Annotated in this window: 47 protein-coding genes, 1 tRNA gene and 1 pseudogene (1 of these 49 running past the window's edge); 28 read left to right on the forward strand and 21 right to left on the reverse strand. The window is 67.3% G+C overall.

Annotation, left to right across the window (positions count from 1 at the left end; genetic code table 11):
• Together FV220_RS02530 and FV220_RS02535 are read right to left on the reverse strand one after the other, a co-directional pair.
• A pseudogene (locus tag FV220_RS02530) lies at positions 1-229 on the reverse strand (methyltransferase type 11); the annotation flags it as partial.
• 52 nt (positions 230-281) lie between these two features.
• On the reverse strand, positions 282-1,880 hold the full coding sequence (locus FV220_RS02535) for a gamma-glutamyltransferase family protein (protein ID WP_147829476.1): 1,599 nt from the start codon (positions 1,878-1,880) through the stop codon (positions 282-284).
• 236 nt (positions 1,881-2,116) lie between these two features.
• Between FV220_RS02535 and FV220_RS02540 the strand changes: the two genes are divergently transcribed.
• From FV220_RS02540 to hflX, 4 genes are all read left to right on the forward strand, one after another.
• Positions 2,117-4,438, forward strand: coding sequence for a PAS domain-containing sensor histidine kinase (locus tag FV220_RS02540; RefSeq protein WP_147829478.1), 2,322 nt, complete (start codon positions 2,117-2,119; stop codon positions 4,436-4,438).
• Positions 4,435-5,805, forward strand: coding sequence for a sigma-54 dependent transcriptional regulator (locus tag FV220_RS02545; protein ID WP_147829480.1), 1,371 nt, complete (start codon positions 4,435-4,437; stop codon positions 5,803-5,805). The genes FV220_RS02540 and FV220_RS02545 overlap by 4 nt, the downstream gene beginning before the upstream one ends.
• Positions 5,806-5,971: 166 nt before the next feature.
• Positions 5,972-6,226, forward strand: a complete 255-nt coding sequence (hfq, locus tag FV220_RS02550; RefSeq protein ID WP_009866358.1) for an RNA chaperone Hfq — start codon at positions 5,972-5,974, stop codon at positions 6,224-6,226.
• Positions 6,227-6,370: 144 nt separating this feature from the next.
• Positions 6,371-7,780, forward strand: a complete 1,410-nt coding sequence (gene hflX, locus FV220_RS02555; RefSeq protein WP_026175814.1) for a GTPase HflX — start codon at positions 6,371-6,373, stop codon at positions 7,778-7,780.
• Positions 7,781-7,913: 133 nt separating this feature from the next.
• Here hflX and FV220_RS02560 read toward each other — a convergent pair whose 3' ends face one another.
• The 6 genes from FV220_RS02560 to FV220_RS02585 all read right to left on the reverse strand — a co-directional run bounded on the left by FV220_RS02560 (position 7,914) and on the right by FV220_RS02585 (position 17,067).
• Positions 7,914-8,426 (reverse strand): fasciclin domain-containing protein, encoded by a 513-nt coding sequence (locus tag FV220_RS02560; RefSeq protein ID WP_339164139.1) that lies wholly within the window; start codon positions 8,424-8,426, stop codon positions 7,914-7,916.
• A 278-nt stretch (positions 8,427-8,704) separates the two neighbouring features.
• Positions 8,705-9,658 (reverse strand): transporter, encoded by a 954-nt coding sequence (locus tag FV220_RS02565; RefSeq protein ID WP_056157460.1) that lies wholly within the window; start codon positions 9,656-9,658, stop codon positions 8,705-8,707.
• Positions 9,659-10,156: 498 nt separating this feature from the next.
• Positions 10,157-13,162: an excinuclease ABC subunit UvrA gene (uvrA, locus tag FV220_RS02570; protein WP_147829484.1), complete on the reverse strand. Its 3,006-nt coding sequence runs from the start codon at positions 13,160-13,162 to the stop codon at positions 10,157-10,159.
• Between the two features lie 286 nt (positions 13,163-13,448).
• Complete coding sequence (locus FV220_RS02575) at positions 13,449-15,350, reverse strand: PAS domain S-box protein (protein WP_147829486.1); 1,902 nt, start codon at positions 15,348-15,350, stop codon at positions 13,449-13,451.
• A 265-nt stretch (positions 15,351-15,615) separates the two neighbouring features.
• On the reverse strand, positions 15,616-16,419 hold the full coding sequence (locus FV220_RS02580) for a Crp/Fnr family transcriptional regulator (protein ID WP_056141581.1): 804 nt from the start codon (positions 16,417-16,419) through the stop codon (positions 15,616-15,618).
• A gap of 399 nt (positions 16,420-16,818) precedes the next feature.
• Entirely contained in the window at positions 16,819-17,067 is a 249-nt protein-coding gene (locus tag FV220_RS02585) for a hypothetical protein (RefSeq protein ID WP_026175816.1), read from the reverse strand.
• Positions 17,068-17,305: 238 nt separating this feature from the next.
• On the opposite strand from FV220_RS02585, the gene FV220_RS02590 reads away from it, so the two are divergent.
• Positions 17,306-17,512: a hypothetical protein gene (locus FV220_RS02590; protein WP_018043129.1), complete on the forward strand. Its 207-nt coding sequence runs from the start codon at positions 17,306-17,308 to the stop codon at positions 17,510-17,512.
• A gap of 10 nt (positions 17,513-17,522) precedes the next feature.
• Here the strand turns inward: FV220_RS02590 and FV220_RS02595 are convergent, their stop codons facing one another.
• Both FV220_RS02595 and FV220_RS02600 read right to left on the reverse strand, forming a co-directional pair.
• Positions 17,523-18,590, reverse strand: coding sequence for a hypothetical protein (locus FV220_RS02595; RefSeq protein ID WP_147829488.1), 1,068 nt, complete (start codon positions 18,588-18,590; stop codon positions 17,523-17,525).
• Between the two features lie 42 nt (positions 18,591-18,632).
• Positions 18,633-21,647 carry a transglycosylase domain-containing protein gene (locus FV220_RS02600; RefSeq protein WP_147829490.1) on the reverse strand — a complete coding sequence of 1,005 codons (3,015 nt, stop codon included), beginning with the start codon at positions 21,645-21,647 and terminating at the stop codon, positions 18,633-18,635.
• Between the two features lie 325 nt (positions 21,648-21,972).
• Here FV220_RS02600 and FV220_RS02605 point away from each other — a divergent pair, with 325 nt between their 5' ends.
• Positions 21,973-22,272, forward strand: coding sequence for a HigA family addiction module antitoxin (locus FV220_RS02605; protein ID WP_147829492.1), 300 nt, complete (start codon positions 21,973-21,975; stop codon positions 22,270-22,272).
• A gap of 19 nt (positions 22,273-22,291) precedes the next feature.
• Here FV220_RS02605 and FV220_RS02610 read toward each other — a convergent pair whose 3' ends face one another.
• Entirely contained in the window at positions 22,292-23,926 is a 1,635-nt protein-coding gene (locus FV220_RS02610; protein ID WP_147829494.1) for an AarF/UbiB family protein, read from the reverse strand.
• Positions 23,927-24,224: 298 nt separating this feature from the next.
• Between FV220_RS02610 and FV220_RS02615 the strand changes: the two genes are divergently transcribed.
• Positions 24,225-24,869, forward strand: coding sequence for an MBL fold metallo-hydrolase (locus FV220_RS02615; RefSeq protein WP_018043135.1), 645 nt, complete (start codon positions 24,225-24,227; stop codon positions 24,867-24,869).
• A gap of 22 nt (positions 24,870-24,891) precedes the next feature.
• Here FV220_RS02615 and FV220_RS02620 read toward each other — a convergent pair whose 3' ends face one another.
• Positions 24,892-25,269, reverse strand: coding sequence for a helix-turn-helix transcriptional regulator (locus tag FV220_RS02620; RefSeq protein WP_056141594.1), 378 nt, complete (start codon positions 25,267-25,269; stop codon positions 24,892-24,894).
• Positions 25,266-25,634 (reverse strand): type II toxin-antitoxin system RelE/ParE family toxin, encoded by a 369-nt coding sequence (locus tag FV220_RS02625; RefSeq protein WP_147829496.1) that lies wholly within the window; start codon positions 25,632-25,634, stop codon positions 25,266-25,268. Before FV220_RS02625 ends, FV220_RS02620 begins: the two co-directional genes overlap by 4 nt.
• Before the next feature lie 259 nt (positions 25,635-25,893).
• Between FV220_RS02625 and gyrB the strand changes: the two genes are divergently transcribed.
• The 3 genes from gyrB (at position 25,894) to FV220_RS02640 (ending at position 29,839) form a co-directional block, all read left to right on the forward strand.
• Positions 25,894-28,347 (forward strand): DNA topoisomerase (ATP-hydrolyzing) subunit B, encoded by a 2,454-nt coding sequence (gyrB, locus tag FV220_RS02630; protein ID WP_026175818.1) that lies wholly within the window; start codon positions 25,894-25,896, stop codon positions 28,345-28,347.
• 24 nt (positions 28,348-28,371) lie between these two features.
• Positions 28,372-28,692, forward strand: a complete 321-nt coding sequence (locus FV220_RS02635) for a hypothetical protein (protein ID WP_238253945.1) — start codon at positions 28,372-28,374, stop codon at positions 28,690-28,692.
• Between the two features lie 313 nt (positions 28,693-29,005).
• A complete protein-coding gene (locus tag FV220_RS02640; protein ID WP_147829500.1) occupies positions 29,006-29,839 on the forward strand; it encodes a 3-keto-5-aminohexanoate cleavage protein in 834 nt (277 codons plus the stop codon).
• Positions 29,840-29,907: 68 nt separating this feature from the next.
• On the opposite strand, the gene FV220_RS02645 is transcribed toward FV220_RS02640, so the two are convergent.
• Both FV220_RS02645 and FV220_RS02650 read right to left on the reverse strand, forming a co-directional pair.
• Positions 29,908-31,164 (reverse strand): hemolysin family protein, encoded by a 1,257-nt coding sequence (locus FV220_RS02645; RefSeq protein WP_056141729.1) that lies wholly within the window; start codon positions 31,162-31,164, stop codon positions 29,908-29,910.
• 369 nt (positions 31,165-31,533) lie between these two features.
• On the reverse strand, positions 31,534-31,731 hold the full coding sequence (locus FV220_RS02650) for a hypothetical protein (RefSeq protein ID WP_018043142.1): 198 nt from the start codon (positions 31,729-31,731) through the stop codon (positions 31,534-31,536).
• 352 nt (positions 31,732-32,083) lie between these two features.
• Here FV220_RS02650 and FV220_RS02655 point away from each other — a divergent pair, with 352 nt between their 5' ends.
• The 3 genes from FV220_RS02655 to FV220_RS02665 all read left to right on the forward strand — a co-directional run bounded on the left by FV220_RS02655 (position 32,084) and on the right by FV220_RS02665 (position 35,831).
• Positions 32,084-32,293, forward strand: coding sequence for a hypothetical protein (locus tag FV220_RS02655; RefSeq protein ID WP_018043143.1), 210 nt, complete (start codon positions 32,084-32,086; stop codon positions 32,291-32,293).
• A gap of 294 nt (positions 32,294-32,587) precedes the next feature.
• Positions 32,588-33,229 (forward strand): DUF2147 domain-containing protein, encoded by a 642-nt coding sequence (locus FV220_RS02660; protein WP_056149106.1) that lies wholly within the window; start codon positions 32,588-32,590, stop codon positions 33,227-33,229.
• A 532-nt stretch (positions 33,230-33,761) separates the two neighbouring features.
• Positions 33,762-35,831 (forward strand): hypothetical protein, encoded by a 2,070-nt coding sequence (locus tag FV220_RS02665; RefSeq protein ID WP_246689367.1) that lies wholly within the window; start codon positions 33,762-33,764, stop codon positions 35,829-35,831.
• A 445-nt stretch (positions 35,832-36,276) separates the two neighbouring features.
• On the opposite strand, the gene FV220_RS02670 is transcribed toward FV220_RS02665, so the two are convergent.
• The 3 genes from FV220_RS02670 to FV220_RS02680 all read right to left on the reverse strand — a co-directional run bounded on the left by FV220_RS02670 (position 36,277) and on the right by FV220_RS02680 (position 38,903).
• Positions 36,277-36,876, reverse strand: coding sequence for a helix-turn-helix domain-containing protein (locus FV220_RS02670; RefSeq protein ID WP_246689368.1), 600 nt, complete (start codon positions 36,874-36,876; stop codon positions 36,277-36,279).
• A gap of 108 nt (positions 36,877-36,984) precedes the next feature.
• Entirely contained in the window at positions 36,985-38,226 is a 1,242-nt protein-coding gene (locus FV220_RS02675) for a serine hydrolase domain-containing protein (RefSeq protein WP_246689369.1), read from the reverse strand.
• A gap of 182 nt (positions 38,227-38,408) precedes the next feature.
• Positions 38,409-38,903: a DUF427 domain-containing protein gene (locus FV220_RS02680; protein WP_147829502.1), complete on the reverse strand. Its 495-nt coding sequence runs from the start codon at positions 38,901-38,903 to the stop codon at positions 38,409-38,411.
• Between the two features lie 240 nt (positions 38,904-39,143).
• On the opposite strand from FV220_RS02680, the gene otsB reads away from it, so the two are divergent.
• Both otsB and FV220_RS02690 read left to right on the forward strand, forming a co-directional pair.
• On the forward strand, positions 39,144-39,890 hold the full coding sequence (gene otsB, locus FV220_RS02685; protein ID WP_056149100.1) for a trehalose-phosphatase: 747 nt from the start codon (positions 39,144-39,146) through the stop codon (positions 39,888-39,890).
• Between the two features lie 126 nt (positions 39,891-40,016).
• On the forward strand, positions 40,017-41,027 hold the full coding sequence (locus FV220_RS02690; protein WP_056149098.1) for a glucokinase: 1,011 nt from the start codon (positions 40,017-40,019) through the stop codon (positions 41,025-41,027).
• A gap of 9 nt (positions 41,028-41,036) precedes the next feature.
• Here the strand turns inward: FV220_RS02690 and FV220_RS25360 are convergent, their stop codons facing one another.
• On the reverse strand, positions 41,037-41,207 hold the full coding sequence (locus FV220_RS25360) for a hypothetical protein (RefSeq protein ID WP_018043150.1): 171 nt from the start codon (positions 41,205-41,207) through the stop codon (positions 41,037-41,039).
• 84 nt (positions 41,208-41,291) lie between these two features.
• Positions 41,292-42,575 (reverse strand): phosphoribosylamine--glycine ligase, encoded by a 1,284-nt coding sequence (purD, locus tag FV220_RS02695; protein ID WP_147829504.1) that lies wholly within the window; start codon positions 42,573-42,575, stop codon positions 41,292-41,294.
• Positions 42,576-43,140: 565 nt separating this feature from the next.
• Here purD and xseA point away from each other — a divergent pair.
• From xseA to FV220_RS02760, 13 genes are all read left to right on the forward strand, one after another.
• A complete protein-coding gene (gene xseA / locus FV220_RS02700) occupies positions 43,141-44,781 on the forward strand; it encodes an exodeoxyribonuclease VII large subunit (protein WP_147829506.1) in 1,641 nt (546 codons plus the stop codon).
• A gap of 171 nt (positions 44,782-44,952) precedes the next feature.
• Positions 44,953-45,180 (forward strand): DUF4170 domain-containing protein, encoded by a 228-nt coding sequence (locus tag FV220_RS02705; protein WP_018043154.1) that lies wholly within the window; start codon positions 44,953-44,955, stop codon positions 45,178-45,180.
• A gap of 126 nt (positions 45,181-45,306) precedes the next feature.
• Positions 45,307-46,251, forward strand: a complete 945-nt coding sequence (locus tag FV220_RS02710) for a ribose-phosphate pyrophosphokinase (RefSeq protein ID WP_018043155.1) — start codon at positions 45,307-45,309, stop codon at positions 46,249-46,251.
• A 225-nt stretch (positions 46,252-46,476) separates the two neighbouring features.
• Positions 46,477-47,187, forward strand: a complete 711-nt coding sequence (locus tag FV220_RS02715; RefSeq protein ID WP_018043156.1) for a DUF1013 domain-containing protein — start codon at positions 46,477-46,479, stop codon at positions 47,185-47,187.
• Between the two features lie 155 nt (positions 47,188-47,342).
• Positions 47,343-47,921, forward strand: coding sequence for a hypothetical protein (locus FV220_RS02720; protein WP_147829509.1), 579 nt, complete (start codon positions 47,343-47,345; stop codon positions 47,919-47,921).
• A gap of 284 nt (positions 47,922-48,205) precedes the next feature.
• Positions 48,206-49,936: a 30S ribosomal protein S1 gene (gene rpsA, locus FV220_RS02725; RefSeq protein ID WP_018043158.1), complete on the forward strand. Its 1,731-nt coding sequence runs from the start codon at positions 48,206-48,208 to the stop codon at positions 49,934-49,936.
• Positions 49,937-50,666: 730 nt separating this feature from the next.
• Positions 50,667-52,397: a malate dehydrogenase (quinone) gene (gene mqo / locus FV220_RS02730; protein ID WP_238253942.1), complete on the forward strand. Its 1,731-nt coding sequence runs from the start codon at positions 50,667-50,669 to the stop codon at positions 52,395-52,397.
• A gap of 380 nt (positions 52,398-52,777) precedes the next feature.
• A complete protein-coding gene (gene sppA / locus FV220_RS02735) occupies positions 52,778-53,758 on the forward strand; it encodes a signal peptide peptidase SppA (protein WP_147829511.1) in 981 nt (326 codons plus the stop codon).
• 78 nt (positions 53,759-53,836) lie between these two features.
• Positions 53,837-54,157: an integration host factor subunit beta gene (ihfB, locus tag FV220_RS02740; protein ID WP_018043161.1), complete on the forward strand. Its 321-nt coding sequence runs from the start codon at positions 53,837-53,839 to the stop codon at positions 54,155-54,157.
• Positions 54,158-54,197: 40 nt separating this feature from the next.
• Positions 54,198-54,569 carry a lipopolysaccharide assembly protein LapA domain-containing protein gene (locus FV220_RS02745; RefSeq protein WP_018043162.1) on the forward strand — a complete coding sequence of 124 codons (372 nt, stop codon included), beginning with the start codon at positions 54,198-54,200 and terminating at the stop codon, positions 54,567-54,569.
• Between the two features lie 7 nt (positions 54,570-54,576).
• Entirely contained in the window at positions 54,577-55,221 is a 645-nt protein-coding gene (locus FV220_RS02750; RefSeq protein ID WP_147829513.1) for a phosphoribosylanthranilate isomerase, read from the forward strand.
• Positions 55,222-55,356: 135 nt separating this feature from the next.
• Positions 55,357-56,598: a tryptophan synthase subunit beta gene (gene trpB, locus FV220_RS02755; protein WP_056252988.1), complete on the forward strand. Its 1,242-nt coding sequence runs from the start codon at positions 55,357-55,359 to the stop codon at positions 56,596-56,598.
• Between the two features lie 116 nt (positions 56,599-56,714).
• Positions 56,715-56,791 (forward strand) — tRNA-Met (locus tag FV220_RS02760).
• Between the two features lie 79 nt (positions 56,792-56,870).
• Here FV220_RS02760 and FV220_RS02765 read toward each other — a convergent pair.
• Positions 56,871-57,671 carry the 3' portion of an NAD(+)/NADH kinase gene (locus FV220_RS02765; protein ID WP_147829515.1) on the reverse strand. The gene runs 93 nt beyond the window's last position, so 801 of the gene's 894 nt are visible here — the last part of the coding sequence; its start codon lies beyond the right edge, outside the window — the gene reads right to left on this strand; the stop codon is at positions 56,871-56,873.

The raw sequence follows: 57,671 nt of genomic DNA on the forward strand, positions 1-57,671 counted from the left end.
CCACCACGCGCCCCCTCGGGCCGAGGCGGCGCGCGGCGGTGATGGCGCAGTCACCGGCGCCGCAGCCGATATCCAGCGCCGAGCCGTCCACCCGAAGGCGCGCCGCCTCGAACAGGGCGGCGGTGAGGAGCGCGAAGACCGCGTCGATCCTGCGCTGGTTGCGCGCCCAGCGCGCGCCGACCTCGCCGTTCCAGTAGTCGCGCTGGGTGATCGCGCCATCCGCCATCATGAACCTTCCGGTCTCTAAATATCGATCGTCCGGTCCCCGGCGGGGACCCGTTTCACAGGCCGGACGAGCCGCCATCCGAACGCGGATCGTGGACCGCCTCGATCCGCCCGTTGCCGGGATGACGGACCAGCATGCCGGCATGGCCGAGGGAATCGATGTAGGAACCGCCCAGTTCCTCGATCTCGTGGCCCATGGAGCGCAGCTCGGCGATGCAGGCCGGATCGAACCGGTCCTCCACCTTCACGCTGAGGGATTCGGCACCCCAGGTACGGCCGTAGAGCAGGCGGGGCGCGTCCACCGCCTCGGCCGGGCTCATGCCGTAATCGGCATACCGCGAAAAAATCTGGGCCTGGAATTGCGGCTGCCCGTCGCCGCCCATGCTGCCGTAGGACATCACGCGGCCGTCGTCGAAGGCGGCCAATCCGGGGATCAGGGTGTGGAACGGCCGGCGCCCCGGCTCCAGGGGGTTCACCGCGCCCTTCTCGAGGGAGAACGAGGTGCCGCGGTTCTGCCAATGGATGCCGGTCTTCGGCAGGACGATCCCCGAACCGTATTCCCAGTAGATCGACTGGATGTAGGAGACGGCCAGACCGTCCTTGTCGATGGCGCCCATCCACACGGTATCGCCGTCGCCCGGTCCCCGGAGGGGCACGGAGGCGGCGCGGCGCATGTCGATCCGGGCCGCCTCGCGGTCGAGGCGCTCCGGGGTGAGGAAGCTCGCCGGATCGACGCTCAGCCGGTCGTAATCGGTCACCGTGCGGTCGCGGATGGCGAAGGCGCGTTTCGTCGCCTCGATCAGCCCGTGATACTGCGCCGTGCTCTCGGGACGCGACACGTTCAGCCGGTCGAAGATACCGAGGATGATGAGCGCGGCGAGGCCCTGGGTGGGCGGCGGGAAGTTGTAGAGCACCGCGTCGCGACGGCGTAGCGACAGGGCCGCCCGCTCCCGCGGCGCATAGGCTTCGAGGTCGGCCCGCGTCACCGGCGCGCCGAGACGGTCGAGGTCGGCGGCGATCTCGCGGCCGAGGTCGCCCCGGTAGAAATCGTCGAGCCCGGCATGGGCGAGCTGTTCGAGGGTGTCGGCGAGAGCCGGCAGGCGGCGGGTGGCGCCGGCGGCGAAGGGCTTGCCCCCGTCGAGGAAGGTCTGGGCGAAACCCGGCTGGTCGTGGAGCGTGTCGATCTCCTTCGGCACGTAGCGGGCCTCGGAAGGCGACACCGCGCAGCCCTGTCGCGCATGGCGGATCGCATCCGACAGCAGGGTCTCGAGGGGGAGCCGGCCGCCCAGCGCCCTGGCGAGGTCGAGAGCGAGACGCCAGCCACCGATGGCGCCGGCCACGGTGAGCGCCGCATCCGGCCCGCGCGAGGGGATCGTCTCGTGGCCCTGGCTGCGATAGCGCTCGACCGTGGCGAGGGACCCGGCCGGGCCGCAGGCCTCGATGCCGCGCACCCGCCCGCCCGGTTCGCGCACGAGCCAGAACCCGTCGCCGCCGATGCCGTTCATATGCGGATAGACCACGGCGATGGTGGCCGCCATGGCCGCCATGGCCTCGATGGCGTTGCCGCCCTGCGCCAGCACGGTCTGCCCGGCGGTGGCGGCCAGATGGTGAGGCGCGGCAACGGCGGCGGAGGAATAGACGGGCGTCTCGGGCATCGCGAACTCGGTGTGAGGGGAGGCTTGGAGGATTGAGGGGAGGCTTGGAGAATAATGTATTTTCTCGGCCGGTCGACCGAGAGATTTTCAAGCAAGAAACGGTCGCAGATCGCTGCGGTGCCATCGGTTTCACGGCGTGAGGCGCCGTCGCGGCGCGTGCCGCGCCCATGGTGTCCACCGACACGATGGCCCGATTCGTATTAATTTCGCCACACTGTTGTGGCGACGCATCAGCCATGGCGTGGCTTCGACGTTCCAAACAATCGGCCGCCCCGGGAGACGATGTCTCACCGGAAGGCGAGGCCGAACCTCATACCATCCGGGCGGCACCGCGCGGCCCCGGCTGGATCGGCGCGCTCGTCGTCGCCACGGCCCTGATCTCGGCCATCGCGACCTTCCTGATCCTCGCCGGCGTGATCCGGGTGACGCCGACGCCGACGATCGGCCTGACGCTGCTGGGCATCAACGTCTTCCTGGTCCTCAGCCTGTTCGTCATCATCGCCTGGGAGGCGCGGGTCTTCCTGCATGCGCGCCGGGCCAATGCGGCGGTGGCGCGCCTGCACACCCGCATCGTCGGCCTGTTCAGCCTCATCGCGATCCTGCCCACCGTGCTGCTGGCCGTCGTGGCGGCGGTGACGATCGATCGCGGGCTCTCGCTGGGCTTCACCGACCGCGTCCGCGACGTGGTGCTGAAATCCGTCGAGGTGGCCGATGCCTACCAGGAGAATCAGTGCCAGTCGCTCGCCCGCGAGATCCGCATCCTCGCGGACGACCTCACGCGGGCACGGCCGAATTTCGACGTGAACAGGGAGTGGTTCGAGAACTTCCTCACCACGCGGGCGACAGCGCTGGGACTGCCGGTCGCCGAGATCATGCGCGGACCGAACGAACTCGTGGCACGGGCGAAGATCGATGTCCTCAAGGAGCGCAGGCTGCCCTCCGCCGCGGCCTTCGAGGAGGCCGCCAAATCCAACGAGACGATCTGCCTGAGGCCGAGCGAGGGGAGGGTCTTCGCCGCCCTGCTGCGGATGCCGGCCTATGACGGGGCCGTGCTGCTGGTGCAGCGCCAGGTGAGCCAGCTCGCCGTCGACTTCCCCGGCGTCTCGCGGGCGGCGGCCGCCGAGTACCTCACCTACGATTCCCTCAAGCGCTCGATCCAGATCAGCTTCGCCTCGATCTTCGTGCTGATCGCGCTGATCGCCCTGCTGTCGGCGGTCTGGTTCGGCCTCAACTTCGCCAACCGGTTCGTGGCGCCGATCCGCCGGCTCATCAACGCGGCCGATCAGGTCGCCTCCGGCAATTTCTATGCCCAGGTCCCGGCGAGGAAGAGCGACGGCGACCTCGCCCATCTCGGCGAGAGCTTCAACAAGATGACCCAGGAGCTGCGCCGCCAGCACGATGGGCTGACGGCGGCGAGCGAACTCATCGACCGGCGCCGCCGGTTCACCGAAGCGGTCCTGGCCGGAGTCTCGCCGGGCGTCATCGGCGTCGACGCGGCCGGGCTCGTCACCATCGCCAACCCCTCCATCGAGCGCACATTGGGGCTCAAGGCGGATGCGATCATCGGCAAGCCGCTGGTCCAGGCCGTGCCCGAGCTCCAGGCCATCCTGCCCGAGGGCGGAGAGGGGCGCCTGCGCGCCCTCCAGCAGCAGATCCAGCTGACCCGCGACGGGCGCGAGCGCACGGTCACCGTGCGCGTCACCAGCGAGCAGGCTCAAGGCGGCGCCCGCGGCTTCGTGGTGACGCTGGACGACATCACCGACCTCGTCACGGCCCAGCGCACCTCGGCCTGGGCGGATGTCGCCCGCCGCATCGCCCACGAGATCAAGAACCCGCTGACCCCGATCCAGCTCTCGGCCGAACGCATCCGGCGCAAATACGGCAAGGTCATCGTCGCCGACAAGGACGTGTTCGACCAGTGCACGGCGACGATCATCCGCCAGGTGGACGAGATCAAGCGCATGGTGGACGAGTTCTCGTCCTTCGCCCGGATGCCGAAACCCGCCATCGCCCGGAACGACCTGAGCGAGATCGCCAAGCAGAACCTGTTCATGATGCGGGTGGCGCATCCGGACATGGATTTCGCCTTCACCGAGGCCGGGCAGGACCGCCTGCACGCCGCCTTCGACATCCGGCTGCTGTCGCAGGCGATCACCAACATCCTCAAGAATGCGGTGGAGGCCGTCTCCGCCGTGCCCGAGTCCGAACTGGGCAAGGGCCGGGTCGACCTGCGCCTCCTCGTCGAGGAGGGGTTCGCGGTGATCGAGATCACCGACAACGGCAAAGGCTTCCCTGTGGAGGGGCGCCAGCGGCTGCTCGAGCCCTATATGACCACCCGCGAGGGCGGCACCGGGCTCGGACTCGCCATCGTCAGCAAGGTGCTCGAAGAGCATGGCGGCGGCATCGAACTGAACGACAACCCCTCGGGTAGGGGCGGATGCGTGCGGATGCGCGTTCCCCTCGATACCCGGGACAAGACGACGGAGGGGAAACCCTCCGCGCAGGCTGAGAAGGTTGCCGCACCGACGGCACCCCCAATCGCGGAGATGACGTCATGAGCGCCGATATCCTGATCGTCGACGATGAGGCCGACATCCGCGACCTCGTCGCCGGCATCCTCGACGACGAAGGTCACCGCACCCGCACGGCCGGAGGCTCCGACGAGGCTCTGGCCGCCATCGAGTCGCGCCGCCCCCACCTCGTGTTCCTCGACATCTGGCTGCAGGGCTCGCGCCTCGACGGGCTGCAGGTGCTCGACCAGATCAAGCTCGGGCATCCCGAGCTGCCGGTGGTGATGATCTCGGGCCACGGCAACATCGAGACGGCGGTGGCCGCCATCAAGGCCGGCGCCTACGACTTCATCGAGAAGCCGTTCAAGGCCGACCGGCTGGTCCTGGTGGCCGAACGCGCCCTCGAAGCCTCCCGCCTCAAGCGCGAGGTGCGCGACCTCAAGGCGCGTTCCGGCCAGGCGAGCCGGCTCGTGGGCGGATCCGTGGCGGTCAACCAGCTGCGCCAGACGGTGGAGCGGGTCGCCCCCACCAATGCGCGGGTGATGATCCTGGGCGCGCCGGGCTCCGGCAAGGAACTCTCGGCGCGGACCCTCCACGCCTCCTCGTCCCGCGCCAGCGGTCCCTTCGTCGTCATCAACGCGGCGATGATCACGCCCGAGACCATGGAAGCGGAACTGTTCGGCGTCGAGGCCGGCGAGGGCCGCGCCCGGCGGGTCGGTGCCCTGGAGGAGGCCCATGGCGGCTCCCTCTATATCGACGAGATCGCCGACATGCCGCGCGAGACCCAGAACCGCATCCTGCGCGTGCTGGTGGACCAGAACTTCCAGCGCGTAGGCGGCACCACCCGCGTCCATGTGGACGTGCGCATCATCTCCTCTTCCTCGCGCGACCTCGCCGAGGAGATCGCCGCCGGCCGATTCCGCGAGGACCTGTTCCACCGCCTCTCGGTGGTGCCGATCCGGGTGCCGTCCCTGTCCGAGCGGCGCGAGGACGTGCCCGAACTCATCAACTTCTTCATGGAGCAGATCTCGGCCGCCACCGGCCTCGCCCGCCGACGCATCGCCGAGGACGCCATGGCGGTGCTGCAATCGCACGATTGGCCGGGCAACATCCGCCAGCTGCGCAACAACGTCGAGCGGCTGATGATCCTCACCCATACCGACCCGGAACAGGAGGTGACCTCGGAGATGCTGCCCACCGAGATCGGCGCCCTGGTTCCGACGACGCCGAACGGCGCGGGGGGCGAGAAGCTGATGAGCCTGGCCCTGCGCGAGGCGAGGGAAATCTTCGAGCGCGAATACCTGATCGCGCAGATCGCACGATTCTCCGGAAACATATCGCGCACCGCCGAGTTCATCGGCATGGAACGCTCGGCCCTCCACCGCAAGCTGAAGTCGCTCGGCATCGGACCCTGAGGGCCTGGGCGACCTTCGCCTTACATGTGCGTGCCCCTTGCATGTGCGTGACAATGACCGTGTAATAGTCGAGGTTGTCTGTTTTCACCGGTCTGCTACGCATTCGAACCAACAAGAACCCGCCAGTCACGGCGGGCGGCAGGTTCTTAAGAAGGATTAATAAAAAATGGCGGGCGAACGCGCTCAGAACCTGCAGGACACGTTTCTCAATCATGTCCGCAAGAACAAGATCCCGCTCACGATCTTCCTCGTCAACGGCGTCAAGCTCCAGGGCGTCGTGACCTGGTTCGACAACTTCTGCGTCCTCCTGCGACGGGACGGGCATTCGCAGCTCGTCTACAAACACGCGATCTCGACGATCATGCCCGGCCACCCGGTTCAGTTGTTCGAGCCGGACGAGACGGCGCCCGATAAGGCGTGAAGCGACGTCGGCAGTCTTGCCCATGACGAGACGTTGAGAGACGTTTGACGCCGAACATCGGACGAGGACCGAAGACTGCCCTTGTTTGACGTCGGCAAAAGCCCATTCTCCTCATCTTCAGGGGACAGGGTCGAACCGAATTTCATGACGCAAATGACAACGCCGGGCGAAGCCCGGCTCCAGGCGATGGCCGCTCCCGAAGGTGAGATCGCGGCCGCGACCCATACGCTGGTGATCGGCCCCTATCTCACCCGGTCCGCCGCTCCCCGGACAGGCGGCGGACCGGCCGACGTCTCGCGCTCGAGCGAGGCGCGGATCGACGAGGCGGCGGGTCTCGCCGTGGCCATCGAGCTGGACGTCACCGAGGCGATCATCGCGCCGGTCTCGCGCATCCGCCCCTCCACCTATCTGGGCAAGGGCCGGGTCGAAGAGCTCGCCGGCCGGATCAAGGCCGAGGAGATCGGCCTCGTCGTCATGGATTGCGCCCTGTCGCCGGTGCAGCAGCGCAATTTGGAGAAGGCGTTCGGCTGCAAGGTCATCGACCGCACCGGCCTCATCCTGGAGATCTTCGGCCGGCGCGCCTCCACCCGCGAGGGCACGCTGCAGGTCGAGCACGCCCATCTCGCCTATCAGCGCAGCCGCCTCGTGCGGTCCTGGACCCACCTCGAGCGTCAGCGCGGCGGCTTCGGCTTCCTCGGCGGCCCCGGCGAGACACAGATCGAAGCCGATCGCCGGATGATCCAAGAGCGGATGACGAAGATCGAGCGCGAGCTCGACAGCGTCACCCGCACGCGCGGCCTGCACCGGGAGAGCCGGGCGCGGGTGCCGTACCCGATCGTCGCCCTCGTCGGCTATACCAATGCCGGCAAGTCGACGCTGTTCAACGCCCTGACCAAGGCCGAGGTGATGGCCAAGGACATGCTGTTCGCGACCCTCGACCCGACCGCGCGCGCGACGAAGCTGCCGCATGGGGAGACGGTGATCCTCTCGGACACGGTGGGCTTCATCTCGGAACTGCCCACGGCCCTCATCGCCGCCTTCCGCGCCACGCTGGAGGACGTGATCGAGGCCGATATCCTGCTCCATGTCCGCGACGTGAGCCACGTCGATTCGGAGGCGCAGGCGGAGGATGTCGGCGACGTGCTGCGCGAACTCGGGATCGAAACCACGGCCGAGCGAATCATCGAGGTCTGGAACAAGGCCGACCTGCTCGACGATTCGGAGCGCACGCGCCTCCTCAACCTGAGTGCCCAGGGGCGCAACGACCGGGACAGTGACGTGCCGATCCTGGTCTCCGCCCTCACGGGCGAGGGCCTGGCGGCCCTGTCGGGCCGAATCGAGGCGCGGATCGCCAAGCGCCGCTCCACCTTCGCCGTCACCCTCGCGCCCGAAGACGGTGCGGCGCTCAACTGGCTCTACGAGAATGCCGAGGTTCTCGACCGCCGCGCCGAAGAGGCGGGCACGATCCACCTCGCCATCCGCGTGGCGCCGGAGAAGGAGCCGCGCTTCCTCAACCGCTTCGCCAGCGCACGCAAGCTCAGCCGCGCGGACTGATAGGGGGGAGACCTCCCGGTGGAGTAGTGGAAGGGCGATCGTCGATCCGCGACCGCGGGGGTCTTACGAAAGCCCATAAAAAAACCCGGCTCCAAGGGAGCCGGGGGATGAGTTTCGGATCCAGAAAGACGTCTTACGGCTGCAGAACGCCGTTGATGACGTGAATGACGCCGTTCGACTGCATCACGTTGGCGATGGTCACCTTGGCGGTGTTGCCCTTGGTATCGGTGAGGTACACGGCCTTGCCCTTGGTCTGGACCACGAGCGGGGTGCCCTGCACGGTCTTGATCTGGCCTTCACCGCCGCCATCCTTGGCGATCTTCATGAGGTCCTTGGCGGTCAGGGTGCCGGGGACGACGTGATAGGTGAGGATCGCGGTCAGCGTCGCCTTGTTCTCGGGCTTCACCAGGGTCTCCACGGTGCCGGCCGGCAGCTTGGCGAAGGCCGCGTTGGTGGGCGCGAAGACGGTGAAGGGGCCGGGGCCGGCGAGGGTGTCGACGAGGCCGGCGGCCTTCACGGCGGCGACGAGGGTGGTGTGATCCTTCGAGTTGACCGCGTTCTCGACGATGTTCTTGGACGCATACATCGGAGCGCCGCCGACGGTCGGGTTCTTGGCGAGCGCGGCCACCGGGAAAGCGGCGCCCATGCTGAAGGCGAGGGCGACGGCGGCGAACGTGGAGGCCACGGGGCGACGGGTGTTGGTCATGGGGCGTTCCTCTCGAGCTATCCCCTTCGCGGGGGTCATCGCTCGTTACGGAGCCCGGAAGAGGAAAGTTTCGGGAACGCTGCAGAAAGTCGTGTTCGTGTGAGATACGGCGGGACGCGAGCGCCTCCTCCAAAGCAAAAGCCCGCCCGACCTGAAGGTCGGACGGGCTTTCGTGATCTGAGCAACGGCGAGGTCAACGCTCGCCGCCGAGTTCGAGATCAGTACTTGCGGATGATCGGGGCCGGAGCAGCGGCGACCGGGGTCGGCGAGTACAGCGGAACGATCAGGCGGCCCGAGATCTCGGTGCTGTCGAAGCTGGTGGTCGCGACGGTGCGGGCGACGTAGACCTGCGCGGTGGCGAAGCCGAAGTCGTAGCCGACGAGGCCACCCATCAGGAACCGGCCACGATCGTTGAGGGCGGCGTTGATGATGCCGCCAGCCTTGGCGCCGGTGTCGAAGTTGACGGTGCCGTAGGCGATGGCGCCGATCTCGAACTTGCCGAACTTCTTGGTCGCGGTCAGGTCGAGGTTGAGGGAGTCGGAGAGAGAGTAGACCGTGCCGAAGTCACGGCCGCTGCCGAAGGAGGACGGCGAATCGTAGATGTTGGCGGTGAGGTTTGCGGTCAGATTGTAGCCATCGCCGGTGTAGCTGGCGGCAACGCCGACGCGGTAGGTGTTCGACGAAAGCTGGGGCAGCACGGCAGTGTTGGCGAGAGCGCCGGCATTCGTGCGCAGGACACCACGGTCACCGTTCAGCTCGTTCAGGTAGACACCGCCGAGCAAGCTGACGCCGAAGTTGTTGCCGAGGTCGAAGGCCCAGATGCCGCCGACGAAGGTACCGACGTTGATCGAGGTGTCACGCAGGCCGTTCGCGCCGCTCTTGCCGAAGGTGAACACGGTCGGGGGAGCCACGAGGAGCTCGATACGGCCGCCGAGCGGAACCAGCGGGGTCGACCAGACCAGCACGGGAATGTTGATCCCGACGTCCAGAGCCGAGTTGTCACGCGACTGGTAGACGAAGGTGTTCAGGGCGTAGATGCCCTCGGGCAGCGGCGCGCCGGTGGCGAGGCCGACCTGCTCGCCGGGGATCGTGGTGGTCTGTGCGTAGGAAGCCGTGGCGCTCATGCCCATGGTCAGCGCCAGTGCGCCGGTGGCCAGCCAGTTCTTCGTCATTGTCTCGTCCTTCCCAAGGATTTCAGGCATTCGCCGCGCAGACCTACGAACCATCGTGCCGAGTGCCGCATTGTTGCGGCTTGCTGACATCCAGTGCGTAGGGCCCCCCTTGCGGCCCGAATTCGTGTCTCAACGCTGAGAACTATTCTACAGGTCGGATCGGATTGACAGTCCAATGCTTCGGATCGAGGCAGTTCCAAACGAACCGTTGCGGAAAAGCCGCAATTTCGACGCGGTGCAGCGCAAGGTTTTGTTAACTTTCTCAGCAGAATTCCGCCGGGCATGGCGTCGCATTGAGCAACGCGTCTGCAAAATAACGCTGATCAGTCAAACCGTTGCGACCGATCCATGCGGCAGGACGATTGCGCAATCGACGACGGGAGTTTGCGCATCGCCAGCGGACCACGATCCCCGCATGCCCGGTGCCTGTGCACCGCAGCAGGGCCATCGTTCCCAGGTGCCGTCGAATCGAGCTTGGCCTTGGGCCGGGCGGAACGCCTATTCCGCCGCGTCCCGACCCTTAGCGGTGACCTCGGCGAGGGGGCGGCGGGCCAGCACGTCGCGCAGGAACCGGCCGGTATGGCTCGCCTTCGACTTGGCGATCTGCTCCGGCGTCCCCTCGGCCACCACGACGCCGCCGCCATCTCCGCCCTCGGGTCCCATGTCGATGACCCAGTCGGCGGTCTTGATGACCTCGAGGTTGTGCTCGATCACCACGACGGTGTTGCCTTGGTCCACGAGTTCGTGGAGCACCTCCATGAGCTTGGCGACGTCATGGAAGTGAAGGCCGGTGGTCGGCTCGTCGAGGATGTAGAGCGTGCGGCCGGTGGCGCGCTTGGAGAGCTCCTTGGACAGCTTCACCCGCTGCGCCTCGCCGCCCGACAGGGTGGTGGCCTGCTGGCCGACCTTGACGTAGCCGAGCCCGACCCGCGCCAGGGTCTCCATCTTCTCGCGGATCGTCGGCACCGCCTTGAACAGGTCGGCCGCCTCCTCGACGGTCATGTCGAGCACGTCGGCGATGGAATGGTTGCGGTACTTCACCTCCAGGGTCTCGCGGTCGTAGCGGCGGCCCTTGCACACGTCGCAGGTGACGTAGACGTCCGGCAGGAAGTGCATCTCGATCTTGATGACGCCGTCACCCGAACAGGCCTCGCAGCGCCCGCCCTTCACGTTGAAGGAGAAGCGGCCGGCCTGGTAGCCCCGCGCCTTCGCCTCCGGCAGGCCGGCGAACCAGTCGCGGATCGGCGTGAAGGCCCCGGTATAGGTCGCCGGGTTGGAGCGAGGCGTGCGCCCGATGGGCGACTGGTCGATGTCGATGACCTTGTCGAGATTCTCGAGCCCGTCGAGGCGCTCGAACGGGGCCGGGTGCTCCATGGCGCCGTTGAGGGATTTGGCCACCGCCTTGTAGAGCGTGTCGATGATGAGGGTGGACTTGCCGCCGCCCGAGACACCCGAGACGCAGGTGAAGGTTCCGAGAGGGATCTCGACGCTCACGTCCTTCAGGTTGTTGCCCCGCGCGCCGACGAGGGTGAGCTTGCCCTTCCGTCCCTTCCGCCGGGCGGTGGGCACCCGCACGCTCATCTCGCCGGTGAGGTATTTCGCCGTGAGGGAGTCGGGGCTCTTCAGCACCTCCTCCGGCGTGCCCTGGGCGATGATCCGGCCGCCATGGATGCCGGCACCGGGGCCAACATCGACCACGTAATCGGCCTGGAGGATCGCGTCCTCGTCGTGCTCGACCACGATCACCGAATTGCCGAGGTCGCGCAGGCGCTTCAACGTGCCGAGCAGGCGCTCGTTGTCGCGCTGGTGCAGGCCGATGGAGGGCTCGTCGAGGACGTAGAGCACCCCCGTCAGACCGGAGCCGATCTGCGAGGCGAGGCGGATACGCTGGCTCTCGCCGCCGGAGAGCGAGCCCGAACCGCGCGCGAGAGTGAGATAGTCGAGGCCGACATCGACGAGGAAGGTGAGCCGGTCGCGGATTTCCTTGAGGATGCGGAAGGCGATCTCGTTCTGCTTCGGCGTCAGCTTCTCCGACAGTTCGGAGAACCAGCGATGCGCCTCGCGCACGGAGAGCGCGGTGACGTCGCCGATGTCCTGCATGGCGACCTTCACCGCCAGGGCCTCGATCTTGAGGCGCTTGCCGCCGCAGGAGGCGCAGGGCGTCTCGCTCATGAAACGGGCGATGTCGTCGCGGGACGCGTCGCTCTCGGTCTCCTTGTAGCGCCGCTCCAGGTTCGGGATGACGCCCTCGAACGGCTTGTTCACCTCGTAGGCACGCATGCCGTCATTGTAGGCAAAGCGGATCGACTCGCGGCCGGAGCCGTAGAGGATCACCTTGTGCGCGGTGTCGGGAAGGTCCGACCAGGGCACGCTGGTCTTGAAGCCGTAATGTTTGGCCAGGGCGTCGAGGGTCTGGCCGTAATAGGGCGAGGTGGATTTCGCCCATGGGCCGACGGCACCGCGCTTGAGGCTGAGCTTGGCGTCGGAGATCACCAGTTCGGGGTCGATCCGCATCTCGTGACCGATGCCGCCGCAGGTCGGGCAGGCGCCGAACGGGTTGTTGAACGAGAACAAGCGCGGCTCGATCTCGGCGATGGTGAAGCCGGAGACCGGGCAGGCGAAGCGCGACGAGAAGGTGATGGTCTCGCCCTCGGCCGGATCGGCGAATTCGATCAGCGCGATGCCGTCGGCCAGTTCCAGGGCGGTCTCGAAGGAATCGGCCAGCCGCGCCGCGATGTCGGCGCGAACCACGAGCCGGTCCACCACCACGTCGATGTCGTGCTTGAGCTTCTTGTCGAGCTTGGGCGCATCGTCGATCGGGTAGTATTCGCCGTCGATGCGAAGACGCTGGAAGCCCTTCTTCTGGAACTCGGCGATCTCCTTGCGGTACTCGCCCTTGCGACCCCGGACGACGGGAGCGAGGAGATAGAGCCGGCTCTTCTCGGGCAGGGCCAGCACCCGGTCGACCATCTGGCTCACGGTCTGGCTCTCGATCGGCAGGCCGGTGGCGGGCGAGTAGGGGATGCCGACACGCGCCCAGAGGAGGCGCATGTAATCGTAGATCTCGGTGACGGTCCCCACGGTGGAGCGCGGGTTCTTCGACGTCGTCTTCTGCTCGATGGAGATGGCCGGCGAGAGCCCGTCGATCTGATCGACATCGGGTTTCGACATCATCTCGAGGAACTGTCGGGCATAGGCCGAGAGCGATTCGACGTAGCGGCGCTGACCTTCGGCATAGATCGTATCGAAGGCGAGCGACGACTTGCCCGAGCCCGACAGGCCGGTGAAGACCACGAGCTTGTCGCGCGGGATCGTGAGATCGATGTTCTTGAGGTTGTGCTCGCGCGCGCCGCGCACGGCGATGACGCGACGGTCGGGGCTTCCCTCGAACAGCTTCTCGATCCGCGCCTCGACGCTCTCTTCCTGCGCCTGCGCGGCCGGGGTCTTCAGACCCTGCGGTTTCGGGCCCCGTGAATTCTTGGCGGCGGCTTTTGCTTTGGCCATTGGGTCTCTTCGGCGGCAGGGCTTGCAGGAACGGGCAGTCGGCGTTGACGCCCGGCGGAGATCGTCTCCGAGACGTCATGCGGCGAGGTTGACGACGAGGGTCCCGCCACCGCTCGCCATGTCGGGCGCACGGTCCGGGCGGGCAAGACGCACGCCACGCATATCCGCCACCCAGCTAGAACAAAAAGCGTACAGCTACAATATCGTCGCCGAAGTCCGGCCCGCTTCGGGTCGTGGCGAAGCTTTCACGACGGCTGGCACTGCCCGAGCGGGACGTCGTTTGCCGCTAATGGCTTCCCTGGAACCCCGAGAGGGGCGCCATGACCCGGCACACCAGGCCGTCCGGTTCGTAGGCGAGGGAGACCTCGCCGCCCACCGCGCCGGCGAGGCCGCGCTCGATGAGGCGCGAGCCGAAGCCCTTCCGGGTCGGGGGCTGCACGAGCGGGCCGCCGCGCTCGGACCAGGTGAGGTGGATCGTGTCGTCCTCGTCCGCCGCGACCACGCTCCACGCCACGGTGACGCGGCCGTCAGGCCGGGAGAGGGCACCGTACTTGGCGGCATTGGTGGCGAGTTCGTGCATCATCAGGGCGAGGGACAACGCCGCCTTCGAGCCGATGACGAGGTCGGGACCCGACAGGTGGAACCGGCCGGGCTGCTGGTCGTCGTGCAGCGACAGGGCGCTCGTCAGCACCGCCTCCATCTCCGCGCTCTCCCGCTGTCCGGTCAGCAGGATGTCGTGGGCCTTGCCCAGGGCGATCAGGCGCGCGGCGAGCGCATGCTTGGCGGCCTCGATGTCGGTGACGTTGCGCAGGCTCTGCGAGGCGATCGCCTGAACCATCGCCAGGGTGTTCTTCATGCGATGGCTGAGTTCGCGGTTGAGGATGCGCTGCTGCTCGTCCGCCTCGATCCGGGTCAGCCCGCTCCAGGCCCGCTCCGCCACGTCACGGACGAAATCGATCTCGTTCTGGGTCCAGACGCGCGGCGACGCCTCCGTCGCGTAGAGCACGCCGACGAGGCGGCCGCGCCGGAGCAGGGGGACGGAGATCACCGCCCGGACGCCCTGGGCGATGTAGAGGGCCGCATCCGTGTCGAGATCGGAGGCGGAGGCGAGGTCGGGCACCGCGAGCACCTCTCCGCGCCGCAGGCTGGCGATGCTGGCGGGATACTCGTCCAGCGGCAGGGTCTGGCTCGGAAAGACCTGTCCGTCGGACGACCACGAATGCGCCACCGTCACCAGTCCGGCCGGCAGGTCGACCATGCCGTAGCCGGCCCGCGTCGTGGCCAGGGTCCGGCCCAGGATCTCCGCCGTCATCGCCACGACTTCGGCGTTCGAGCGCAGCTCGCGCAGGCGGTCGCCGAGGCTCAGGAGCGCGTCACGGCGTGCATCCGCGCGTTTCTCCTCGGTGATGTCCTCGATCATCGCCATGGCGTGGACTTCGTCGCCGAGGGTCTGCGAGACCAGGTTGACCCGCGCCCAGATCAGCCGCCCGTCCCGCCGGCGATAGCGCTTCTCGAAGCGGTCCTGCAGGGTCTCGCCGGTGGCCAGGCGCCGGTGCAGGGCCTCGCGCTCGCCCGCATCCTCCGCGGGCGTCCATTGGGCGAGGGAGCACCCGACGATCTCGGATTCCGGCGCGCCCCAGATCTCGCAGAGCTTGGCGTTGACCCGGAGCGCCAGGACGCTGCGGGGATCGAACTGGACGATCCCGATATTCGCGCCCTCGAACACCGCGCGGAACTGTGCCTCCAACTGGGTTCGCACGGTGATGTCGAGCATCGCACCGACCATCCGCAGCGGGATGCCCGACGCGTCACGGACGAGATACGCGCGATCCAGCACGTCCGCGTAGCCACCGCCGCCCTTCAGGAAGCGGTATTGATGGCTCCACAGGTCCGAGCGCCCTTCGAAGACGGCGTTCAGGCCGGCGGAGACCGCGCCCCTGTCGTCGGGATGGATGTTGCCGAGCCACCAGGCGGAGCCCGGGCCGACATGGCCGGGCGGCCAGCCATAGGACGTCTCGAGCGCCTCGTTCCACACGATGGCGTCGTGCTCCAGATCCCAGTCCCAGACGACGTCGTTGGTCGCCTTGGCGACCAGCCGGTAGCGCTCGTCGATGGAGTTCCGCTCACGGCACGGCTTGTCGCCGTCGGCAGTCGCACCGACGCCGTCCCGCCTGTCGCCGACGGCCATGGCCGGCACCGGCGATGAAGGATCGCGACGGCTCCCCCGGCGGGGTGACGGGACTTTCGCAATGGTCATCGTATTCGGGTCAGACACGGGCGGTCGCCGTTCCATCAGATGCGGTCAGATCTTGCGGCGAACAAGTCTCGCCGTCAGATTTCGCAAGTTGCCCCCACGCTTTCCGTCACGGATATGAGATCGGAGACTGAGCCCGGCAAGTCTCCACCGGAGCGGCACGCCTCGTCCACTCCCGCGGTGCTCGACCATCCCGGAATCAGACGGATTCCGCCGCACGGACGGAATCGTCCTGGCCCGGCTGCGTCGGAGGATCGACGGAGAGCATCCGCCCCTCGGCATCGTAGACGGCCCCCAGCACGGTCTCGAAATGGCTCACCACGGCGCCGTGGCACTCGCAGGCCGCCTCCTGGATCCTGGCGCGGTCGAGGATGGTGATGCGGCCGCGCCCGACCTCGATCAGCCCCTGGATCTGCAGGGTCCGCAGGATCCGGGTGAGATAGGTCCGCTGGACGCCCAGCATGTTGGCCAGGAGTTCGTGGGTGACGGGCAGCGTCTCCGTGCCGATCCTGTCCTGCAGCGTCAGCAGCCAGCGCAGGCAGCGCTCCTCGATCGGGTGGAGGGCGTTGCAGGCCACGGATTGCAGCACCTGTCCCAGCAGGCAGTCCGCGTAGCGGGTGAAGAGGTTGCGCAGGGTGGTCGAGCGGAGCTTGGCGTCCTGCAGCTTGGCGGCATCGAGCCTCAGGACCGGCCCGCCGATCTGCACCAGGGCCGTGCTGAAGGCCGGGAGGCTGCCGTGGCTGACGACGCCGCCCACGGCGCCCTCCCGCCCGATCGTGGCGGTTTCCGCGCTCCGCCCGTCGCGCATCGAGACGATGAGGTTGATGACCGTCTGCTCGCAGGGAAACGAGATGAACGAGACTTTGGCTCCGACGGTGAACAGGGTCTCGCCACGCCGAACGTCGGCACGCTCGAAATGAGGCGCGAGCAGTCCCCGATCCTCCGGGGACAGAGCCTTCAGCAGGAGATTGCCTTCGAAGAAGGACTCAGTCGTCGAGAGCATGGGACACGCGGTGTTCACCTTCTGTCTCGCGCCATAGCGTATCATCAATGGAGCGTCTGTCCACAAGTGGACGAAGGCGAAGAGAAATATACCGTCCCGGCGGAATTCGGCGCGCGCTACGGCATTCCTACATCTGCATTTGCAGGCAGAGCGCGTCCCTCTCCCCCTTGTGGGGAGAGGTCAGGAGTGGGGGTGGCTCCGCTTGCCTCCGCACCCGAGGGTCATCCAACCACCCCCACCTCCAACTCCTCCCCACAAGCTCGACGGATCTCGGGCAGGCCCGAGATCCGCCGGGGAGGAGGGCAGGGAGGCGCATCCCGCGAACGATGTGAATGCCGTAGCCCCGCCCGTCAGGTCGAGGAGGCACCCGAGCGCGTCACGCTCCTGCGCGGTGTCGGCTCAGCCCTGGCCGGCCTCGTCGCCTTCGCCGATGCAGTCGAGCGCACGCTCCACGGCGCTGACGGCCTCGCGCAGGTTGCGGACGGTGAGCTCCATCTCCCTGCGGGGACGGCCCATGGCTGCGGCACGATGGGTGACGCCCTGAAGCAGCTCCAGGGCGGCGAACAGATCGTCTGCGACTGCAACCACGTCGCTGATCTGTGGCGCCGGAACGGCGCGGGGGCGGGAGAAGGGGACTACGTTGCTCATGTCGGACAATGTGTCGCCCAAGGTGGGCCGGAGCACCAGATCCAGGGGCGGCGATTCCGCAGGATTGCGCCTCCGATGCCCGAATGTCGTCAAGCGTAGTGAGCGTTTTCGTGGCGCGGGAACATCACTCTGCCGGTAAGCCGTGACGTTTCGTTATCCTTGTGCTTGACGCGGCGACCTCCCCGGCACCACGACAGGGGCGATCGATCCAGCAGGATCAGTACCCCAGGAACCTCCGATGCGTCCCACCGCCTTCCTCGTCGCCGCCGGCCTGTTCTGTGCCCTCGGGGCCTGCAACAGCGCCGACCGCAGCGGCTTCTCGGACAGCTTCAGCACCGAGAATTACCGCCGTTCCAACGACACCAACGGCACCCAGACCCGCCGCGACGTGAACCGGGCCTACACCGCCCCGTCGATGCCCTCCATCGTCAGCCGCGGCAACTGAGGCTCCTGCTTCAGTTCTTCGCCAGGGCGTCCGCGAAGGCGATCATGCGGTTGCGGGCGTAAGTGGGCAGGCCGGCACTGATCGACGTGCCGGTGTTGAAGGACGAATTGCCCATGAGCACCTGGGCGGGAAGCAGGTTCTTCAACACCGGCACGCGGGCGTATTCCTGCTTGCGGTCGAGAACATCGGCCTTGATCGCCAGCGCCATGTAGGTCGTCACCACCGTCTTGCCGGGATCGTTCGGCATCGGCTGGAACACGGCGAGGAACTTGCCGAAGCGCAGGATCTGGTTGACCCAGAAGATCGTCTGTTCGAGGCCGCCGGCCACCGGCGTGTCGACCCGCGTGAGCGCCGCGAGCGAGGCCGCCTCGGCCGCCGGCAGGGTCCGCAACTCGCTCTGGAACGAGACGAACTCGGCCACCTTCTTCGAGGCGCCGTCCTCCAGCTTGTTGGCGAGCTTCACGCCCAGCGGCAGCTTGCCCTCGAGGTCGTAGCGGGATTCGATGCAGGCGGCGGCACCCTCGCACCAGGCCCGGTCCGGGCGCCGGGCGAAGGCGGCGGCCGGATCCTTGGTGGGCGTCACCTCGGCGGGGCTCAGGGTCTTGTGCTTGATGACAGGGTCCATCTTGGAGACGAAGCCGAGATTGGCAAAAGCCGAGAGGTCGAGGGATTCGGCGGGCTTGGCCACCACGAACCGCCCCTGCGCCACATAGACCTTCAGGGTCTCGTGCCGCTGCTTCGAGACGCCGTTGAGCGTCACGGTATAGTCGGGCTCGGCATAGGCGGGGTAGGGCGCCAGGGCCGCCTGCTCGGCCGGGCGCAGCTTTCGCCATTCGAGATAGGGCGTCAGGCCGCTCTCGGGGTTGGCCGGATTGTCCCGGTGGTCGGTGAACAGGATCGTGCCGGGCTTGAGGGCGGAAAGGCCCGACGGCTCGATGGCGGGAACCTCCTTGATCCGGTCGGCGGGAACCTGAACCTTCATTCCCTCCTGCGCGGAGGCGGGAACACCGAGCGCCAGCACGGGCAGGAAGGCGATGATCTGGGCAAGCACACGTGTCGCCGGAAGCTGCGTCTTCACGTCGGGGCCTCGGTTTGCTGATGAGGGGAGGGGATCCGCGCCTCAGTAGCGCGGGTCGTCGCCGAACAGGTAGTCGGGATCGCGGCGCCGGGCGCGGGGCGGCTCGTCCTCGCCGAAGGGCGAGCGCTGGGTGCCCGGCCATGACGGGCTCCGCGACCCTTCGTAGCCCTCGCCCTGAGCACGGCGGCCGCGCGGCTGGGCCGGCCGCTCGCCGAAGGGGTCGAAGAGATCCGGCTCGGGCTCGCGCCGGGTGGTGAGGTTGCCGTACAGGTCGCCCACCACGTCGGCGCCGTCGTCGAGGCCGCTGGTGTCGCCGTCCTCGGAATCCGGCCGCATGGCGGTCTGCACCTCGCGCGGCAGCAATCGGTACTGCGTGTCGGCCACGCGGCCGTCGCTCAGCCGGAAATGCTCGATGAAGCCGCCGCCGGAGACGCGCGCGCCGCTGCGAGGGTCGATGGGCAGGTCGGCGAGCAGGCGTTTCGCCTCCGGGGAGGGCGGGGCGAGGGGGGTGCGCGCCACGCCGTTGGCCCAGGCGGCCTGGAGGATCGTGCCGGCGATCGGCACCGCGAGATGCCCGCCGGTCTGGCCGCGTCCCAGGGTCCGGCGGGTGCCGTCGGCATTGTCGTAGCCGACCCACACCACGATGGTGATCTCGTTGGTGAAGCCGGCGAACCACGCGTCGTTCTCGTTCTCGGACGTGCCGGTCTTGCCGGCGATGGAACCCGAGAAGCGGGCGAGGGCCGCCGCCGTGCCGTGGTTGGTGACGCCCTGCAGCATGGTCTTCAGCTGATAGAAGGCCACCCTGTCGGCCGAGCCGATCCGCACCGGCTCCTTCGGCTCGCGCTTGTACAGAACCGTGCCGTCGCGCTCCACCGCCTCCAGGGCGTAGGGCGCCGGCCGCGCGCCCTCGTTGGCCACGGCGGCATAGAAGGCGGCGAGATCGACCATGCGGACCGGCTGCGAGCCGAGGACGAAGGGATAGTAGCGCTCGCATTCGGCGTAGAGCTGCGCTTCGAGCGCGAGGTCGCAGATGCGGGTGAGGCTCGCCGGCGCGGTGTCGGCGATGCCGCCCTGGAGCAGGCGCGCGGTGACGAGGTTCTTCGAGAATTCGAGCCCGCGCCGGAGGGTCGTCGCACCCGACCCGCCGCCATCGTAGTTCTTCGGGCTCCAGGACTGGCCGACGCCGCCGATGGGCGGCAGGGTCACGCCGGCATCCATCACCAGGGTGTTGGGCTGCAGGCCGGCATTCAGCGCGGCGAGATAGGTCAGCGGCTTCAGGGTCGAGCCGGGCTGGCGCACGGTCTGCGTCACCCGGTTGAGCTGGCTCAACGGGTAGGAGAAGCCCCCGTCCATGGCCAGGATGCGCCCGGTGCGGTTCTCCAGCACCAGGGCCGCGCCCTGGACCGAGGGACGCACGCGCAGATCCGCGCGGAGAGCCTTGGCCTTCGGGTCGCGCAACTTCACCCGCACCACGTCGTAGGTCTGCAGACGGCCCTTGGCGATGCCGGGATCGAGGCTGACGATGCGCCCGTCGGCGAGCCCCGCCTTCACCGGTCCGCGCCCGGATTCGAGCACCACGGCCAGCGGCCAATGCACGTCGTAGAGCACGGGCCGCGCACTCTCCAGGGCGCGCTGCCAGACGGGTTTCTGCGGCACCGGCTTCGGCCCGGCGGCCGCCGCAGGCTTGTCCGTGGCCGATCTGGGTTTCGCCTCGCCGCCGACGACGAGCGGCACCGACTGGACCGATCCCTCCACGGCGGGCGTCGCCCCGCCGAGCTTGGCGATGCTGTCGGCGAGGTTGAATTCCGGCCCCTCGTAGCGCTGGCGCCCGGTGGCGCGCTCGTAATTGGCGAGCCCGTCCTGCAGGGCGGATTCCACGGCGGTCTGAAGGCCGGCATTGATGGTGGAGCGGACCACGTGGGAGGCGGAGGTGAGCGAGTCGATGCCCGCGAAGGTGCGCGCCTCGCGGGTGAGGTGATCGACGAAGTAGAACCCCGAATCCCGCCGCGTGGTCTCGATCGGCTTCAACCCGAGGGGCGCGTTGGCCGCCTCGGTCAGCTGCGCCTCGGTGATGACGCCCTCGTCCTTCATCCGCGCCAGCACATAGGCGCGCCGCTCCTTGGCGCGGTCGGGATACTTGTCCGGGTTGTAGAAGTTCGGCCCCTTGGGCATGCCTCCCAGCAGCGCCGCCTCCGGCACGGTGAGCTGCCCCACCGATTTCCCGAAATAGCTCCGCGCGGCCATCTCGATCCCGTAGGAGCCGCGGCCGAGATAGATCCCGTTGAGGTAGAGTTCGAGGATCTGCGGTTTGCCGAGGATCCGCTCCAGGCGCGAGGCCACGATCATCTCGCGGATCTTGCGCTCGTAGGTGACGTCGTCGCCCACCGACAGGTTCTTGACCACCTGCTGGGTGATGGTGGAGCCGCCGGCCGGCCGCCCCGGCGAGGCGAGGTTGCCGATGAAGGCCCGGATGACGCCACGCTCGTCGATGCCCTTGTGGGTCTCGAAGCGCTTGTCCTCGGCCGCCACGAACGCCTTTTGCACCATCACCGGCACGTCGGAGATCGGCACGCTGAGGCGGCGCCCGTTGGCCTCGAACGCCTCGGCGTAGCGCTTGCCCGCCCCGTCGAGGATCAGGCTGGCGCCGGGCAGCTTGCGGTCCTTGAGGTCCTGGGCGGAGGGCAGGTCGGACACGGCCTTGTTGTAGAAGGCGATGACCTCGGCCGCGTCGAAGGGCGAGTTCGCCGGGTTCTCGCCCTTGCAGAACTGGCGGTAGCTCGTGTTGAGCTCGCCGATATCGAGCCCGTGCAGGAGCTTGGGCGCGGAGGCACCGGCGATGGCCGAGGGGTCCTCCATGGCGGTGGAGATCAGCTCGTCGAGGTTGATGTCCTCGATGTCGAAGGCTTTCCGCATATGGGCGCAGCCGTCGCGCAGGATCTGCACCACCTGGGCCTTGTCCGCCACCGGATCGAACTGCGTCTTCACGGCATCCGGCCGCGTCGTGACCTGACTGAGCGTCAGCGCCGTCGCGAACAGCTTGATCAGGATGATGTTCATCGAGGAGCGGGCACCGGAGTTTCAATCAAGCAGGGTCGGTCGAGGCACTCTCCTCCCCCTTGTGGGGAGGAGTTGGAGGTGGGGGTGGTGCCGAATATGGTGAGACCTGTCCGGAGCCAACCCCACCCTCGATCCCTCCCCACAAGGGGGAGGGAAGCGCGTCATCCTGCAGCCGAGATGGGCCATACAACGCGGCTGATTTAAGGAGATGCTTGACGTCCCGTGCCTTTGGAACCCCACCGGGAAGGTCCGTGTTCCGGGGTGAAATCCGTCGAGCCTAAGGCGCCGCCCCTCCGTGCAAAGGCAAAATCGTAGGAGATCGGATTTGTCTCGCATTCGCACACATCCGGGTGAAGTCCTGGCCGAAGACTACCTCGGCCCACTCGGGCTTTCCGCCCGGCAGGTCGCGGCCGAGATCGGTGTTCCCCCCAACCGCCTGTCCGAGATCATCCGCGAGCGGCGTGGCGTGAGTGCCGACACGGCGATCCGGCTCGGTGTCCGCTTCGGCACATCGCCCCAGTTCTGGCTCAACCTTCAGAACGCGCACGATCTGTCCAAAGCTCGCGCGACGATGGACTACTCCGCCGTCCACTCCTGCGAACCCCAGACCGTTCCGGCGCCGTAGAGCGGAGCCGAGGCTCCGCCTACTTGTTCCGCCCCAGCAGCACGAGCCACCCGATTCCAATCACGCAGACCATCGCGCCCACCGTCACGAAGGCCGGGGTGCCGAGGTCCATGAAGCGGGGGGCGAGCTGCGTCGCGAAGGCGGCGACGATGAGCGCCACGGCGATGCGGGCGGCGGCGCGCTCGATGCCGCGGGTGAGCTTTTCGATGCCTTTCAGCTCGATCTCGACGGTGACGCGGCCCTGCTTCAGGCGCACCAGCATGAGATGGATCAGGGTCGGCAGTTCGGAGGCCGCGCCGAACAATCCGGCGCCCACCGCCTCGACCTTGCGGGTGATGCCCTTGATCGAGAATTGCGAGGCGAGCTTGCTCTTCACCGTGGGTCCGGCGGCGGTGAAGAGGTCGAATTTCGGGTCGAGATGGCGCATCACCCCGTCCGCCGTCACCAGCCCCTTGAACAGGATGGCCAGATCGGTGGGCATGGCGAGGTCGTTCTCGCGGGCCATGGTCATGAAGTCGGTGAGCAGGTCGCCGAAGTTCAGCACCGAGCCGGCATGGCGGTTGATGAAGGCCTGCGACGAGGATTCGAGCTTGGTGAGGTCGGGGTTGCTCGATCCGGTCCAGTCCAGCAGCACGGCCATCAGCCCGTCGGAATCCTCCTTCAGCATCGCACCGATGAGCATCAGGAGCTGCGTGCGGCGGCGCTCGGACAGGCGGCCGATGATGCCGAAATCGATGAAGCCGATGCGGTTGCCCGGCATCACCAGCATGTTGCCGGGATGCGGGTCGGCGTGGAACACGCCCTCGATCAGCGCCATGTTGAGGAAGGCGTCGGTGCCCTTCTGGGCGACCTTGACCTTGTCGACCCCGGCCGCGTCCAGGCGGGCATGGTCGTTGGGCGGGATGCCGTGGATGAATTCCTGGACGAGGACGCGCTCGGAGGTGAACTCCCAGTGGATCTTGGGGATGACGATGTCGTCCCGGTCGGCGAAGATCGCCGCGATGGTCTCGCAGTTGCGCGCCTCGTTGATGAGGTCGAGCTCGCCGTAGAGGCCGCTGGCGAGATGGCGCATCTGCTCGTGGGGCTGGTAGCGCCCGAATTCCGGCCATTCCTGAACCACGATCCGGGTCGCATGCGCCAGGAGGCGCAGATCCGCCTCGATGATCTTGCGCAGGCCCGGACGAAGGACCTTCACCACCACCTCCTCGCCGGACATCAGCCGCGCCCGGTAGACCTGGGCGATGGAGGCCGCGGCCAGGGGAACGGTGTCGAACTCGGCGAAGATTTCGGAGGGCGGCGCGCCGAGATCGGCCTCCAGCTGCGGGCGGATCTTGTCCCAGGCGATGGGCCGGACCTGGCTGTGGAGCTTCTCCAGTTCCTCGGTCCATTCCGGCGTCAGCAGGTCCGGCCGGCTCGCCAGGATCTGGCCGAGCTTGATGAAGGTCGGCCCCAGGGCCTCGATCGCCCGGCGCACGCGCTGCGGCTGGGACAGGCGCGCCACGTCCACCTGCGGCCGGCGGCGCTTGGCGAACCGCGCCAGATGGCCGAGGCCGAGGCGCTCCACCACCTTGGTGACGCCGTAGCCGATCAGGACGGCGGCGATCTCGCTCAGGCGCTGCCTGTCGCGAGCGGCGACGAAGGCGGTTTTCAGCATGTGCTCAAGGGACTGCCCCGGCTGGCGTGAGGATGGCCGTGTCGTCGTCTCAGGCCGGCGGGCCTGTCCTGGACGGTGCCGGTGTCCAGATAGGCCACGTCTAGGAAGCCGGCGAGGCCGAATTTTGGCGGCGCAGCGGCAATCGTCGGCGCGCGGCACCGCGGACGGCTCGACGAGCCGGAACCCGCGACGCGTCAGAAGCCCGAAGGAGCGGAAGCGTTGGCTTGCCGGCGCGAACCCGCTTAGACAGGCGGCTCCCGCGCGATCCTCGCGCCCAATCGACGGAGAGACGGTCCCGATGGCAGGTACGCCCCGCGCCGGCATCATCCCGGTGACGCCCTTCCAGCAGAACTGCACCCTGATCTGGTCCGACGAGACCAAGATCGGCGCCGTCGTCGATCCCGGCGGCGACCTCGACCGGATCGAGGCCGCGATCCGCGACCAGGGTATCACCATCGAGAAGATCCTGCTCACCCATGGCCATATCGACCATGCCGGCGGCGCGGACGAGCTGCGCGAACGGCTCGGCGTCCCCATCGAGGGCCCGCACGAGGCCGACCGCTACCTCCTCGACAGCCTTCCCGAGACGGGGGCGAATTACGGCATCGACGGGGCTCGCGCGGTGACGCCCGACCGCTGGCTCGCCGAGGGCGACGCGGTGAGCGTGGGCGATCTCGCCTTCGACATCCTGCACGCGCCCGGCCACTCGCCCGGCAGCGTCGTCTTCGTCAGCCGCGACGCGCGCTTCGCCCTGGTGGGCGACGTGGTGTTCAAGGGCTCGGTGGGCCGGACCGACCTGCCGGGAGGCAACCACGACCAGCTCATCCGCGCCATCAAGGAGAAGGTCCTGCCGCTGGGCGACGACATCGCCTTCATCCCAGGCCACGGCCCGACGAGCACGCTGGGCGAGGAGCGGATGACCAATCCGTTCCTGCAGGAGTGAGACCGAAGACCGGTCGGTGATGTCATTCGGCGGTCTTGGTCTTCCGGGCCGGATTTCTGCGGGCACGAGGAACGGCCGCGCCGATGTCTTTCAGACGGACGGCGCGGCCTTCCGGAAACGTCACCAGGAGTTGGAGATCGCCGCCGATCGCCCGCACATAGGCACGCAAGGTCGATAGCTTCATGTCCGCGCGCTTCTCGAGGCGCGAGACATAGACCTGGCGGCCCCCTAGCCGTTCGGCGACTGTTGCCTGGGTGATCTCCTCGGCACGTCGCAGGTCCCTCAACGCGAACTCCTCGGCGATCAGTTCGGCGCCGCGCGCTCTGATCCGTGCCTGTCGCTCCGGCGTGAGCGTCGCGAGGATGTCGTCCGCCGAAACAGAGGGATGGTCATCTGTCACCGGGAGCTCCCATCCTTGCGCAAGGCCTTCAGATGCTGGTCGAAACGGGCATCGGCCCGCTTGATCAACGCGGTATAGAAACGTTTCCCCGAAACACCGGACTTGTCATCGGCGACGAGGAGAATGCCCGTTCGAACAGGATCGAAGGCGAAGGCCACCCGCCAGACACCATCGTCCGCCTCGAAGCGAAGCTCTTTCATGTTGGCATGCTTCGAACCATTGAGCGTATCCGCCCCGGGCCGTCTCGATCCAGGGCCCGCGACCTTCAGAAGCTCGATCATGGCCAGCAACTCGTCCTGAACCGCCTCCTGCAGCTCATCGAACTCGCGCCGGAATTCATGGTGAAGCTCGACCTGCCAGCCCACTCTTCATACCCTGCACGGTATGTTTTCGAAAGGGTCGGCGCGACCCTCGACGCAGAGTGAGATTGGGGCGATCTCAAGCTTGGCGGCAAGCCTCCGAGTGGGCGGGAAGACACGGGGACCGCGCGTGCTCATGCGGTGCATTTTCAAGACGCACCGCTTATATATAGCCCACTGAACGAATCGCAGGCGTACCCGGGGACCGAGCCGGGGCACGAAAATCAAGCAAAGACCCGCCTGCCTGGGGAACTTGATGTCCGACATGACCGACGACGACACCTCCCGCAACCTGGCGGCCACGGCCTATGGCGCGGAATCGATCCGCGTGCTCAAGGGCCTGGATGCCGTGCGCAAGCGGCCCGGCATGTATATCGGCGACACCGACGACGGGTCGGGCCTGCATCACATGGTCTACGAGGTGGTGGACAACGCCATCGACGAGGCGCTGGCGGGCCATGCCGACGTCGTCACCTGCACCCTCAATGCCGACGGCTCGGTGACGGTGTCCGACAACGGCCGCGGCATCCCCACCGACATCCACAAGGAGGAGGGGGTCTCGGCCGCCGAGGTCATCATGACCCAGCTTCATGCCGGCGGTAAGTTCGACCAGAATTCCTACAAGGTCTCCGGCGGCCTGCACGGCGTCGGCGTCTCCGTGGTCAACGCCCTGTCGCAATGGCTCCGCCTGCGCATCTGGCGCAACGGCAAGGAGCACGCGATGGAGTTCCGCCACGGCGACGCGGTCTCCCCGCTGGTGGTCGTGGGCGACGGCAACGGACGGCGCGGCACGGAAGTGTCGTTCCTGCCCTCCACCGACACGTTCACGATGATCGAATTCGACTACGCGACGCTGGAGAAGCGCCTGCGCGAACTCGCCTTCCTCAATTCCGGCGTGCGCATCGTCCTCACCGACGCGCGCCATGCCGAGCACAAGCGCGAGGAGCTGTTCTACGAGGGCGGGATCGAGGCTTTCGTGCGCTATCTCGACCGCTCGCGCAAACCGATCGAGGGCATGACGAAGCCGGTCTTCGTGCGGGCCGAGCGCGACAACATCCGCGTCGAGGTGGCGTTGTGGTGGAACGACTCGTTCAACGAGACCGTGCTGCCCTTCACCAACAACATCCCGCAGCGTGACGGCGGCACCCACATGGCGGGCTTCCGCGCCGCCATGACCCGGCAGATCACCGGCTATGCCGAATCCACCGGCATCACCAAGCGCGAGAAGATCACCCTCACCGGCGAGGATTGCCGCGAGGGCCTCACCGCCGTGATCTCGGTGCAGGTGCCCGACCCGAAATTCTCGTCCCAGACCAAGGACAAGCTGGTCTCGTCGGAAGTCCGCCCGGCCGTGGAGAACGTCCTCAACGAGGGCCTCTCCAACTGGCTCGAGGAGAACCCGGCCCAGGCGAAATCCGTGATGGGCAAGGTCATCCTCGCGGCCTCCGCCCGCGAGGCGGCGCGCAAGGCCCGCGAGACCGTGACCCGCAAGGGCGTGCTCGACATCGCCTCCCTGCCCGGCAAGCTCGCCGATTGCCAGGAGCGCGACCCGTCGAAATGCGAGATCCTCCTGGTGGAGGGCGATTCCGCCGGCGGCTCGGCCAAGCAGGGCCGCGACCGCCACTTCCAGGCCGTGCTCCCCCTGCGCGGCAAGATCCTGAACGTCGAGCGCGTGCGGGCGGACCGGATGCTCTCCTCGGCCGAGATCGGCACGCTCATCACGGCGCTCGGCGCCGGCATCGGCCGCTCCTCAACCGACCGCGAGGGCTTCAACCCGGACAAGCTGCGCTATCACCGCATCATCATCATGACCGATGCGGACGTGGACGGCTCCCACATCCGCACCCTGCTGCTGACCTTCTTCTTCCGGCAGATGCCGGAGCTGATCGAGCGCGGCTACGTCTACATCGCCCAGCCGCCGCTCTATAAGGCCGCCAAGGGCAAGACCGCGATCTACCTCAAGGACGAGCGGGCGCTGGAGGATTACCTCATCGATGCCGGCGTCGACGGGGCCGTGCTGCGCCTCGCCTCCGGCGCCGAGTTCGGCGGGCCGCAATTGAAGGTCCTTGTGGAGGAGGCGCGCCAGTTCCGCGGCCTGATGCAGGCGCTGCACACCCGCTACGACCGCGCCACGGTGGAACAGGCGATGATCGCCGGGGCCTTCCGCACCAACGTGGACGAGAACCCCGACGAGGCGACGAAGCGCGCAGCCGAGATCGCCCGGCGCATGGACGTCATCGCCGACGATATCGAGCAGGGCTGGGAAGGCTCCGTCAGCGAAGGCGGCTACGTCCTCAGCCGGACCCTGCGCGGGGTGCGCCAGGTAGTGACCCTCGACGCCTCGCTCATCGCCTCGCAGGAAGCGCGCCGCCTGTCCGACCGGGCCGAGGCCCTGCGCGAGATCTACGGCGAGCCGGTGACCTATGCCCGCAAGGGCGAGGAAACCGTGCTACACGGGCCGGTCGGCCTGTTCGAGGCGGTGATGGCCTTCGGGCGCAAGGGCCTGCAGCTCCAGCGCTACAAGGGGCTCGGCGAGATGAACCCGCAGCAGCTCTGGGAGACGACCCTCGACAGCGAGGTCCGCTCGCTCCTCCAGGTTCGGATCAAGGACACCCAGGATGCCGACGACCTGTTCGTGAAGCTGATGGGCGACGTGGTGGAGCCGCGCCGCGAGTTCATCCAGGAAAACGCCCTCAGCGTCGCCAATCTCGACGTCTGAATGAATGCGGCCGGGAGGGTCGACATGAGCAACATCATCCGTCCGACCTTCGGTCAGCCGCGTCGGCCCGAGCCCGTCAGTGACGACGACCGTGTCGAGGTGACGACGCAGCGCGTCTACGGGGAGGCCGGCGATCACCGCGTCTGCCTCGTGCGCGACGACGACGCGCCCGGCGGGGAGGTCTACAAGGTCGTCGTCGGGCGTCTCGCCGGACAAGAGGTCAGCACCGTGGCGATCCTGCCGGCCACGGCCGAGGGCGAGGTGGATGCCGAGATGGTCGCCCTCGCGATCCTGCGCACGCTGAGCCTCATCGACGAGGACGACGAAACTCCGGGCATCGCCTGACGCCGACGCGGGTTCGCATGGGCAAGTCGGCGATCGACTTTGCTCGGGTCGTTCGTGTGTCGCCGGTTTCAGAATGCAGGACCGGTGACGACGTTTGCGAAACCGGCTCGGGGACGCGGCTTTCCCTCCCCGGTGACACGCCGAACGAGAGCGATCCGATGGCCGATGCCGGGCCGATACCCCTGCCGGAACCGGCCGGTCGCCCACCGCGACATCGAGACGACCCCATCGCACCCTTGTATACTTGGTCGACATCGCGCTGTTCGGCAGGGCCGGAACCGCGTTCTTCGACCTGCCGCGGGAGGACAGAACCATGAGTCGCAACCCCGTCGTCGTCGCCGTGGCGATCACCGGTTCGGTGCCGCGCAAGAAAGACAACCCGGCCGTGCCGGTGACGATCGCGGAGCAGATCGAATCCACGCATCGGGCCTTCGAGGCCGGCGCGACGCTCGCCCATATCCACGTCCGCAACGACGACGAGAGCCCGTCTTCCGACCCGGACAAGTTCGCCGCCGTGCAGGAGGGCCTGCGCAGGCACTGCCCCGGGATGATCGTGCAGTTCTCCACCGGAGGACGCGGGCGCGACCCGGCCGGGCGCGGCCTGTCGCTGAAGCATCGGCCCGACATGGCGTCGCTGTCCACCGGCTCGGTGAACTTCCCCACCATCGTCTACGAGAACCCCGCGAGCCTCGTGACCGCCCTCGCCAGCCAGATGCAAGAATACGGCGTCCGGCCGGAGATCGAGATCTTCGACCTCTCGCACCTGCACGGCGCCAGGCGCCTCGTGGAGGCGGGCCTCATGGACGCGCGCCCGCATGTGCAGTTCGTCATGGGCGTGCAGAACGCCATGCCGGCGGACGAGCGCCTGCTCGACATCCTGCTCGGCGAGATGCGGCGCATCCTGCCCGAGGCGACCTGGACGGCGGCCGGGATCGGCCGCAATCAGGCGGTCGTGATGGAATGGGCCCTGGCGCGCGGGGCCGACGCGGTGCGTACCGGCCTGGAGGACAACATCCGCATCACGAAGGACCGCCTGGCGGCCAGCAACGCCGAACTCGTCGGCCGCGCCGTGGACACGGTGATCCGCCATGGCAGGCGGGTCGCCAGCCCGGCCGAGGCTCGCACCGCCCTCGGGCTGGCGACCTGACGGATGAGCGGCCCGGCTTTTCATCCGGCTGGATGAAGCCGGGGGTCACGTCGGAGGCCGTCGCGAGGTCAGTGCCTCCGGCTGGCGAGCACCTTGTCGATGCGACGCCCGTCCATGTCGACCACCTCGAAGCGCCATCCGCCCGCATCGAAGGCATCGCCGACGCCGGGGATCCGTCCGAGCTGGAAGATGACGTAGCCGGCCAGGGTGGTGAAGTCGTCGCTGTCGGGCGTCTCGGAGAAGGCGAGGCGTTCGAAGGCCTGCCGGGCCGGCATCATGCCGTCGATGAGGAGCGATCCGTCTGCGCGTTCGACGACGTCGGGCTCCTCGCCCACCTCCGGAATGTCGCCCGCAATCGCTTCCAGGAGGTCCGTCTGCGTGACGATGCCCTCCAACGTCCCGTATTCGTCCACCACCACGGCCATGCGCATGGGCTGGCTCTGGAAGGTCTCGAGGACGGCCAGGATGGTCATGCTCTCGTGCACGACGATGGGCGGCTGCGTGGCCACGGCGAGGTCGATCTCCTTGCCGTCGAGGACCTGGTCGAGCAGGTCCTGCTTGCGCACGATGCCGACGAGTTCGTCGACCTCTCCGCGACTGATGACCACCTGAGCGTGGTCGCATTCGCGGATCGCCTTGAGAACCACGTCTCGCGGGTCATCGAGATCGACCCAGAACACCTCGTGGCGTGGGGTCATGATGTCCCGCACCTTTCGCTCCCCGATGGCGAAGATGCGCTCGACGGCCTCCTGTTGAACCTCCCGGATGAGGCCCGCCTCCTGGCTCGCCTGGATCAGCAGGTTGAGTTCGGCCGTCGAGTGAAGGGAGCCCTCGCCATGTCCCGGCTGGAGGCCGCAGAGGCGCAGCACCCCGTTGCCGAGGGCGTTGAGGAAGAGGATCGCAGGGCGGAAGACGAGGAGGAACAGGCTGAGGGGGCGGACCACGGCCAGCGCCGTGCGCTCGCTGCGCTGGAGGGCGAGGCTCTTCGGAGCGAGCTCGCCGAGCACGATGTGCAGGGACGTGATGATGGAAAACGCGACGACGACCGCGACGGTGTGCGAGGCGACCGAGCTGAGCCCGATCGGCAGCCATGTCAGCGCTGGCTCGACGAGGTGAGCGAGGGCGGGTTCGCCGACCCAGCCTAACGCGAGGGACGACAAGGTGATGCCGAACTGCGTCGCGGCGAGATGGGCATCGAGCCGGTCGGTCGCCCGCTGCAGGGCACTCGCATGCGCGCGACGTTCGGTGACGAGTTCCGCGACCCGCGAGCGGCGCACGGAGACGAGGGCAAATTCAGCGGCAACGAAGAACCCGTTCGCGAACACCAGCACCAGGACCGCCACCAGCCCCAGCACGGTCGACCATGCATCTTCGGAAATCGCCGTGACCCTTTTCGAATGAACGGCTTCACTTACCAGCCAAGGGGCGCTCGATCCAAATGGGCGAGGCGGCGGATGCCCAGAACCACGCCCACAGGATCGATGGCCCGACACCATAGCCGGCACTCAAATCGAACGACTCGCTATGTCGTAATGCTCAGTCTTTCCCGACGGATTGCGGCTGATTGTCGGTCGCGCAATGAGGCGTGCATGACGCCGCTCGATATCTGTGTTCGACAGATCGATCAGGCCTGCGCCTCCACGCGATCGACGGCACTCGATGACGTTGCGAAAGCTTGGGACACCCTCGCGTCCTCAGCTCCAGTCGACATCGAGATCCATGGCGCGTTCGAAGGCGGCCGCTTTCATTTCGCGGCCTTTCGGATCGGCCACGCAGATATCCTTGAAGCCCCGGCCTGCCAGCTCCCAGGTTTTCTCCAGAGCTTGATCAGCGGTGCCGCACGCGAAAACCAGCGCGCGTCCGGCGTGATCGTTTGCCTTAACTTTGTACAAGATCGGTCTCCGAGCCGTTCGCTGCCCGTTATACGCGAGCGAGGGGCATCGGGCGAGAGAGCCGGACGACGTTCTAGGGTCCACGGGCCGGCACGAACCGGCCGGGCCGGAGCCGCTTTGGCCTGAACGGCCTGTCGGTCCACGCATGTCTCGTTTGACGAGAGCCGTTGGTCGACATCCCCAAACGCGAGTGCTCACGACACGCCTCGCGGTCCTGTCCCACGCGCCGAGCCGCCGGATCGAGCCGCATGACACCCTTGACCTCAGTCTGGAGTTATTCTAATTAAGAACCACGCGGATGGCGGGGCTCGGCAGGCCTCCTGCCCCTGAACCGGATCATTGGGAGAGACACATGGCACACATCACCAGCGCGGCCTGCGAGAGCTGCCGCTTCTTCGACGATCACAAGATCAATGGCGGTCAGTCGGCCGGCGACGAAGGTCTCTGCCGCTATAACCCGCCGGTGAGCCAGCCCGAGCCGAAGTCGCCGGGCCTGTGGCCGGTGGTGGCGTCCAAGGATTGGTGCGGTCACTTCACCTCCGACATGACGGCGGCCGAGTAAGCCAGCCTTCCTCGTCGGTGGCGGGATCGGGGCCGGTGCGTGAGCACCGGCCCTTTTTCATGCGGCATCTTCTTCGGCGAGACACGCCGACCCTCACGAAGAATTCTCTCGCGGCTTGCGCGAAATCCGTTAGGACGCCGTGAGCCGGTCATGATCCGGTCACGTTCGCATCCGAAGCCGGGGCCTTCAGACGAGGGGCGGCTCCCGCCACCGCGCGCTCGACCACGCGCCCCGGACGGGCGGACGGCATGGGCGCGGACAGCGGCGTTTCGGGGCGGGTTAAGGATGTTCTTGATGACGTATCGACCCATTTCGGCCGTGGCCGGGCGCCTCCTGGCGCCGGTGGCCGGTCTTGCGCTCAGCGCGATGTCCGGCCTCGCCATGGCTGCTCCGAACGATCCGAGCGGAACCTGGCTCACCGAGGACGGTCGGGCTCGCGTCCGTCTCGAGAAATGCGGCGCGAAGAACGATCACCTGTGCGGCTACGTCGTCTGGCTGAAGGTGCCGCTGAACGACAAGGGCCAGCCCCGGATCGACTTCAAGAACCCCGACCCGAAGAAGCAGGCCCGCCCTTCGCTCGGCCACCAGCTCGTCATGGGCATCAAGCCCAACGCCGAGAACCATTACGAAGGCAAGATCTACAACGCCGAGGACGGGTCGTTCTACGACGTGACGATCTGGAGCGAGAAGCCCGGCGAACTCACCGTGCGCGGCTGCATGCTGCGCTTCATGTGCATGTCGCAGGCCTGGACCAAGGTCACCGATACGGCGCCGGGACAGATCACCGGACCGACCAACGGCCCGGGCGGTCCCCGCTCCGATCCGGAATGGGCGCCCAAGCCCACGCCGGCCGCCACGGGGACCGGTGCCCCTGCCGCGCCCTCCACGAAACCGGCCGCGCCGGCACCGAAGCCCGCGGCCAAGCCCGCCGAGTAGGGTACCGGACCGCCCCGTTCGATCCGGGGCGGAGCTCGTCGGACCTCCCGGCGACCGCTTCGATCCCATCCCGCCTTGCCGGACCGGACGCGCGGCCCTCGACGACGACGCCAGCCGTAAGTCCGCGACGATGCGCGCGTGGCTGGCACGTCCCGCCCACTGAACCATCCCATTCCCATGCGGCCTCGGCCATCCGGTTCGACGTCGCCGAGGGCGTCTTCTCCGCGCCCGGTTCGACCGCTTCCACCGCCTGACCGTCCGCCACGACCGCCCGCCGAACCGGAGATCATCCGGATCGGACGGCTCCGTCAGCCGGTTCGAACGCCTCGCATCCGCGCCACGTCCAGGGACACGACCCGTCCAGTGGGGAACGACCGTACCGAGCCGGCTCATTCCGGTCGGCCGCTGTCGCAGACGGACAAACGTTGAGTGCGCCGCAGGCTCGACGTAAACTCTGCTTGTCAAAGGCACCGTTCGACCCCTGAAGATGGGGAAATGGATGCACGATCATTGCGGAGACCCAGGTCGATCCATGACATTTAGCCTGAAAGCCCTCGTCGTCCTCGCAATGTCCGCAACGGTATCGGGGGAGGCCAAAGCATTCGATGCCGGCTTCTTCAAGGGGAGCCACGTTTGCGACGGCGTGTCGACGCTGGACGATTGGGAATTCAGACCCGAAGGCTCGGCTTTCGACGTCTTCTTTCGCAAGACGAACGCGTCTTCTTTCCAAAAGCTGGAATTGCTCGCTCAGGACACGGAGGGTGGTCTCATCCGGGTGGACAGACGCGGCCGACCTTGGGTGGCGGTGCGATTCGGGCAGAACGGCAACAGCCTCCAGGGTCGCTGGCTCACCGGCCAGGGCAAGCCGCAGGCCGATTGCGAGCCGTTCACGCTCGCTCGGAGCGAGAGCGTGAAGGCCCGCATCGATCGCCTCTTCGGCCTGCTCGGCGAGGCCCGTCCCTCCGTCGACACGGCGCGGGCCGTCGCCGGGGAGCAGCAGACGCTTCCCCCCTTCGACCTTTTGCCGGACCTCGACCAGCAAGCCTATCGTCAGCGCTACGCCGAGGCTGCGCCGACCTTCTGGAGGCGCTTCTACGACGCCGAGCGCAAGCGGCTCGCGGAGCTTCCCGTCGATCCGCCGGCCGCCCGCTCTCAGGTCGTCGCAGAGATGCGCGCGGCGACCAGCCCCGCTCTGGCGCCCGATGGGTCGCTCGACCGCAACGGGGCAGCCCGCCAGGCTGCCCTGGAGTTCCTGCGCATCGTCGCCGACCGCCTCGCGGCGAGCGGGCAACCGCTCGAGGCCCTGCCGGGGGATACCGTGTGCGAGCGAATCGCGACGTTCGGCTATCTCGACATCGAGCGGCTCGAATGGGCGGTGGGTCTGCCGGTCGAATACTGGGACCGTCCCTTCACGGAGGACCTCCTCCGGAAAGCCCAGTCCTGCAAGGACGGCAGGACCGTCGTCCGGCTGCTGTCTCAATCCTATCCCGACATCGAGAAGCGCCGGAAGGCCGCCCTCTGGCTGCGCGAGCAGCAGGAGCGCATGCTCGCCCTTCCCCTGACCCTGACGTCGTTCCGTGAGACGAACGGGTTGCAGCTCGGCGGGGACGAGCTTCGCCGAAACGGCGTGACGCGGATGGCCCATGACCGCTTCCTCGGAGCCCCGCTCGACCCCCGTCGCACCGAGATGGAACAGGCCGCCGCTCGGGAGCTTCAGGAGGTGTTCGGCGGCGACAGCCTCAAGAGCCTCCCCCTCAACGAGGCTCGCTCGCAATGCGACCGGCTCGTCGGCACGCAATGGGGCAACGAGGCCCTGTCGCGCCTCTACAAGACCTGCACCGGAATCGCGGAAGACTACGTGGCGAAAAGCGTCCGGCAGGTCTTCCAGGAGCAGGCCGGGCGGATCGAGGCCGCACCGATGACTTTCGCAGGGCTGGAGGCCAACGACTGGTTCCTGATGGGCACGGGCGATGTGCGCGGGATCTATCCGCCGACGGCCCTCGTGACGGAGTTCAACGGCAAGGTCGCCGACGCCCGGGCCGAGGCCGTCCGCATTGCGACGGGCGAAGTCGACAAGGCCTTCGCGTCCGCCGATCCCCGATCGGACGCCCCGGCGTCGCCCCTCCTGCAATGCGGGCGCGGCATGATTCCGTCGCATGAAAGTCTCAGGCCCCTCGCTCAGGCCTGCCGGGAGGGAAGCCGCGCCTTGACCGCCCGGCGCGACGAGCTCCGGTGCCAGGAAGCCCTCAAGGCGTCCGGTGGCGGCTCCGGCCTGCTGGAAGCCGCGATCAGGCCGAAGGCCGCAGCGGGCAACAGCTTCCGGGTCCGTCAGCTCGTCTGCGAAGCGGCCAGGCAGAAGGTCACGGTCACCTTCCCCACCTCCGGCATGCTGTGGTGGTCCAAGCAATATGTCGAGGCGCGGCTCCCGGCCGAGCGAGGCCGCGACCAGGTGCGCTCCCTGCGCTGGCTCATCGAGCCGGTCGCCGATGCGAAGGGCGAATGGGCGATCTCCAGGCTCGAATCCAAGACAGGGGAGGTGACGCTGCCCTTCCCCGAAGACAGCCTGCTGCCCTGCCTCGCGCGGCAAAGCCTCTGCCGCTGACATCGAGACGGCCGTCCGCGGATCGCGGACGGCCCGAGGCCGTGACGGGTGTTAGGCCGGTAGTCGGTTAGTCCGAAATTTGGCGGGGTTTACTCGACCTTGGAGCAGTCGAGCGACCGAGGCATGATAGCCCTATGAGCGATGAACCGACACCGACTTGACGCGAAGTAATGCGCGTCATCTACAAGGCCAACAGCAGCGACAAGGACGCTTGCGTCAATGCCTATGCACAGGCGGAACGCAACGGCCTCGCGCCTCGCAAGAATAACACTTTGAAGTGGGACGCAGATAAGTACGCGTCCGAACTCTGGCGAAGCGCCAGATGAGCCCCGCCATGACCACTCGGGTATCAGATCGCCTTTGGGAAATAAGCGATATTGTGGCACTGGTCGAGGCAGCTGACAACAAGCCCGCCAAACGAGGGCCTTATAAAAAAGACAGCTGTCTAGTCTTCTAAATCCCTAATAGCGCCTTTTACATTAAGAAGGGCGTGCTTTCCAAGAAATTTAATCAATATCGTTTCAATTTTTAAGCACAGTTCCGGATCGGGTATTTCCAAAAACGCGCCTCTCACAACGAGCGGTTCTTTGAACCAGAAACGCGTCTGGTGATCTTTTACGCGAGCACGAACGTTGGCTTTCGACATTCCGACATAGACCGGACGATCTGTAGTGTCGTAAAAAACGTATACGCCGCCAGCTTGGGGGATGGTCTGAAGATCACTGGGCGTAAAATCCGACCATGATAACCCGGGAACTGCTGCAGCCTCCTTCTCGATTTGTATTTCTACTTCAGCAGGAATAACCTCGTTTAGAGCCTGTGCGAGCTTAGCTCTTGTCTCAGGCCGAGGAGACTGGGTTTTACCATTTACGATGTTCCATATGCCCGCGTATGATATGCCGGTCCGAGCCGCCAACTCGGGTATCGACACCTTTTGTTTGTGCATATTACCTTTTAGCCAATCGCTAAAAGTTGATTCTTCTTCATAAATCACGTCATCCTGAGGCATTTCCTTAGAAGACATGTCGTCCCACGATGCGGTCATTTTAATGCTTTCGGCGTTCTGACGTTGCCCGTTTAGTAACCGCCAGCCAGTGTGTCATTAATTTCAAACAGCCTCACTACCAAGTCGACACATAGCTTGACGCCCCCGTCACTCCACCAGGGCGGCGTAAGTCAGCACCCGCAATTCCCGCCTGATCGGCAGGGCCGAGGAGGGGATGAGCTGGGCCAGCATCACCACGGCGAGGTCTTCGGCCGGGTCGATCCAGAACGAGGTGCTCGCCAAGCCTCCCCAGGCGACCTCGCCGGGGGTGCCGACGATCTGTGCCCGCGCCGGGTCGAGCATGACCGAGAAGCCGAGCCCGAAGCCGATTCCCGTATAGGACGACTCCGAAAAGCGCGCCTGACCCATCGAGGCGAGGTCGCCGCCCAGATGGTTCATCAGCATCAGCTCCACCGTCTTGCGGCCGAGGAGCCGAACGCCGTCGAGGGCGCCGCGCCCGAGGATGAAGCGGCAGAAGCGCATGTAGTCCGACGCGGTCGAGACGAGGCCGCCCCCGCCGGAGGCGATCGCGGGTTTTGAGGCGAAGCGGCTTCCCACCGCGTCGTCGTAGAGCTTGAGGCTGCGATCGCGGAACAGGCTGTAATTGGCCGCCAGCCGGGACACCTTGTCGGCGGGCACGTGGAAATCCGTGTCGACCATGCCGAGCGGGTCGATCACCCTCGTTTTCAGGAAATCGCCGAAATCCTGGCCCGACACCACCGCGACGAGATGGCCGAGGAGGTCGGTGGCGACGCTGTAGTTCCATTCCGCGCCGGGCTGGGCGAGGAGGGGCTGGCGCGCCAGCCGGGCGACCACCTCGGCGAGGCTCGCATCCTGGTTCTCGCCGAAATCGACGCCGTTCTGCCGGTAGAGGGCATCGACGAGGGTCGCCTCCATGAAGCCGTAGGTGAAGCCCGCCGTATGGGTGAGGCAGTCGCGGATGGTGATCGGCCGCTCGGCCGGCACGGTCTCGGCCTTCACCCGGTTGCCGCCGGTGAAAACCCGCATGTCGGTAAATTCGGGCAGGAAGCGGGTGATCGGGTCGTCGAGCTGGAAGCGCCCCTCCTCGTAGAGCATCATCACCGCCACCGAGGTCAGCGGCTTCGTCATCGAGTAGATGCGGGTGATCGTATCGGCGGCAAACGGCGTCGCGCGGGCGATGTCGGCGAGACCATGGGCGCGGAAGAAGGCCGTCTCGCCCCGCCGCGACAGCATCACCGAGAGGCCGGCGAGCTTGCCCTCGGCCACCAGCCTGCGCATCCAGCCATCGACCCGCTCGAGCCGCTCGGGGCAGAGGCCGAGGGTTTTGGGGTCGGTGACGGGCAAGTCCTGAACCGGGGTGTCCTGCATGCGCGCCTCTCCGTCTTCACCGCCCTCGGGCGGCCGTCTCGTCGAACCTGACCCCGGCCTTTAGAGCATCGTTCGGCGCCATGGGTACCGGTATTTGCCGGCTGTCGGTCAAACGCCGAAGGGCCGTCGCATGACGCATCGAAGGGCCGTCGCGTGGCGCGTGAAAGCGCGGGACGTGGCGCTCACCAGCCCATGCTGCCCGGCCCGCCCTTGAACGGGCCGACGATCTCCGGCGTGATCCAGCCGCCATAAAATCCGCCGGGCTGCGGCTCGACTCTCACGTCATCGACGAAACAGGCCTCCATCGCCCCGGCATAAAAGGCGACGAAACCGGCAATGGCCGTGAAATCCGGTGTGGGCGCCGGGTAGGCCCAGGCCGCGCCCGGTGCCCGATGGCCGCCGGCCACGACATCGAAGAGAACGGCGCGGCCCTTCCATTCGCAGATCCCCGCCATGGTGGGCGGCCCGAGCACGCCGTCGGCCACATCGCCGGGGGGCAGGTAATAGGTCGGCGGGTGGCTGGTCTCCAGCACGCGGTACCCGGCCACCGTGTCGGCGACGGTGGCACCGGCGAAGACCACGCGCAGGCGCCGGGCCACGCGCTCCAACCGAGGCGGGCGGGGATAATCCCACACGCTTTCCTGGCCGGGACCGCAGGGCAGGGGGGTCGGGTGCATCGGAATCATCCAATTTCTAATTTTTATCAATGGTTTGCCGGGAGAACACCCTCCCGGAACCGGGAGGCCGTTTTCGCGACGCGGGTCGGCGCGGAGGCGATATTCGAGACACGGCGTTTGCGCGTGGCGCGGGCCATGCTAGCCCGGCTCGCGACGCGGACGATAGACATTCGGCCGCTCCGATGGACGGCCGTCTCGGTGAGCCGGCCATCCCGAGCCAGACACCCTGGGACACTGCCTGTGACGGATTTCGCCCTCTTTCTCGACTTCGACGGCACCCTGGTGGAGATCGCTCCGCGCCCGGACCAGGTGGTGGTGCCCCAAGAGCTCGCGCCCGCGCTCCTGCGCTTGCGGGACCGGCTCGGCGGGGCGCTCGCCATCGTCACCGGCCGCCCCATCGCGGTGATCGACGACTTCCTCTCGCCCGCCAGGTTCGATGTCGCCGGGCTTCACGGGGTCGAGCGGCGGGTCGACGGGGTGGTGTCGGGAGGCAGCGCCGAGGATCATCCCGCCCTGCGCGCCCGCATCGCGGGGTTGAAGGACGCCGTGCGCGACCTCGAATCCGTGCTGATCGAGGACAAAGGCGCTTCCGTCGCGGTGCATTGGCGCCTCGCCACGCCCACCGACGCCGCGAAGGCCGAGGAGGCCGTGAAGGCGGCCGCTTCCGATCTCGGCGCCGATTACCGGCTGCAGCTGGGCAAGGCGGTCGGCGAGATCGTCCCGGCCTCGGCCACCAAGGGCCATGCCATCCGCGCCCTGTCCGAGGCGCCGCCCTATGCCGGCCGCCGCGCGATGTTCCTGGGCGACGACCTCACCGACGAGAAGGCCTTCGCCGTGGTGAACGAGGAGGGCGGGGTCAGCGTCCGCATCGGCGGCAGCGACACCATCGCCACGCGGCGCCTCACCGATCCCGATGCGGTGCGCGCGCTGATCTATGCCTGGGCCGATGGCGCGCCGATCGACCCCGACGCCCTGCCGCCCGCCTGAGGGCGCGACCGGCCGCGATCTCGCATCGGGGCCGGTGCCGCAGACCAGACCGTGACGCCCCGCACCCGCCTCGAGGGCGGGCGAGATGTGAAACCCCGGATTCCAGCGCGAAGGACAACCGCACGCATGTTCGAGTTCCCGGTCCTCGTCGGCGATATCGGCGGCACCAATGCCCGCTTCGCACTCGTGCCGGAGGCGGGCGCCGGGGCGGAGATCGTCGGCCATGTCCCGACCAACGCCTTCCCCGACCCGAGCGCCGCGATCCGCTCCGTTCTCGAAAAGTATGACGGACCGGCCCCGCGCTCGACGATCCTGGCGGTCGCCGCCCGGATCGATGGCCCCGCCGTCCGTCTCACCAATGCGAACTGGATCATCGAAGGCGCGCGGATCGGCGGTGATTTCGGCCTCTCGCGGGCGGTGGTCGTCAACGATTACGTCCCCGTCGCCGCCGGCGCCGTGGATATCGCCCCCACCGACCTGACGCCGATCGGCCCTTATCGCGATGGCGGGCTGAAGGGCGACCAGGGGACGAGGCTCGTCCTCGGCCCCGGAACCGGGTTCGGCGCAGCGGCCGTGATCGCTTACGCGGATCATCTCGCCATCGTCTCCACGGAGGCCGGCCATGTGGATTTCGGCCCCGCCGATGCGGCCGAGGAGGAGATCTGGCGGCATGTTGAGCGTATCGAGGGGCGGGTGACGGTGGAGGCGCTGCTCTCGGGACCCGGCCTCGCGCGGCTCTACAAGGCGATCCATCTCGCGCGAACCGGGCGGGAGGCGGCGGATGCCGAGCCCGCCAAAGTGACCGATACGGGTATCGACGGCAGCGACCCGGTTGCGGCCGAGGCCGTCACCCTGTTCGCCAAACTGCTCGGACGGGTCTGCGGCGACCTCGCCCTGACCTTCCTCGCCACGGGCGGCGTCTATATCGGCGGCGGCATCGCCCCGCGGATCCTGCCCATCCTGAAGAAGGGCGATTTCAGGCGGTCCTTCGAGCACAAGCCGCCCTTCGTCACGCAGATGGAGGCGATCCCCACCAGCGTGATCTCGGTTCAGGACCCGGCCTTTTCCGGTCTCGCCGCCCTGGCCAACCGGCCAGGGGTGTTCGTCTATCACGGGCAAGTCTGGACCAAGGACTGAACCGGGCGGCTACTCGTCCGAGTCGTTGTCGACGTTCTGCTCCGCCTCGTCGTAGGTGTAGCCTTCGAGCCAGTCGGCGCTGTTCTGCGATCCGGCGGGGTAGGGGTTGGACCCATCCGGCTGGCCCGCGATCTTGGCGGCCTTGCCCTCTTCCATTACGGTCTTCGAGACGTAGCCCATCGGTCGATTCCTCCGCGCCGGCGCAATACCGGCCGTCACCGAGCAAGATGAGCGGGCGCCCGCAATTTCAAGGGCGCGGCGTCGTCAGATGCCGTCCCCCGCCACTTCGCGGGCCACGGCCCGCCGACCGATGTCCCGGCGGCAGAAGCCCTCGGGCCAGTCGATCCGCGACACCGCCGCATAGGCGCGGGCCTGGGCCTCCATCATGCTGTCGCCAATGGCCGTCACCGCCAGCACCCGGCCGCCATCGGCGACGATGCGGCCATTCTCCGCCCGCGTGCCGGCCTGGAACACGATGACCGCGTTGCTGGCGCCGGCTTCGGCGATCCCCCGGATCGTCGAACCGCGCATCACCGCGCCGGGGTAACCGGCCGCCGCCATCACCACGGTCAGGGCCGCGCGATGCGCGTCGAATTGCAGCGCGATGCCGGTGACGTCGCCCTCGCAGGCGGCGAGCAGGGCCGGCACCAGATCGGAGGCGAGACGGGGCATCAGCACCTGCGCCTCGGGATCGCCGAAGCGGGTGTTGTACTCGATGAGCTTCGGGCCATCGGCCGTCAGCATCAGGCCGGCATAGAGGATGCCGGTGAAGGGTGTCCCGCGCTCCCGCATCCCGGCGAGTGTCGGGGCGATGATCGTGTCCATCACCTCCCGTTCGAGGGCGGGCGTCAGGATGGTGGCCGGGGAATAGGCGCCCATGCCACCGGTATTCGGGCCGCGATCCCCGTCGAACACGCGCTTATGGTCCTGCGCCGTCCCGATCGGCACCGCGTTCGTGCCGTCGCAGAGGGCGAAGAAGCTCGCCTCCTCGCCGAACAGGCATTCCTCGATGACGATCTCGGCGCCCGGCTCGCCGAGCATGGAGCGGACCGCGCTCTCGGCCTGCTCCAGGGTCTCCGCCACCACGACGCCCTTGCCGGCGGCGAGCCCATCGGCCTTCACCACGATGGGCGCACCGGATTGCGCCAGATAGGCGAGGGCGGCGTCCCGCTCGGTAAAGCGAGCGAAGGCGGCGGTCGGGATGCCGCGCTCGGCGCAGAGATCCTTGGTGAAGCCCTTCGAGCCTTCGAGCTGCGCCGCCGCCCTGGTCGGCCCGAAGGCGCGGATGCCCGCCGCCTGGAGATCGTCCACGAGGCCCGCCACGAGGGGCGCCTCGGGCCCGACCACCACGAGGCCGATCTCGGCGGTCTCACAGAACCGCCTCACCGCCTCATGGTCGGTGAGCGCGAGATCGGGACGGTTCTCGCCGTATTCGGCCGTACCCGGATTGCCCGGGGCCGTGAACAGGCGGGAGCAGAGCGGGCTCTTGGCGATGGCGTAAGCCAGGGCATGTTCGCGTCCGCCGGAGCCGATGAGGAGGATGTTCATAAGTCACGCTTCGAAAGACGCAGAAGGCATGCCGGGATGCCGGAGCCGGCGCGGGTGGCCAGGTAGCGAACGGTCGGTCCGAAACATAGCATCCTCGAAGGCCCGCAGCGCAGGGCGGCGGGCCTTCCCGCACAGGGTTTCCCCCGAAAAGCGAGAGATGGACAGTCTTCCCGCGAGGCAGGCGCTCACGGAGGCCCTGGCGCGCCGTTCGCATCGATGCTCTAATTACCGCTTCCGACCTCACGCAATCGATGGCCGTCGCAGGAACGATACGGGCCGTCTGCGGGTTGAACATCGTCATGCCAGGATGTCGCCACTCCACTGCTCTCCCGATCGTCCCGCAAACCGGGTCGGGCCTGCGTTTGTCGCAGTTCCTCGTGAGTGGCCGACCCTCGGTGAGACCCGTCAACGACAACCGTCCCCCGCACATCCCGGGCTTCTGGCCCTGGGCGCTCGCCATCGGCATCGCTCCCGTGCTGTCGGGCATCCTCCTGCTGGCTCTGATGTTCTGACCGACCACGACGGGGTTTACCCGCGTGCCGACCCGGCCTAGCGTCCCCGCGCCATGGCCCTCGTTCCTCCCCCTGTTTCAAATCCTGCCGCCCCGACACCGGCCGTCTCCAACGCGCCGGAATGGTCGGTGGGGGACCTCGCCTCGGCCCTGAAACGGACGCTGGAAGACGCGTTCGGCCATGTCCGGCTGCGCGGCGAAATCTCCGGCTATCGCGGCCAGCACGGTTCCGGACACGCGTATTTCTCGCTCAAAGACGGCACCGCCCGCATCGACGCTGTGGTGTGGAAGGGAACCTTCAACCGCCTGCGCCAGCGCCCCCAGGAGGGGCTGGAGGTCGTCGCCACCGGGCGCATCACGACTTTTGCCGGCAAGTCGTCCTACCAGATCGTCGTCGAGAGCCTCGAACCGGCCGGGATCGGTGCCTGGATGGCCTTGCTGGAGGAGCGCAAGCGCGTCCTCTCGGCGGAAGGCCTGTTTGCCGCGGATCTCAAGCGCGCCATTCCCTATCTCCCGCGGGTCGTCGGAGTGGTGACCTCGCCCACCGGCGCCGTCATCCGGGACATCCTTCACCGGCTGGAAGACCGTTTCCCCCGGCCGGTCCTGGTCTGGCCCGTGCGCGTCCAGGGGGAGGGGGCGGCCGAAGAGATCGCCGCCGCCATCCGCGGCTTCAACGCGCTCCCGCCGGACGGCGCGATCCCAAGGCCGGACGTGCTCATCGTCGCGCGGGGCGGCGGCTCGATCGAGGATCTATGGGCGTTCAACGAGGAGATCGTGGTCCGCGCCGCCTCGGAGAGCACCATCCCCCTGATCTCGGCGGTGGGCCACGAGACCGACACCACCCTCATCGATTTCGTCTCGGATCGCCGCGCACCGACGCCGACGGGCGCCGCCGAGATGGCCGTGCCGGTCCGCGCCGATCTCGTCGCCGAGATCCGCGACCTCGGCCACCGCCAGGGCGAAGCCGTCCGGCGCAAGCTCGACCGCGAAGGCTCCGACCTGCGCGCGCTCCTGCGTGCCATGCCGGGAGCGGATGCCTTCCTCGCGGGAAAACGCCAACGCCTCGACCTCGCCGAGGCCCGGCTCATGCCCGCGCTGGCCGGCAATGCGCGCGATCACCGGGCGCGGTTCGGTCGCCTGCTCGATCGGCTCGGGCGGCACCCGCCGGGATTGCGGCTGGCTCAGGCGCGCGGCCGCCTCGCCCTCGTCGCGGACCGCCCTCGTTCCGCCTTGCAGAACTATGCGACACGTAAAAGCGAGGCGCTAGGCTATCTCGGCCGGCGCCTCGTCGTCGCCCGCGAACAGACCCTCGTCCGTGCCCGCACGGAGACCGCCCGTCGCTTCGAGCGCCTGGGCGCCCTCGATACCCGGCTCGACCAGGCAATCCGCCGCCTGATCGAGCGGCGGAGCGACAGGCTCGGCAATTTCGCGGCACTCCTCGGCACGCTGAGCTACCGCGCCGTCCTCGCGCGCGGCTTCGCCCTGGTCCGCGACGAGGACGGAGCCCCGATCCGCGCCGCCGCCTCGGTGACGCCGGGCCAGCGGCTGGGCCTCGAATTCGCGGACGGCACGCGGTTCGCCCGGTCCGAGGCCGCAGACGATACGGCGCCCGGCGGGGAGGGGCCGCCGAAGCGCAAGCGGCAGCCGCGAAAGCCGGCGGAAGCCCCGCCTCAGCAATCCCTGTTCGAACTGTGAGTCCCGTGGCCGGCGCATGGCGGGGCCGTGACTCTTGGCCCGGCGGATGCTTGCCGACATGCGGCATCTCGCTTCGCGTCGCGAACACCGCTAAAGCGCGGCGCCGAATGTCGGCCCGCACCCTCGATCCCACCCCGTGCCAGCGGCCCCACGGCCTGCCAAGGAGAGACGATGACCACCACGATCGATAGCGGACAGAAGCTGCATCTCGTCTTCGGCGGCGAGCTCGAGAACCTCGAAGGCATCAACTTCCGCGATGTGAAGGGGCTCGACATCGTCGGAATCTTTCCAGACTATGCCTCCGCGCAGAGCGCCTGGAAATCCAAGGCGCAGGCCACCGTCGACAGCGCTCAGACGCGCTATTTCATCGTCCACCTCCATCGCCTGTTGGAGCCGTGATCTGTGCAGGGCAGCCCTCAATGATCGGTGAAGGCATTGTGACACCGGGTCGGGGGCTGTAAGGGGTGCCGCGCCGAGGGGCCGGTATCCGGCGCGGCGCAGGAATCGAGAGATGAAGACGGCGGCATGAAGTCCTCGATCAAGATCATCGCTGGAAATTCCAGCCGTCCGCTGGCGGAGGCGATCTCCGCCTATCTCGAGCTTCCCCTGGCCAAGTGCATGGTCCGCCGCTTCGCGGACATGGAGATCTTCGTCGAACTCCAGGAGAACGTCCGCGGCGAGGACGTCTTCATCGTGCAGTCGACCTCCTTCCCCGCCAACGATCACCTGATGGAACTGCTCATCATGATCGACGCGGCGCGGCGCTCTTCGGCGCGGCGCATTACGGCGGTGATCCCCTATTTCGGCTATGCCCGGCAGGACCGGCGCACCTCCGGCCGCACCCCGATCTCGGCCAAGCTCGTGGCCAACCTCATCACCGAGGCCGGCGCCGACCGGGTGATGACCCTCGATCTCCATGCGGGGCAGATCCAGGGCTTCTTCGACATTCCCACCGACAACCTCTTCGCCGCCCCGGTGATCGTGCGCGACATCAAGGAACGACTAGACCCGAAGGAATGGATGGTGGTCTCCCCCGATGTGGGCGGCGTGGTCCGCGCCCGCGCCATCGCCAAGCGCATCGACGCGACGTTGGCCATCGTCGACAAGCGCCGCGAGCGCCCGGGTGAATCGGAGGTCATGAACATCATCGGCGAGGTCGAGGGTCGGTCCTGCATCCTCGTCGACGACATCGTCGATTCCGGCGGCACCCTGGTGAACGCGGCCGAGGCCCTGCTCAACGCCGGCGCCAAGGACGTGTCGGCCTACATCACCCACGGCGTGCTTTCGGGCGGCGCGGTCTCCCGCATCGCCGCCTCGCGGATGAAGGAATTGGTGATCACCGATTCGATCCAGCCGACGCAGGCGGTCAAGCTCGCCCGAAATATCCGCGTTGCCACCATCGCTCCGCTCCTCGGCGAGGCCATCGGCCGGACCGCGACGGAATCGAGCGTCTCGAGCCTGTTCGTCTGACGGTCGACGCCGCACGGCTGCCAATCGACGGGGGAGAGCGGGCGTATCCGGCCGTCCATCGTCGACGACCGGACGTGAAGGCAATTGCGCGCCCTCCGGCAGCCGCCTATATACGCTGATCCCCTTTTGAGAGCGTGAGACGGGACTTCCGGATCGACTGATCCGGAGCCTGCGGACCGATGCCCGGCGCCGCCCGTTCCCCCGCTAACGTCGGAGCCACAGAGCATGTCCCAAGGTCCGCTGATGCCGAAGGCGACCGCCGTCTGGCTGGTCGAGAACACGTCCCTCGCCTTCGAGCAGATCGCCGATTTCTGCAAGCTGCACCCCCTCGAAGTGAAGGGCATCGCCGATGGCGAAGTCGCGGCGGGGATCAAGGGCCTCGACCCGATCACCACCGGGCAGCTCACCCGCGACGAGATCGAGAAGGCGCAGAAGGCCCCCAACTACAAGCTCAAGGTGGCTGTTTCGAAGGTGAAGCTGCCCGAGGTCAAGCGCACCACCAAGGGTCCGCGCTACACCCCGCTGTCGCGCCGTCAGGATCGGCCGAACGCCATCCTCTGGCTGCTGCGCAATCATCCCGAGCTCAAGGACGCGCAGGTCATCCGCCTCGTCGGCACCACCAAGTCGACGATCCAGCAGATCCGTGAGCGGACCCACTGGAATTCCGGCTCGCTGCAGCCGATGGACCCGGTGACCCTCGGCCTCTGCACGCAGATCGACCTCGATTTCGAAGTCCAGCGCGCTGCCAAGGACCGCCCGGCGGTCTTGCCGACCGATGCCGGCGCGACCCTGCTGCCCACCGAAGTCTCCACGGCCGGCAATTTCGAGGAAGCCGACGAGCATCACCGCAACGAGCGCGACGAGAAGCTCAACGCGGATTCGGTCTTCGCCAAGCTCAAGGGCATGCGCAGCACCGAGGACGAAGACGAGGAATAATCGTCGCGTCGAGCGTCCGCCAACCGACAGACATACTACCGGAGGCGCCGCTGTTGCGGCGCCTTTGTCGTGTTGGTGCGCTGCATGATCGCCAAGCATGAGAAAATGCGCAATATTGATCTCCCTCGATTGCCGGGGACACTTTTACGGGGCGAATGATGGCCTCTCACGAGACGGCACACAACGTGGCGGAATACGAGCCGGGCGGCCACACGATCGGGTCCGACATGCTGGCCACGGGAACCGGCCCCGATACGGCGGCTCGCGACGCCGATCCGCGACTGGGGGCATCGGAACCGGTGACGCTGGCCGAATCACTGATGAATGAGGAAGGCTGGAGCCTGCTCAACTTCAGCGAGGCCGGGCCGAATCCGCCCTATCTGCGCATCGGAGGCAAGCTCCGGATGACGCTGACGGAATACGAGCCGTGTTTCTCGTCCCATATCCGCGACCGCATCCTGTTCCGATCCAAGGTCTCGATGGTTGAGCACCTCCGGAAATACGATCAGATGATGATCGATCCCCTGGCCTTCGAGGAATGTTTCGGCCCCGGTCAGGGTACCGACGCGACATTCCCCTTCGGCGCGTGGCTGACGATCCGCAAGGTCGGCTTTTCCGGCATCGAACTCTGGGACAAGGGCCGCGGCGACGTGGAGATGCCGATCGAGGCGCTCTCGGTCGCCTCCGCGATCTGGCTGCGCCACGCCGATACGCCGCGCTGGATGCTTACGTGAACGCATCCTCCCGCGCGGATCGCAAGCGTTCTGTTGCCGAAACGGACGCGATCGGTTATGGCAGCGCCGTCCTCCCTTCGGATTCGACTGTGCGCGGGCTTTTCGTCCCGCCATCGACCCGTTGGGGAATGGCCCTCGACCATTGTTCCAGATTGCGTCGGCCCTCCTGCGGGGGGTGAGCCTGTCGAGTCCTCCAGGGGGCGCGCGGGCGGCGATCGCCGAGGGTGCCCCGTCACACGAACCGCCGACGCCGGCCTCGATCATGAGGCCTGTCAGGAGACAGAATGACCGCTGGTAGCGCCCTGCAGCGTAACCCGAGCCGCGACGACTTCGCGGCTCTCCTCGAGGAGAGCTTCCTCGAGCACGAGATCACCGAAGGTTCCGTCGTCAAGGGTCGCGTCGTCGCGATCGAGAAGGACGTGGCCGTCATCGACATCGGCGCCAAGACGGAAGGCCGTGTCGCCCTCAAGGAATTCAACGGCCCCGGCCGCGAAGGCGAACTCGCCGTCGGCGACGAGGTCGAGGTCTATGTCGACCGCATCGAGAACGCGCTCGGCGAAGCCGTCATCTCGCGCGACAAGGCGCGCCGCGAGGAGAGCTGGGTCAAGCTCGAGAAGGCCTTCGAGGCCAACGAGCGCGTCACCGGCGCGATCTTCAACCAGGTCAAGGGCGGCTACACCGTCGATCTCGACGGCGCCGTGGCGTTCCTGCCGCGCTCGCAGGTGGACATCCGTCCCGTCCGCGACGTCACCCCGCTGCTGGGCACCCCGCAGCCGTTCCAGATCCTCAAGATGGATCGCCGCCGCGGCAACATCGTCGTGTCGCGCCGCACCGTCCTCGAAGAGAGCCGCGCCGAGCAGCGCTCCGAGCTCGTGGCCAACCTCGAAGAGGGTCAGGTCATCGACGGCGTCGTCAAGAACATCACCGAGTACGGCGCCTTCGTCGATCTCGGCGGCATCGACGGCCTGCTCCACGTCACCGACATGGCGTGGCGCCGCGTGAACCATCCGTCCGAGGTCGTGACCATCGGCCAGACGGTCAAGGTCAAGATCATCAAGATCAACCACGAGACCCACCGCATCTCGCTCGGCATCAAGCAGCTGCTCGCCGATCCGTGGGAGGGCATCGCCCAGCGCTACCCGGTCGACGCCAAGCTCAAGGGCCGTGTCACCAACATCACCGATTACGGCGCCTTCGTGGAGCTGGAGCCGGGCATCGAAGGCCTGATCCACGTCTCCGAGATGTCTTGGACGAAGAAGAACGTTCATCCGGGCAAGATCGTCTCCACCTCGCAGGAAGTGGAAGTGCAGATCCTCGAAGTCGATCCCGTCAAGCGCCGCATCTCGCTCGGCCTCAAGCAGACCCTCCAGAACCCCTGGGAGGCCTTCGCCGAGCAGCATCCGGTCGGCTCCGAGGTCGAGGGTGAGGTCAAGAACAAGACCGAGTTCGGTCTGTTCATCGGTCTCGACGGCGACGTCGACGGCATGGTCCACCTGTCGGATCTCGACTGGAACCGTCCCGGCGAGCAGGTCATCGAGGAGTTCAAGAAGGGCGACATGCTGCGCGCCCAGGTTCTCGACGTCGACGTCGAGAAGGAGCGCATCTCGCTCGGCGTGAAGCAGCTCGGCGGCGACCCCTTCACGGAGGCCGGCGAGTTCAAGAAGGGTCAGATCGTGACCTGCGAAGTGCTGGAAGTGAAGGATTCGGGCGTCGAGGTGAAGATCGTCGACACCGACCTCTCCACCTTCATCCGCCGGGCCGAGCTGGCTCGTGACCGTGGCGATCAGCGCCCCGAGCGCTTCGCCGCCGGCGAGAAGTTCGATGCCCGCGTGATCCAGTTCGATCGCAAGGCGCGTCGGGTCCAGCTCTCGATCAAGGCCCTGGAAATGGCCGAGGAGAAGGAGGCGATGGCCCAGTTCGGCTCCGCCGATTCCGGCGCCTCCCTCGGCGAGATCCTCGGTGCCGCCTTCAAGAAGGCCCGCACCAGCGACGACAAGGACGACGCGCAGGACTAAATCCGGCGCCGACATCAACGGTCGCCGACTCCCTGGAGTCGGTGATCGCATCCTGAACGCCCGCGTGGGATCGCCTCCCGCGCGGGCGTTTCTTTGTCTCGACACGCTCTCTCTAGAGCGGACTCGCCCTGACATGCCGGTTTCAAAACCCGGCATTTGAACGGATTGCGGCGAGCCACAGATTGTTGCCCTCCGGGCCATCGTCTAGGAGACGGGCACCGAGGGATCGGCTCGAACTGAAAACGCCACGGTTCGAGACATCGCCGGTACGGGACGGGATTCCGGAGCGGCAGCCCGGATGGGACATTCGGGCCGCACGACGATCAGCTGAAACAGCCCTGGCACTTCGCGGATGGCAGCCGCCGATGCCCTTCGCACCGGCTCGTCTCGTTCAGGGCCGAGTTGCCCATGCGGAATCCTCTCGGACATGGAAACATAGCCGAAGTCCCGAGGCGTCGTATCGACCTCTCATCTGTAAATGTTCCAGAGAGAAAGTCAGAACGTCCAATCGCACCACCGGACTGACAAATAATAGCTGGAAGACTACTGCCGACCCCTTTACCGACCGGGATCGGCGAGGCATCGATCCGGCAGACTGGTCAATCCAGCACACCGGGCAAGAATGCCCTCTGGGAAGAAGCGCTCCTCCGATCCTCTCGATCCGATGCCCTGGGCGGACAGCCGTCCGATGAGGGTCCTTCGGACGTGTTCCGCAGAACGAGGTATGGCGATGAGCGCCGACGACAACGATATGTGCCCGTCCAAGGGCGTTTCCTCCACGGCGCCTGCCCTGAACCGCAGGCAGATCCTCGGCACGGCCTTGACCGGGATGGCGGCCGTGGCCGTGCCCGGCACCCTGGTTCTCGCGGCCCCTCCGGCGAAGAAGGTCGATGTCCTTCTGATCGGCGGCGGCATCATGAGCGCCACGCTCGGTGTCTGGCTGCGCGAGCTCGAACCCAACTGGTCGATCCAGATGATCGAGCGGCTCGACGGCGTGGCGAAGGAGAGCTCCAACGGCTGGAACAATGCCGGCACGGGCCATTCCGCCCTCGCGGAGCTCAACTACACGCCCGAGAAGAAGGACGGCCAGATCGAGATCGCCAAGGCCGTCGAGATCAACGAGGCCTTCCAGGTCACGCGCCAGTTCCTGGCGTGGCAGGTTCGCAACGGCGTCCTCAAGAACCCCCGCTCGTTCATCAACTACACCCCTCACATGAGCTTCGTGTGGGGCGACGAGAACATTGCCTTTCTCAAGAAGCGCCATGCCGCGCTCAAGGCGAGCCCGCTCTTCGCCGGCATGGACTATTCGACCGATCCCGAGCAGATCCGGAAATGGGTCCCCCTCATGATGGAGGGCCGCGATCCCAAGCAGAAGATCGCAGCCACCTGGACCTCTCTGGGCACCGACGTGGAGTTCGGCGAGATCACCCGCCAGTTCGTCGGGCATCTGCAGAGCCAGCCGAACTTCGACCTGAAGGCCTCGTCCGAGGTCCGGACCATCGACAAGAATCCCGACGGCTCCTGGCGCGTGGTCTCCCGGAACCTCAAGGACGGATCCGAGCAGAGTTTCGACGCCAAGTTCGTGTTCATCGGCGCGGGCGGCGGATCCCTGCATCTCCTGCAGAAATCCGGCATCCCCGAAGGCGAGGACTACGCCGGCTTTCCCGTCGGCGGCTCATTCCTCGTCAACGAGAATCCCGATGTGACGACGCAGCATCTGGCGAAGGCCTACGGCAAGGCCTCGGTCGGCTCGCCGCCGATGTCCGTTCCGCATCTGGACACGCGCGTCCTCGACGGCAAGCGCGTCCTGCTGTTCGGTCCCTTCGCGACCTTCTCCACCAAGTTCCTGAAGGAGGGCTCCTATTTCGACCTCCTGTCCTCGACGACCACCAGCAACGTCTGGCCGATGGTTCGCGTGGGTGTGGATGAATATCCCCTGGTGGAATATCTGGCCGGTCAGCTGATGCTCTCGGACGATGACCGCATCGCCGCCCTGCGTGAGTATTTCCCCAAGGCGAAGAAGGAGGACTGGCGCCTGTGGCAGGCGGGCCAGCGCGTGCAGATCATCAAGCGCGACAAGGACAAGGGCGGCGTTCTGAAGCTCGGCACGGAGATCGTCAGCGCGAAGGACGGCAGCATCGCGGCGCTGCTCGGCGCCTCGCCGGGCGCGTCCACCGCGGCTCCGATCATGCTGAAGGTGCTGGAGAAGGTCTTCGCTTCCAAGGTGTCGTCCCCTGAATGGCAGGCGAAGCTCCGGCAGATAGTCCCCAGCTACGGATTGAAGCTGAACGACGATCCGGAGCGGGTCGCGCAGGCCTGGGCCTATACGAGCGAGCAATTGCAGCTGCCGGCTCCCCCGCAGATCGACCTGGAGGCACTGAAGCAGACACAGGTCAGCAACACCGTCCTCAACAGCAACCGCACCACCACGACGAAGCCGGTCCACGACCTCGCTCCCTGAGCGAGTGAATTTGGCCGCCAAAAGCCTCCGATGTCACCGGTTCGACATCGGAGGATTCTGTTTTGGCCGAGCGACCGAACCACCCGCCGAGCCCCCATCCCCACGGCTTCGCGCCCAAGCTTCGCTTCCCGTCGACGAGTCCTCTTGCCGGTCCACCGGAGGGGGCGCTAGAACACGGCCCTGCTTTCGCGTACCCCGGACTCCATCGGTCGTCCGGCGGAAGGACGCGAGAGCTGCCAACGGCTTGGTGCAATCCGGCGGCGGGTGTGGAACACATCTCGAGGGGACGTTTGGAGGCACCTTTACCGGTACATCCTTACGTGTCGTGAGCGAACAGCCGGCCGCAGCGGTCGGACGAGTCAAGGGAGCGGGACGATCGCATGGCCGCAGACGCCGAACTTCTGATCGATCGCCGGCGCCTGCGCCGCAAGCTCTCCCTGTGGCGCGTCGTGGGGATCGGCGGGCTGATCGTCGCCGTCGGGACATTGGGCTACCGGGTCCGGGGCAATGACGGCTTCGGTTTCCCGGCCGTGAAACCGCAGATCGCCCGCATCTCCATCGGCGGCTTCATCGCCGGCAGCGAATCGACGACGAAACTCATCGAGCGGGTCCGCGATGCCGGCGCGGTGCAGGGCGTGATCGTCTCGATCTCGTCGCCTGGCGGCACCACCACCGGCTCAGAGGAACTCTACCGCAACCTGCGCGCGCTGGCCGAGAAGAAGCCCATGGTGGCCTTCGTCGACGGCACGGCGGCGTCGGGCGCCTATATTGCCGCCATCGCGGCCGATCATATCGTCGCGCGGGAAACCGCCCTCGTCGGGTCCATCGGTGTGCTGTTCCAGTATCCCGACCTGTCCGGCCTCCTCGACAAGGTCGGGGTCAAGGTCGAGTCGGTGAAGTCGTCGCCGCTGAAGGCAGAGCCGTCGGGCTTCACCCCGACCTCGCCCGAGGCCCGCGCCGCCCTGGCCTCCGTCGTCGGCGATACCTACGCCTGGTTCAAGAGCCTCGTCTCCGAGCGGCGCAAGCTCTCCGAGAAGGAACTCGCGACCGTCTCGGACGGGCGCGTGTTCAGCGGCCGCCAGAGCGTTCCGCTGAAGCTGGTGGACGGTGTCGGCGGGGAGCGTCAGGCAATCGCCTGGCTCGAGACCGAGCGCAACGTCGCCAAGGGTCTGCCCGTGCGCGACTGGAAGCCGAAATCCGAGAGCGATTTCAAGCTCTGGTCGGCTCTCGGCATGGGGGCCGACCTGCTGGGGCTGGGCGGCCTCGCCACGCGCCTGCGTCAGGCCGGCGACGAGACGGCAGGTCTCGCGCAAGGGGGGATGCTCGCCCTCTGGCGTCCGGGTTCCGCCGATGCGCCTTGAGGGCGACGCCGAATCACGCCTGCCCGGATCACGTCCGCAGGGGTGCCGGAACCGCATGAAGTCAGGGAAGACCGCCGCATGATCAAGTCGGAGCTCGTGCTCAGGATCGCAGAGCAGAACCCGCATCTCTACCAGCGCGACGTGGAAACCCTGGTGAAGGCAATCCTCGACACGATCGCCGAGGCGTTGGCGCGCGGTGACCGTGTCGAACTGCGCGGCTTCGGCGCCTTCTCGGTCAAGCGCCGCGATGCGCGACGGGGGCGCAACCCGCGCACCGGTGAGCCCGTTGCCGTCTCCGAGAAGGCCATCCCCGTGTTCAAGACGGGCAAGGAGATGCGCCAGCGACTCAATGAGGCCGGGATCGGCGCCGAGGAGCCCTCCGAAAGCGAGGAATCCTGAACGCCATGCACAGCCTCGTCCCATCGACCGGAGTGTCTCGATGATCCGCTTCCTCAAGGGTTTGATCCTGCTTCCCGTGGCGATCGTGGTCGTCGCCCTGGCCGTCGCCAATCGGGAGGTCGTCCGCCTGTCCTTCGATCCGTTCACGACGGACACGCCGGCCTTCAGCTTGCCGCTGCCGCTCTACGTCCTCATCTTCGCCTCCGTCGCCATCGGCATCCTCTGCGGCGGCATCGGCACGTGGCTGGGTCAGTCGAGCACACGGCGGACGAGCGCGGCCCGCCGCCGCGAGATCCGACGCCTGGAGGGCGAGACCGAGCGTCTGAAGTCGCGTGTCGCGGCGAGCGAGCCCGCTCCGGCCGAGCGTTATCCCGGCCTCGACAGCCGCGTCGCGCTCCCTGCGCCGCGTTAGAGCCGTCATGCCGTCGATTCGCGTCAAGATCTGCGGGCTGAGCGCGCCCGACACTCTCGACGCGGCGCTCTCGGCCGGGGCCGACCTCGTCGGCTTCGTGCATTTCCCCAAGAGCCCGCGCCATGTCCCGCTGGCGACTGCGCGTTTGCTGTCGGACCGGGCGAAGGGCAGGGCGGAGCGGGTCGTCCTCCTCGTGGACCCCGACGATGCCCTAATCGATGCGGCCGTTGGCATCGTCGATCCGGACTGGATCCAGCTCCACGGACACGAGACGCCCGAGCGGGTCGCGGCGATCCGCGACCGCAGCGGCCGCCCTGTGATGAAGGCGCTCGGCGTCTCGACGCCCTCGGACCTCGCCGCCATCGCTGGGTACGAGGCAGCCGATCGCATCCTCCTCGACGCCAAGCCGCCGCGGGATGCGGCACTTCCCGGCGGCAACGGCCTCGCCTTCGATTGGGATCTTCTCGCAGGAAAAACCCTGCCGGCGGGGACGATGCTCTCGGGCGGTCTCACCCCTGAGAACCTCGCCGAAGCCCTCGCCCGCACGGGCCTGCGCGCCGTCGACGTCTCCTCGGGCGTCGAGACGCGGCCGGGAGAGAAGAGCCCGGAACGCATCGCCGCCTTCATCGCGGCGGTTCGGGCCTACGAATAGGGTCCGATTTCACAAATCGACGCGTTCGCCGCATTGTAGACGCCCCCCACGCGGGTCTAGGCATTGGCGCAACCCAATACCGAACGCATAGGCCCGGCGGAGACTCGCCGGCCGAAGACGCGAAGGACGACAACCGTGACCATCGCCCCCTCTCCGAACTCGTTCCGCAACGGACCGGACGAGCGCGGCCGCTTCGGCATCTTCGGCGGTCGCTTCGTCGCCGAGACGCTGATGCCGCTCATCCTCGATCTCGAGAAGGCCTATACGGAGGCCAAGGCCGATCCGTCCTATCAGGAGGAGATGAACGGCCACCTGACCCATTACGTCGGCCGCCCGAGCCCGCTCTACTACGCCGAGCGAATCACCGAGCACTTACGGACGAAGTCGGCTCCGGGCCATGGCGCCAAGGTCTTCTTCAAGCGTGAGGAACTGAATCACACCGGCTCGCACAAGGTGAACAACGTGCTCGGCCAGATCATGCTGGCCCGCCGCATGGGCAAGCCGCGGATCATCGCCGAGACCGGCGCCGGCCAGCACGGGGTCGCCACCGCCACCCTCTGCGCCCGATTCGGCCTGAAATGCGTCGTCTACATGGGCGCCGTCGACGTGGCGCGCCAGGCGCCCAACGTCTTCCGCATGAAGATGCTCGGCGCGGAGGTGATCCCGGTGGAATCCGGCACCAAGACCCTCAAGGACGCCATGAACGAGGCGCTGCGCGACTGGGTCACCAACGTCGCCGACACGTTCTACTGCATCGGCACAGTGGCCGGACCGCACCCGTATCCGGCCATGGTGCGCGATTTCCAGTCGATCATCGGCCGGGAGACCAGGGAGCAGATGCTGGAGATGGAAGGGCGCCTGCCCGACTCGCTCATCGCCTGCATCGGCGGGGGCTCCAACGCCATGGGCCTGTTCCACCCGTTCCTCGACGACCGCGAGGTGGAGATCTACGGGGTCGAGGCCGCCGGCCATGGCATTGCCTCGGGCCTGCACGCCGCCTCCCTGTCCGGCGGGAAGCCGGGCGTGCTCCACGGCAACCGGACCTACCTGCTGCAGAACGAAGACGGTCAGATCGCCGACGCCCACTCGATCTCGGCCGGCCTCGACTATCCCGGCATCGGCCCCGAACACGCCTGGCTGCACGAGGCCAAGCGCGTCACCTACCTCTCGGCGACGGATTCCGAGACGCTGGAGGCGTTCAAGCTGTGCTCGATGCTGGAGGGGATCATCCCGGCCCTCGAGCCGGCCCACGCCCTCGCCAAGGTGTTCGAGATCGCGCCGACGAAGCCCGCCGAGCATCTGATGGTGCTCAATCTCTCGGGCCGTGGCGACAAGGACATCCCGCAGGTGGCCGAGATCCTGGGCACCCGCCTCTGACAAAACCGCGCCGGGGAGTGGCCAAGTCGCAAACTCCCCGTTGACACCTGAAGGCGGATTTCTTTATACCGCCGATCTCTTCAGGGGCGCCCGCGCTGCGCGGGCTCCTTTGTTATGGCGGGGTAGCTCAGTTGGTTAGAGCAGAGGAATCATAATCCTTGTGTCGGGAGTTCAAATCTCTCCCTCGCTACCAAGAATTCGACCCGCTAAGTCCATGACTTGGCGGGTTTTTCTTTGCGCGCTCTCGATCCCTCGAAACATCCCGGCGACACTTAGCCAATAGCGAGATTGAGCGTGCGATCCGCCGGCGAGAGCCTGACCTGGCGGCCCCATTCGAAGGCCAGGAAATCCTGCTCGATGCCGTCGGCGAAGACGACGCCGCCATCGTTCATGCGCGAGGTCACGAGAAGCCCGGCATCGGTCAGCTTGCCCGCGCGCAGCCGCGTGCCGCTGGCGACGCTCGGGAACGGCTCGCGCACCCAGTAGCCCACCGCCGCCTCCTCCGTGCCGAGGGGGACGGCGAGATGCGTCGCCTCGGCGATGGACCGCGCCCAGCCGGTCACCCCCGTACCGGACGCGACGATGAGCCCGCTGGAGGATTGATCCTCCGCCTCGCCCGCCGCTTCGACCCGGTAGCGCGCGGATTGGTGGCTGCGGTGCCCGACGAAGATCTCGTTCAGTGCGAACAGCGTCTCGCCATGGTCGAGCACGGCCTTGACCATGGTGCGCCGCTCCACCTGCGCCGCGCCGTTGACGCTCGCGGTGAGCACCTGCCCGAGCCGCTCGACGGCGACCCGGACGAGGATCCCGTCGTAGAGGTCGGGCGCCGGGTTGACGCCGATCACCGGCTGCGCGCCGAGATACTTCGCGACATTGGCCACGAGCCCGTCCTGGCCCACGGCGACGACGACGTCGTCCGCGGCGAACAGGAAACGGTCGAGGTCGGCGCGCCGCACCAGGGCCTGGCGCCACTCCCCCGGCACCGAGGCCCGTGCCCGGGAGAGCACGGCGTGGAACCGTTCGTGCCGCTCGACCACATCCTCGAGTTTCTGGCCGCGGCTCTCGAGGAAGAA

The organism is Methylobacterium sp. WL19, assembly GCF_008040005.1.
In the GTDB taxonomy this organism is placed as follows: Bacteria; Pseudomonadota; Alphaproteobacteria; order Rhizobiales; family Beijerinckiaceae; genus Methylobacterium; species Methylobacterium bullatum.

Excerpts from the sequence above, each read along its gene's own strand:
- FV220_RS02535 (WP_147829476.1), bottom strand. The coding sequence starts at position 1,880 with ATGCCCGAGACGCCCGTCTATTCCTCCGCCGCCGTTGCCGCGCCTCAC.
- FV220_RS02540 (WP_147829478.1), top strand. The coding sequence starts at position 2,117 with ATGGCGTGGCTTCGACGTTCCAAACAATCGGCCGCCCCGGGAGACGAT.
- FV220_RS02545 (WP_147829480.1), top strand. The coding sequence starts at position 4,435 with ATGAGCGCCGATATCCTGATCGTCGACGATGAGGCCGACATCCGCGAC.
- hfq (WP_009866358.1), top strand. The coding sequence starts at position 5,972 with ATGGCGGGCGAACGCGCTCAGAACCTGCAGGACACGTTTCTCAATCAT.
- hflX (WP_026175814.1), top strand. The coding sequence starts at position 6,371 with ATGACGCAAATGACAACGCCGGGCGAAGCCCGGCTCCAGGCGATGGCC.
- FV220_RS02560 (WP_339164139.1), bottom strand. The coding sequence starts at position 8,426 with ATGGGCGCCGCTTTCCCGGTGGCCGCGCTCGCCAAGAACCCGACCGTC.
- FV220_RS02565 (WP_056157460.1), bottom strand. The coding sequence starts at position 9,658 with ATGACGAAGAACTGGCTGGCCACCGGCGCACTGGCGCTGACCATGGGC.
- uvrA (WP_147829484.1), bottom strand. The coding sequence starts at position 13,162 with ATGGCCAAAGCAAAAGCCGCCGCCAAGAATTCACGGGGCCCGAAACCG.
- FV220_RS02575 (WP_147829486.1), bottom strand. The coding sequence starts at position 15,350 with ATGGCCGTCGGCGACAGGCGGGACGGCGTCGGTGCGACTGCCGACGGC.
- FV220_RS02580 (WP_056141581.1), bottom strand. The coding sequence starts at position 16,419 with ATGCTCTCGACGACTGAGTCCTTCTTCGAAGGCAATCTCCTGCTGAAG.
- FV220_RS02585 (WP_026175816.1), bottom strand. The coding sequence starts at position 17,067 with ATGAGCAACGTAGTCCCCTTCTCCCGCCCCCGCGCCGTTCCGGCGCCA.
- FV220_RS02590 (WP_018043129.1), top strand. The coding sequence starts at position 17,306 with ATGCGTCCCACCGCCTTCCTCGTCGCCGCCGGCCTGTTCTGTGCCCTC.
- FV220_RS02600 (WP_147829490.1), bottom strand. The coding sequence starts at position 21,647 with ATGAACATCATCCTGATCAAGCTGTTCGCGACGGCGCTGACGCTCAGT.
- FV220_RS02610 (WP_147829494.1), bottom strand. The coding sequence starts at position 23,926 with ATGCTGAAAACCGCCTTCGTCGCCGCTCGCGACAGGCAGCGCCTGAGC.
- FV220_RS02615 (WP_018043135.1), top strand. The coding sequence starts at position 24,225 with ATGGCAGGTACGCCCCGCGCCGGCATCATCCCGGTGACGCCCTTCCAG.
- gyrB (WP_026175818.1), top strand. The coding sequence starts at position 25,894 with ATGACCGACGACGACACCTCCCGCAACCTGGCGGCCACGGCCTATGGC.
- FV220_RS02635 (WP_238253945.1), top strand. The coding sequence starts at position 28,372 with ATGAGCAACATCATCCGTCCGACCTTCGGTCAGCCGCGTCGGCCCGAG.
- FV220_RS02640 (WP_147829500.1), top strand. The coding sequence starts at position 29,006 with ATGAGTCGCAACCCCGTCGTCGTCGCCGTGGCGATCACCGGTTCGGTG.
- FV220_RS02655 (WP_018043143.1), top strand. The coding sequence starts at position 32,084 with ATGGCACACATCACCAGCGCGGCCTGCGAGAGCTGCCGCTTCTTCGAC.
- FV220_RS02660 (WP_056149106.1), top strand. The coding sequence starts at position 32,588 with ATGACGTATCGACCCATTTCGGCCGTGGCCGGGCGCCTCCTGGCGCCG.
- FV220_RS02665 (WP_246689367.1), top strand. The coding sequence starts at position 33,762 with ATGACATTTAGCCTGAAAGCCCTCGTCGTCCTCGCAATGTCCGCAACG.
- FV220_RS02670 (WP_246689368.1), bottom strand. The coding sequence starts at position 36,876 with ATGACCGCATCGTGGGACGACATGTCTTCTAAGGAAATGCCTCAGGAT.
- FV220_RS02675 (WP_246689369.1), bottom strand. The coding sequence starts at position 38,226 with ATGCAGGACACCCCGGTTCAGGACTTGCCCGTCACCGACCCCAAAACC.
- FV220_RS02680 (WP_147829502.1), bottom strand. The coding sequence starts at position 38,903 with ATGCACCCGACCCCCCTGCCCTGCGGTCCCGGCCAGGAAAGCGTGTGG.
- FV220_RS02690 (WP_056149098.1), top strand. The coding sequence starts at position 40,017 with ATGTTCGAGTTCCCGGTCCTCGTCGGCGATATCGGCGGCACCAATGCC.
- FV220_RS25360 (WP_018043150.1), bottom strand. The coding sequence starts at position 41,207 with ATGGGCTACGTCTCGAAGACCGTAATGGAAGAGGGCAAGGCCGCCAAG.
- purD (WP_147829504.1), bottom strand. The coding sequence starts at position 42,575 with ATGAACATCCTCCTCATCGGCTCCGGCGGACGCGAACATGCCCTGGCT.
- xseA (WP_147829506.1), top strand. The coding sequence starts at position 43,141 with ATGGCCCTCGTTCCTCCCCCTGTTTCAAATCCTGCCGCCCCGACACCG.
- FV220_RS02705 (WP_018043154.1), top strand. The coding sequence starts at position 44,953 with ATGACCACCACGATCGATAGCGGACAGAAGCTGCATCTCGTCTTCGGC.
- FV220_RS02710 (WP_018043155.1), top strand. The coding sequence starts at position 45,307 with ATGAAGTCCTCGATCAAGATCATCGCTGGAAATTCCAGCCGTCCGCTG.
- FV220_RS02715 (WP_018043156.1), top strand. The coding sequence starts at position 46,477 with ATGTCCCAAGGTCCGCTGATGCCGAAGGCGACCGCCGTCTGGCTGGTC.
- FV220_RS02720 (WP_147829509.1), top strand. The coding sequence starts at position 47,343 with ATGATGGCCTCTCACGAGACGGCACACAACGTGGCGGAATACGAGCCG.
- rpsA (WP_018043158.1), top strand. The coding sequence starts at position 48,206 with ATGACCGCTGGTAGCGCCCTGCAGCGTAACCCGAGCCGCGACGACTTC.
- mqo (WP_238253942.1), top strand. The coding sequence starts at position 50,667 with ATGAGCGCCGACGACAACGATATGTGCCCGTCCAAGGGCGTTTCCTCC.
- sppA (WP_147829511.1), top strand. The coding sequence starts at position 52,778 with ATGGCCGCAGACGCCGAACTTCTGATCGATCGCCGGCGCCTGCGCCGC.
- ihfB (WP_018043161.1), top strand. The coding sequence starts at position 53,837 with ATGATCAAGTCGGAGCTCGTGCTCAGGATCGCAGAGCAGAACCCGCAT.
- FV220_RS02745 (WP_018043162.1), top strand. The coding sequence starts at position 54,198 with ATGATCCGCTTCCTCAAGGGTTTGATCCTGCTTCCCGTGGCGATCGTG.
- FV220_RS02750 (WP_147829513.1), top strand. The coding sequence starts at position 54,577 with ATGCCGTCGATTCGCGTCAAGATCTGCGGGCTGAGCGCGCCCGACACT.